Here is a 57,671-nt window from a genome sequence, read left to right as displayed (position 1 = left end):
GAACGCGGCGGCTTCGCGGCCGTCGTCGACCTGACCAGCGGCAAGGTGACCAAACTCGCGGACACGGTGACACTGGCGTACTTCGACCCGGGATGCGGCGCGGGGGAGACCGCCGTCCTCACCCAGGTCGGCGACGACAGGACCGACCGGACCCGGCTGCTGACCGTCGACACCGTCACCGGCAAGGTCACCCACCGGCAGACCGAGAGCGCCCAGGTCACCTCCGCGGTGCCGACCGGGGACACCATCGTCGGCGCGGCGGCCGACCGCCTGATCCGCTTCGACCGGACGAACCGCGCCACCGAACTCGCCCGCACCTCGGGACCCGCCTTCGACCTCCGCGTCGACAGCGCCGGTGGCGTCAACTTCCTTGACCAGCAGGGCGACAAGGCCCGCGCCCGCCGTACCGCGGACGGGAGGACCACCACGTACGCCCAGGGCCCGTCGGGCAAGGTGGGCCTGCGCTCCGGCACCGCCGGCCGGGTCTTCCTCACCGGCACGGCGAAAGCGACCGCGTCCCTGCCCACCGCCGTGCGGCAGTTGAAGGTCGGGGCGGACGCGACCGTCTCCTCCACCGGCGCGCTCGCCGTCGACCAGGCGGTGGCCCAGAGCCTGCGCAGCCATGTCAGCCAGCCGTTGGCGGCCACCGCGTGGAACACCCCCGCGCCGGTCCAGCTGACGACCGAGGTGCCGTCGACCGGCAAGAAGATCTCCTTCACCGTCGGCGCGGCGGCCACCGGCCCCAAGGCCACGGGGAAGAAGACCTCGCCGGCGCTGACGACTTCGGGTGCCGCGAGCACCAAGTCCTCGTCGACATCGGTCGGTTCGGGTGCCGGGTCCGGCGCCGCGACCGCGAAGGCCACCGAACTCTCCGCCGCCGCGGCGACCGTCGCCGGTGATCCGAACTCCACCGTCGACAACGACCGCACCTGCTCGCAGCCCCGCAACGACCCGGCCCAGCAGGCCTACCAGCCGACCCCCAACCAGGTCGAGTGGGCCGTCGACATGGCCGTCCGTGGTGACCTGACCAGCACCTACGTCCGCCAGGGCGGCTGGCGCACGGCCGACGGACTCGGCACGGTGAACCCGCAGGGCATGTTCCCGCTGCCCGGCCTGACCGGCAGCACCGGACGCATTCCGGCCCAGGTGCTCCTCGGTGTGCTCGCCCAGGAGTCCAACCTCTGGCAGGCCGAGGGCGGCGCCCTGCCCGGTCAGACCAGCTCCACCCTCGCGAGCACCAACGGCTTCTACGGCCACCCGAGCACCCCGGCCACCCCCGAGGACCACTGGCTGATCGACTGGTCCAAGACCGACTGCGGCTACGGCATCGGCCAGCAGACCGACGGCATGAAGACCGGCTCCGTGGACGAACTGCCGGCCGCCCAGCAGAAGGCCATCGCGCTCGACTACACCTCCAACATCGCCGTCGCCGCGCGGACGCTCGAGACGAAGTGGAACGAGCTGCACGACACCGGCATCACCCCCGGCGGCATCAAGCTCAACACGGACGACCCCGCGGGCGTGGAGAACTGGTTCGCCGCCCTGTGGGACTACAACTCCGGCCTCAACTACTACGTTCCGGCCACCCCGTCCGCCAACTGGGGCCTGGGCTGGCTGAACAACCCCTCCAACCCGATCTACCCGCCGGACCGGCACGCCTTCCTCGACGCGAACACCTACGCCGACGCGGGCCACCCGCAGGACTGGCCCTACGAGGAGAAGGTGCTGGGCTGGGGCGCCTGGCCCATCGACACCGGCCGCGCCTACGCCGACAGCGGCGCCGTCAACAACAGCAACACCGCCGGCTACTCGGCCGCCTGGTGGAGCAGCGACGCCGACCGCTCCAGCGTCAAGCCGGGACTCGACACCTTCTGCTCCCCGCTCGTGAACGACTGCGACCCGGCGAACCCGCCGCGCTGCGAGGTCGACCACCTGGGCGAGACCTGCGACCCGCCGCACTGGTACCACGCCAACCAGACCACCTGGAAAGTCGGTTGCCCCACAAGCTGCGGCCACGAGTACCTGACCTACCAGACCCTCAAGGTCGAACTGGGCAACGGCAACAACGGCACCGGGCACATGTGCGACAACTCGCCGCCGTCCGGGTCCGTGGTCGTGGACGACGTACCGACGTCCATCCCCACCATGACCGACGGCTGCGCCAAGTCGGGCTGGAGCAACGGGGGTTCCTTCTCCTTCAGCGCCTTCGACGCCGATGCGCAGAACCACTACGAGGCCAAGGGCGACCTGCACCAGATCGGCGGCGGCTTCGGCGACCACTTCTGGTACGCCCACAGCCGCAACCTCGACACCGGCGCGGACAACCAGTACAGCTACGACCTCTCGCAGCCCCCTGACGTCTCCGGACCCATGGCGGTCACCGGCACCTGGAAGCTGAGCCAGCAACTGGACGGCTGGACCCGGGTCCTGGTCCATCTGCCCGACACCGGATCGCAGACGCAGGACGCCGTCTACACCGTGCATCCGGGTGCCGGGACGGCCGAGAACCGCATCCTGAACGTGCATGCGCAGACCAACTCCTGGGTCAGCCTGGGGGTGTTCGACTTCGCCTCGTCGTCCAGCGCCTACCAGGGAGTCTCCCTCAGCAACTTCGCTCCCGACGGCACCGCGGACGAGGACGTCGCCTGGGACTCGGTGGCCTTCCAGCACCTGTCGGCGAAGCCCAAGGACTTCGTGGTGCAGATGGGCGACTCGTACTCCTCGGGCACCGGCGCCGGGTCCTACGACTACGGCACGGCCACCGGCCCGTACGCCTCCATCGCCACCCAGTCCTCTCCCGGACACACCTGGAACGCCTGCCTGCGCAGCGCCAACTCCTGGGGCCGCAAGGCGGATCTGCCCGGTACCTCGACCTCGATCGGGGCCCGCGCCGACGCCCTCGACACCACGCTCGACTACCACTCGGTGGCATGCAGCGGCGCCTACTCCTACGACATGGACACCGCCCTCGACACCAACGGCAGCGGAGGGCCCGGCACGCTCGGGCAGTACGGCGAGGTGTCCCAGCTCGACTCCGGGTTCCTCGATCCGAACACCACGCTCGTCGCGCTCACCATCACCGGCAACGACGCCAACTTCGGCGGTATCGCCGGCGCTTGCGGCGACTTCACCCAGGGGTGCCCGTCGAACTCGACGGTGCAGCAGAACCTGACCTACGCCTCCGGGAAGATCCCCCCGCTCCTGGCGGACATCCACGCCAAGGCCCCCAACGCGAAGATCATCCTGCTCGGGTACCCACAGCTCTTCGACACCGGCAGCCTCACCTGCATCAGCGTCATGACGGCGGGCGCGCAGGCCCAACTCAACCAGTGGGCCGACGACATGCAGGCCAAGGAGCAGGCCGCCGCCGACCAGGCGAAGGCGGCGGGTGTCCCGGTGACGTTCTACTCACCCGACGACGAGTTCAGCGGCTACCGCATGTGCGACTCCCCGTCGGGCATCAACGACCTGGTGGCCGGACCCGCGTCCGACAACCCGGCCGACTTCTCCTGCCCGGGCAGCCCGATCTGCCCCGGGATGGAGAGCTACCATCCCACCTCGACGGGCACGACCCGCTACGCCCTGGCGTTCCAGAACGCCATGACAGCGGCCAAGTACTGACCCGGGTGCCGGCCCGCGGAGTGGTGACCTCCACACCTCGCGGGCCGGCACGCCGGCCCGACTCCCACCCCACCGGTCCGCTCCGGCCCGACTCCCACCCGGCCGGTCCGCTCCGGCCCGACTCCCACCCCGCCGATCCGCTCCGGCCCTCATCCCGCCGCTCCGCATCGGCACGGAGAACCCCATGAACCCCGGTGCTGTTCTTCCGCCCCGGCGCACGGCCTACCGGACCGTGGCCGTCTGCGGCACCCTCGTCCTGGCGATCGCCGTCATCGCGTTCGTCTGGGTCCTGGTGTCCTGGCCGCACTCCCCGCCCGCCGGCACCACGACCAGCACCCAGGCGCGCGAGCGCATGAAGCAGGACGCCTGGCGCTACGCCGACACCCTCGCCGTGGCCCGCCGCACCGCCCCCCTCACCCCGACGACCCTGCCCACGCCGGGCAACCTGTCCGTGGGCACGCCGACGGTCACCACCCGGCACGGCACCACGGTCGTGACGTTCTCCACGCACGCGTCCTACGGCAGCCCGGACGCCCGCACGCCGGTGACAGCCTGCTACCGGGCCACGCTGACCTCGGCGAGCAAGGCTCCGGCGGTCACGGAAGTGGCCGGTGCCACCTGCCGCGCTCAACCCGTTCCGACGAGCACCTACCCTTGAGGAATGACCAGCAGCAGCGACCGGAGCCCGGCAGTGGACGAGCGTTCATCCAAAACGTATGAAGTGCGCACTTATGGGTGCCAGATGAACGTCCATGACTCCGAGCGATTGTCCGGGCTCCTGGAGGACGCCGGTTACGTCCGCGCCCCCGAGGGATCGGACGGGGACGCCGATGTGGTCGTCTTCAACACCTGCGCCGTGCGGGAGAACGCCGACAACCGGCTCTACGGCAACCTCGGCCGCCTCGCGCCGCGGAAGGTCTCGCGGCCCGGGATGCAGATCGCGGTCGGCGGCTGCCTGGCGCAGAAGGACCGCGACACCATCGTGAAGCGGGCCCCCTGGGTGGACGTCGTCTTCGGCACGCACAACATCGGCAAGCTGCCGGTCCTGCTGGAACGCGCGCGCGTGCAGGAGGAGGCGCAGGTCGAGATCGCCGAGTCCCTGGAGGCGTTCCCCTCGACGCTGCCGACCCGGCGCGAGAGCGTGTACGCGGCGTGGGTGTCGATCTCCGTCGGCTGCAACAACACGTGCACGTTCTGCATCGTCCCGGCCCTGCGCGGCAAGGAGAAGGACCGCCGCACCGGCGACATCCTCGCCGAGATCGAGGCCCTGGTCGACGAGGGCGTCTCCGAGATCACCCTGCTCGGACAGAACGTCAACGCGTACGGCTCCGACATCGGCGACCGCGAGGCCTTCAGCAAGCTGCTGCGGGCCTGCGGGAAGATCGACGGCCTGGAGCGCGTCCGCTTCACGTCTCCCCACCCGCGTGACTTCACCGACGACGTCATCGCCGCCATGGCCGAGACGCCGAACGTGATGCCGCAGCTGCACATGCCGATGCAGTCCGGCTCGGACACGGTCCTGAAGGCGATGCGCCGCTCGTACCGCCAGGAGCGCTACCTGGGGATCATCGAGAAGGTCCGCGCCTCGATCCCGCACGCGGCGATCACCACCGACATCATCGTGGGCTTCCCCGGCGAGACCGAGGAGGACTTCGAGCAGACCCTGCACGCGGTCCGCGAGGCGCGGTTCGCGCAGGCGTTCACCTTCCAGTACTCCAAGCGGCCCGGCACCCCCGCCGCCACCATGGAGAACCAGGTCCCCAAGGAGGTCGTCCAGGCGCGCTACGAGCGTCTCGTCGCCCTTCAGGAGGAGATCTCCTGGGACGAGAACAAGAAGCAGGTCGGCCGCACCCTGGAGCTGATGGTCGCCGAGGGCGAGGGCCGCAAGGACGGCGCCACCCACCGTCTCTCCGGCCGCGCCCCCGACAACCGCCTCGTCCACTTCACCAAGCCGGACGCCGACGTCCGGCCCGGCGACGTCGTCACGGTCGAGATCACCTACGCCGCCCCGCACCACCTCCTCGCCGAGGGCCCCACCCTCGACGTGCGCCGCACGCGCGCGGGCGACGCATGGGAGAAGCGCAACGCCGAGGAGTCCGCGAAGCCGACGGGCGTCATGCTGGGCCTGCCGAAGATCGGCGCCCCCGAGCCCCTGCCGGTGGCCACGGGGAGCGGCTGCGGCTGCGACTGACCTCACGGTCGTCGGCATGACGGCCACCGATGTCACCGCGTCACCGATGTCACTGAGGTCACCAAGGTGCTCGTCAGTCACCGACGTGCTCGTTGAGGACTGACGCCCGCCCGCCCCGCGGGGTTACGCTGCCGATCATGCTTGTAGCCGCCGCAGTCTGCCCCTGCCCGCCGCTCCTGGTGCCCGAGGTCGCCGCCGGTGCCGCCTCCGAACTGGACGTCGCGCGGGCCGCGTGCACGGACGCGCTCGGGGTGCTGGCCGCCGCCCGGCCCGACCGGCTCGTGGTCCTCGGTCCCGCCGAGCAGAGCGGGCGCGGTACGCATCCCGCGGGCACGCCGGGGTCCTTCCGGGGATTCGGCGTCGAGGTCGACGTACGGCTGGGCGAGCGGGGGCCGGATCTCCCGTCCGAGCGACGGTTGCCGCCCTCTCTCGCCGTCGCCGCGTGGCTGTTGGAGCGGACCGGGTGGTCCGATGCCCCGATCGAGGGACTCGGGGTGGGGGAACCTCTCGCCGCCGAGCGGTGTATCCAAGTCGGAAGGGACCTCGCGACCCGTGCCGAGCGGGTGGCGTTGCTGGTGATGGGCGACGCCAGCGCCTGCCGCACGCTCAAGGCGCCCGGTTACTTCGACGAGCGGGCGGCGCCGTTCGACGCGGAGGTCGCACGGGCGCTGGGCACGGCGGACGTGGCGGCCGTCAAGGCACTGGACAGCGAGCTGGCGTACGAACTGAAGGCCTCGGGCCGCGCCCCCTGGCAGGTCCTCGCGGGCGCGGCGGAAGACGCGGAACTGACCGGCACACTGCTGTACGAGGACGCCCCGTACGGGGTGGGGTACGTGGTCGCGACCTGGTCTTGAGACGGGCCGTCGACGCGGGCCTCGCGGGTCCTGGGACGGGTCTAGGGGGCGGGTCCAGGGGCGGGCTGATCGGGGGCCGGCCACGGCGGTACCGGGCACGGCGGTTCCGGTCACGGCAGCTCCGCGGCGGCAGCTCCGAGACGGAGGGCGGGTTTACGGGTGGGCTGTCCGGGAGTCGGCTACGACGGTCTCGGTCACGGCAGCTCCGAGACGGAGGGCGGGTCTGGGGGCGGGCTGTCCGAGGGCCGGCCACGGCGGTTCCGGGCACGGCAGCTCCGCAGCGGCAGCTCCAGACGTGGCAATTCCGACAGGGCAGCTTCGGACACGGCAGCTCCGGACACGGCGGACGGCCGGGAGGCCCTTGGCCCCGCGGCCGTCCGTCGATGTGTCGTGCCGGTCAGGTGGTCGGCGGGGGCGGAGTCTCCGGCGGCGGTGTCGTGCCGCCGCTCGGTGTCGTGCCCGCCGGGTCGTCCTTGTGGGCGAGCCGGTCCATGGCGCCCTTGGCCTTGCCCGTCCCCGTCTGGATCCGGTCGCTGTACTTGCCCTTGGTCTTCTCGTCGACGGCCTTCGCGGCCTTGTCGATACCGGTCGAGATCTTGCCCCCGTGCTGCTGCGCGAGGTCCGAGACCTTGTCCTTGGCCGGAGAGAGCTTGGCCTTCAAATTGTCCAGGAGACCCATGGTCCACCTTCCGTGTGTCCCGGCCCCGTACGCCTGCCGGGTACCCCGTCGGCGCACGCGTATACCGGGCGGCTACGTGCGGGCGCCCTCGCCGGCCTCACTGTCGGCCGTCGCCTCGGCGGACTGCTGCTTGGGGATCTCGACGCCCTCGCCGGAGCCGGCCTCGGAGCCCGCCTGCTCGGCCGGGGTCTCCGCCTGCGCCGCCGTCGGCTCGACCTCGGCCGCACCCGCGTCCTCGGACGGGACCTCGGACGCCTCGGCCGACCCCTTCGCCGCTGCCGCCTGCTCCGCCGCCGACTCCGAGCACGCCGTCAGCGCGCCGTCCTGAGCCTCGGCGGTCGACGCCTCCTCCGTGGCCTTCGACCTCCGGAGAAGTCGTGCGAAAACACCCATATCCACTCCATACGTTACTCGTGCGGGCGAAATCCCGCGTCGTCCGGTGCGCCCGTTCGCGTCACCCGCCCCGCCGCCTCCTGCGAACCGGCGGCGAGGACCTCGACCGGGCAACGACCCCGTCCCGTCACCGTCACGTAACTCGTTCGAGGAGTGGTCGCCGGGTTTGCGAGACTGGTCCGGTGAGCACCGCACCCCCCGCCCCCCGAGTCATCGCCGTCGTCGGACCCACCGCGGCGGGAAAGTCCGATCTGGGCGTCTTCCTCGCCCGGCAACTCGGGGGCGAGGTCGTCAACGCCGACTCCATGCAGCTCTACCGGGGGATGGACATCGGCACCGCCAAGCTGACGCCCGAGGAACGCGACGGCGTCCCGCACCACCTCCTGGACATCTGGGACGTCACCGTCACGGCCTCCGTCGCCGAGTACCAGCGGCTCGCCCGCGAGCGGATCGACGCCCTGCTCGCCGAGGGCCGCTGGCCGATCCTCGTCGGCGGCTCGGGCCTGTACGTCCGCGGGGCCGTCGACAACCTGGAGTTCCCCGGCACCGACCCCGAGGTGCGGGCCCGCCTCGAGGAGGAGCTCACCCTGCGCGGCTCGGGCGCGCTGCACGCCCGCCTCGCCGCCGCCGACCCCGAGGCCGCGCACGCGATCCTGCCCAGCAACGGCCGCCGTATCGTCCGCGCACTCGAAGTGATCGAGATCACCGGCCGGCCCTTCACCGCCAACCTCCCCGGCCACGACTCGGTCTACGACACCGTCCAGATCGGCGTCGACGTGGCCCGCCCCGAACTCGACGAGCGCATCGCCCGCCGCGTCGACCGGATGTGGGACGCGGGGCTCGTGGCGGAGGTCCGCGCGCTGGAGGCGCAGGGCCTGCGTGAGGGGCGTACGGCCTCGCGCGCGCTGGGCTACCAGCAGGTCCTGGCCGCGCTCACGGGAGAGTGCACCCTCGACGAGGCGCGCACCGAGACCGTCCGTGCCACCAAGCGCTTCGCGCGCCGTCAGGATTCATGGTTCAGGCGCGATCCACGGGTGCACTGGTTGAGTGGGGCCGCGGCGGATCTCACAGAACTTCCGCACCTCGCACTGGCGTTGGTCGAACGACCGGTCACAGCCTGATCACGTCATGGCATCGGGACGCTCCGGCCGTCATCGCGGCCTCCGGTGCCGTGCCATCATCGAGCTTCGATCGACCTAGTTCCTAAGTTGGGAGGGCGCGTGGCGATGGAGGCCGGCCCTCGCGACACCGCGCACGGCACCGAGCCCCTGACCGCTGAGAACAGCGGGCCGGAGCTGGAACTGGACGAGGACCGTCTGAGCCCCGACGGGCCCGACGACACCCAGGGCGGAGTGACCGCGGACGGTCCCGAGCCCGAGGAGATGTTCGCGAGCGGCCCCGAGGTCGAGGTCGAACTGCGCCCGCAGCGCCGACTGCGCATCTGGCAGCTCGCCCCCATCGTCGCCCTGGCCGCGGTCGGCTCCCTGATGTTCGCCTTCCCGCTCGCCTTCGACTTCGGCGACAGCGGCGCCGTGATCGCCATGCTGGGCCTGCTGATCTGCTCCTGCGCGGCCGGCTGGGGCATGATGGCCGCCCGCCGCGTCGGCTACACGGGGCCCGGCCTCCCGCAGCGCGGTTCCGGCTCCCGGCCGGACTGGCGGGTCGTGCTGGCGTACGTCGTGATCGTGGCCGCGGTGGTCGTGCTGGCGGTATGGCGCGTGGCGCGGCTCCGCTGAAGGGCCTTTCGGGCTTTTGAGGGGCGCGGGGCTGTGTCGATGTGAGGCACCGCGGCGCGGGCGCGACCAGCCCCCGCCGGCCCGCGGTCGAAACGCGACACCCTTTACGATCGAAGAATGAGCACCCGCGCGCGGATCCCCTTCCTCAAGGGCCACGGCACCGAGAACGACTTCGTCATCGTCCCGGACCCCGACAACACCCTCGACCTGCCGGCGGCGACCGTCGCCGCCCTGTGCGACCGCCGTGCGGGCATCGGCGGTGACGGGCTGCTGCACGTGGTCCGGTCCGCCGCGCACCCCGAGGCTCGGGAGATGGCGGCCGAGGCGGAGTGGTTCATGGACTACCGCAACGGCGACGGCTCGATCGCGGAGATGTGCGGCAACGGCGTACGGGTCTTCGCGCGCTACCTCCTGCGTGCCGGACACATCGGCGAGGGCGACCTCGCGGTGGCCACGCGCGGGGGCGTGAAGGCCGTGCACATCGCCAAGGACGGTGACGTCACCGTCGGCATGGGCCGGGCGCGCCTGCCCGAGGGGGACGTCACGGTGAGCGTCGGCGAGCGCAGCTGGCCCGCGCGGAACGTGAACATGGGCAACCCGCACGCGGTGGCCTTCGTCGACGACCTCGCGCACGCGGGCGACCTGTACTCCCCGCCGCCGTTCAGCCCGGCCGCCGCCTACCCGGACGGGGTCAACGTGGAGTTCGTCGTCGACCGCGGCCCCGGCCACGTGGCGCTGCGCGTGCACGAGCGCGGGGCCGGCGAGACACGTTCGTGCGGCACGGGCGCGTGCGCGGTCGCCGTGGCCGCCGCGCGCAGGGACGGCGCCGATCCCGCCGTCACCGGCGCCCCGGCGACGTACACCGTGGATGTGCCCGGCGGGACGCTGGTGATCACCGAACGGACCGACGGCGAGATCGAGATGACCGGCCCGGCGGTGATCGTCGCCGAAGGCGAGATCGATGCCGAGTGGCTGGAAAAGGCCGCCAGTTGAGCTGTGCGGCGGCTTGGCATCCGAGGCGCACACGCGTGCGTGGTGCATGAGTTGTCACCCGGGGAGCGGTCGTGGGTTCGAAAGCACGGCCGACCGCTTTCCGTGTGGCGCGAAACCGTAAACCTACAAACCTTCGCTCGAATGGGTGATCCGTTTCACGCTCGACGAGAGGCGGTCAGTCGCACGTGGTGGGCTCGGTAGCATCAAGCACCGGCCCGGACGGGGAGTGTTGCCGCTCCCTGAGCCGTGTCCGCCCTGGGGCACCCCGTCCGCCGGTCCACGCAGCCGGAGGTGCCCATGAGTGCGGAGGCCACGAACCCCGCGACCCCAGGTCCGATGACCGGGTCCGCGGCTCGCTGGCGGGCGCGGATCGATCTGCGCCGGCTGGGCCGGGCGGCCCTGCTCGGCCCCACGGCCCGTGACCGGCTGCCCGACGCCATCGGCCATGTCGCCGAGGCCCACCGCGCCCACTACTCCGACGCCGACCTCGAACCCCTGCGCCGCGCCTACGTGTTGGCCGAGTCCTCACACCGCGGCCAGATGCGCAAGAGCGGCGAGCCGTACATCACGCACCCCCTCGCCGTGACCCTGATCCTGGCCGAACTCGGCGCCGAGACCACGACCTTGACGGCCTCTCTGCTCCACGACACCGTCGAGGACACCGACGTGACGCTGGACCAGGTAGGCGAGGAGTTCGGCGCCGAGGTCCGCTATCTCGTCGACGGCGTGACGAAGTTGGAGAAGGTCGACTACGGCGCCGCCGCCGAGCCGGAGACCTTCCGCAAGATGCTCGTCGCCGCCGGCAGTGACGTACGCGTGATGTCGATCAAACTCGCCGACCGGCTGCACAACATGCGCACCCTCGGCGTGATGCGCCCCGAGAAGCAGGCGCGCATCGCCAAGGTGACCCGCGACGTCCTCATCCCGCTCGCCGAACGGCTCGGTGTCCAGGCGCTCAAGACCGAGCTGGAGGACCTGGTCTTCCAGATCATCCATCCCGAGGAGTACGAGCACACACGGGAGTTGATCGTCGACAACGCCTCCCGCGCGGACGATCCGCTGGCCGAGATGGCCGAGGAGATGCGCGTGGTGCTGCGCGACGCCGACATCCCGGCCGAAGTCCTCATCCGGCCACGGCACTTCGTCTCCGTCCACCGCGTCGCCCGCAAACGCGGCGAGCTGCGCGGCGCCGACTTCGGGCGGCTGCTCGTGCTCGTGAACGAGGACGCGGACTGTTACGCGGTCCTGGGCGAGCTGCACACCTGTATGACGCCCGTCGTCTCGGAGTTCAAGGACTTCATCGCCGTACCGAAGTTCAACCTGTACCAGTCGCTGCACACCGCGGTGGCCCGCGGGGACGGCCAGGTCGTCGAAGTCCTCATCCGCACACCCCAGATGCACAAGGTCGCCGAGGCCGGCGTCGTCGCGCTCGGCAACCCGTACGCCCCCGCGCCCGAGGACCCCGCCGACGGCGAGCGCGTCGACCCCACCCGGCCCGGCTGGCTCTCCCGTCTCCTCGACTGGCAGGAGGCGGCGCCCGACCCCGACACCTTCTGGTCGACCCTGCGTGAGGACCTCGCCCAGGACCGCGAGATCACCGTCTACCGCCCCGACGGCGGCACCCTGGGCCTGCCCGACGGCGCCACGTGCGTCGACGCCGCCTACGCGCAGTACGGCGAGGACGCGCACGCGTGCATCGGCGCCCGCGTCAACGGCCGCCTGGCGACGCTCAGCACGGCCCTGCGCGACGGGGACACCGTCCAGCTCCTCATGGGCCAGGACCCCGCCTCCGAGCCCTCCAGGGAGTGGCTGGAGCACGCGCACACGCCCGCCGCCCGGATCGCCATCCAGCGCTGGATCACCACCCACCCCTCGCAGGACGCCGCCGAGGAGGCCGAGGGCCCCGCCGTCACGCAGCGGCCTACTGCCGAGGCGCCGACCACCCGGCCCGCCACCGATCACGTCACCGTCGACCAGCCCGGCGCGACCGTGCGCCTGGCCGGCTGCTGCACGCCCGTGCCGCCCGACGACGTGACCGGCTTCGCCGTGCGCGGGGGCGTGGTGACCGTGCACCGCGTGGAGTGCGCCGGGGTGGCGCGGATGAAGACCGCGGGGCGCCCGGAGGTCGGCGTGCGCTGGGGCGACACCGCCGAGTGCCGGGTCACCCTGGTCGCCGAATCGTTCGTCCGGCCCCACCTCCTGGCCGACCTCACCGAGGCCATGGCCCTCGAAGGTGCGGAGATCGTCTCCGCGACGGTCGAACCCCCGACACAGCAGCAGGTGCGCCACACGTACACCGTCCAACTCCCGGACGCGGCCCACCTTCCGGCCCTGATGCGGGCTATGCGGAACGTGCCCGGGGTGTACGACGTGAGCAGGGCGCAGACGGCGGGGCTGTGAAGGACGGGGCTCCGAAAGACGGGGCTCGGAAGGCCGGACACTGGAGGCGAGCTCGCCTCCGCAGCGGCCCCTCGGCCTCCTCGACGGTGTCCTGCGAGGGGCGTGCGCGGTAGCTGACGCGCCGGTGTGTCACGCCATGCACCCCCGCCCGACCTACCCGTTCGGGTGGGCCGAACGCGCGCCGTCGCCGCAGCGCACGCGCGCGCTGGTAGGTCGTGGTGCATGCTGCTCACCCCCCGCGTCCGGGCGGCCCGCCCCCAGGCCGCCGCCCCGCACACCGCAGGCCCCCGCACGAGGAGCCCCCGCCGCCTGAAGGCGACCGCGCTGCTCGCCTCCGCCGTCTCCGTCTGCCTCCTCGCCGCGAGCGCCCCGGCGGCCCCGCTGGGCGTCGGCGACCGCCTCTTCCCGTACCTCGGCAACCCCGGGTACGACGTGGCGTCGTACGACCTCTCCTTCACCTATCCGGGCTCCAACAGCAAGCCCCTCCAGGCGGTCACGACGATCGACGCCTGGACGACGACCGACCTGGACCGCCTCAACCTCGACTTCGCGCACGGCAAGGTCGAGTCGGTCGAGGTCGACGGCGAGCCGGCGTCGTACACCAAGGCAGGTGACGACCTTGTGGTCACGCCGCGGGAGCCGCTGACCGAGGGGAGCTGGACGCGGATCACCGTGCGGCACACCAGCGACCCCGTGCCCGCCGACGGGCAGGACGGCGGCTGGGTGCGCACCAAGGACGGGCTCGCGATGGCCAACCAGGCCGATGCCGCGCACCTGGTGTTCCCGTGCAACGACCACCCCTCCGACAAGGCGATGTTCACCATCAGGGTCACCGCCCCGAACGGCTACACCGCCGTGGCCAACGGTCTCCCCGCGGGCGTGGACCGCGTCGGCAGGGCGACCACCTGGACGTACCGCACCCAGCACCCCATGGCCACCGAGCTCGCCCAGGTCTCCATCGGCCGCTCCAGCGTGGTGCACCGCGACGGACCCAACGGGCTGCCGGTGCGCGATGTCGTGCCCACCAAGGACCGCGCGGCCCTCGAACCGTGGCTCGCCAAGACGCCCGACCAGATCGCCTGGATGGAGAGCAAGGTCGGCCCGTACCCCTTCGAGACGTACGGCGTGCTCATGGCAGAGGCCACCACGGGCTTCGAGTTGGAAACTCAAACCCTCTCCCTCTTTGAGAAGGACCTCTTCACCGAGCCCGCCTACCCGAAGTGGTACGTCGAGTCGATCATGGTCCACGAGCTGTCCCACCAGTGGTTCGGCGACAGCGTCAGCCCGCGCGCGTGGTCCGACCTGTGGCTCAACGAGGGACACGCCACGTGGTACGAGGCGCTGTACGCGCAGGAGAAGGCGGGCCGGTCGATGGAGGCGCGGATGAAGGCCGCGTACGGCGCCTCGGACCGCTGGCGCGCCGCCGGGGGACCGCCCGCCCGGCCCAAGGCGCCCCAGCCCGGCCAGAAGATCAGCATCTTCCGTCCCAACGTCTACGACGGCGCCGCGCTCGCCCTCTACGCCCTGCGCGAGGAGATCGGCCGCTCCGACTTCGAGCGCCTGGAACGCACCTGGGTCGAACTCCACCGCGACGGCACCGCGACGACCGCCGACTTCGAACAGCTCGCCGCCGAGATCTCCGGCCGCGACCTCGGTGACTTCTTCAAGGGCTGGCTGTACGGCGAGAAGACCCCGCCGATGCCCGGTCACCCGGACTGGAAGGCCGTCGAGCCGGTGAAGAAGGCCGGGAAATAGGCGGCTGAGGCCGGAAAAGAAGGCGCTGGGGCCGGGAAATAAGTCGGTGACGAGACGAGGCGTCCCGTGCGACCATCGTTCGGTCGGCGCGGGACGGGACACGGGAATCTCCCGGGGTACTCGGACGTTGAGACTGATGAGCGCCGTATCGCACTCCCCATCTACGTAAGGATCCAATGACCTCCTCTTCTTCCCCTTCCCAGGACGCCAAGCGCTTCGCGCACGACAACCCAGACGGTCTTCGGGCCGATGCCCTGATGGAAGAGGACGTCGCCTGGAGCCACGAGATCGACGGAGACCGGGACGGCGAACAGTTCGACCGCTCCGAGCGCGCGGCCCTGCGCCGTGTGGTCGGCCTCTCCACCGAGCTCGAGGACGTCACCGAGGTCGAGTACCGCCAGCTCCGGCTGGAGCGGGTCGTCCTCGTCGGCGTGTGGACTACGGGCACCGCACAGGACGCGGAGAACTCCCTCGCGGAGCTCGCCGCCCTCGCGGAGACCGCCGGCGCACTCGTGCTCGACGGCGTCGTCCAGCGTCGCGACAAGCCCGACGCGGCCACCTACATCGGCTCCGGCAAGGCGACCGAGCTCAGGGACATCGTCCTGGAGACCGGCGCCGACACCGTGATCTGCGACGGTGAGCTCAGTCCGGGCCAGCTCATCCATCTCGAAGACGTCGTCAAGGTCAAGGTCATCGACCGTACGGCCCTGATCCTCGACATCTTCGCCCAGCACGCCAAGTCCCGAGAGGGCAAGGCTCAGGTCGCGCTCGCGCAGATGCAGTACATGCTGCCGAGGCTGCGCGGCTGGGGCCAGTCGCTGTCCCGGCAGATGGGCGGCGGCTCGGGCGGCGGCCTCGCCACCCGTGGTCCCGGTGAGACCAAGATCGAGACGGACCGGCGACGGATCCGCGAGAAGATGGCGAAGATGCGCCGGGAGATCGCGGAGATGAAGACCGGCCGCGACATCAAGCGCCAGGAGCGCAAGCGCCACCGGGTGCCGTCGGTCGCCATCGCGGGCTACACCAACGCCGGCAAGTCGTCCCTGCTCAACCGCCTCACGGGCGCGGGCGTCCTGGTCGAGAACTCCCTGTTCGCGACCCTGGACCCGACCGTCCGCAGGGCGGAGACCCCGAGCGGCCGGCTGTACACGCTGGCCGACACCGTCGGATTCGTCCGGCACCTGCCGCACCACCTGGTCGAGGCGTTCCGCTCCACCATGGAGGAGGTCGGCGAGTCCGACCTGATCCTGCACGTGGTGGACGGCTCGCACCCCAACCCGGAGGAGCAGCTGGCCGCCGTGCGTGAGGTGGTCCGGGACGTCGGCGCCACCAAGGTGCCCGAGATCGTCGTGATCAACAAGGCGGACGCGGCCGACCCGTTGACGCTCCAGCGGCTGATGCGGATCGAGAAGCGTTCCATCGCGGTCTCGGCCCGTACCGGCCAGGGCATCACGGAGCTGCTCGCGCTCATCGACAACGAGCTGCCGAGGCCATCCGTCGAGATCGAGGCGCTCGTGCCGTACACCCACGGCAAGCTGGTCGCCCGCGCGCACGACGAGGGCGAGGTGATCTCCGAGGAGCACACCCCGGAGGGCACGTTGCTCAAGGTGCGGGTGCATGAGGAACTGGCGGCGGAGCTTACGCCGTACGTTCCGGCGCCGCTGATCTGAGTGTCGTAGGACGTCTGTCGCGACTGGGCGTCCGTGGCGCCTGGGACGCCGGCAGGTTGGGTGTCCGTGGCGCCTGGGACGTCCGTCCCGTTGAACGGCCCGAAGGCCCGCCCCCGATCGAACAGGGGCGGGCCTTCGGCATTGCCTGCGGTGTCGGTTTCTCCGGCTCCTCCGGCCTCACCGACCGCCGTACGTCCGGCTCATGTTCTCGTAGAGCGACTCGGCCGTCGGTCCCAACTGCGGGCCGGCCAGCCAGGTGTTGTCGGACGGGCCGATCGACGTGTTGGAGACCAGCTCGGTCTCGCCGTCCACCACCCGGAACCAGCCGCCGCCGGACGAGCCACCGGTCATGGTGCAGCCGATGCGATACATCGTCGGCAGGGACGGTTCCAGCGAGAACCGACCTGGCCGGTCGAGGCACTTGAACATCTGCAGACCGTCGTACGGCGGCGCCGCCGGGTATCCCCAGGCGCCCATCTCGGGGACCTGGGGCGCGGACGGCGCCGAGAAGTCGACGTCTAGCGCCGCACCGACCGTCTCCTCAAGGGACTTGGTGCCCTGCTCGGGCTTCACATGCAGCACGGCGAAGTCGTACGCCGCACCCGCGCCGCCCGACTCCGAGCCGCCCTGGATCCACTGGCCGGAGGTCGACGCCCAGTCCGCCCACCAGTTGCCGTACGGGGCGATCTCGGCGGCGTTCGCGTTGCTGAGCTGCGAGGCCGACTCGCCGAGGTCGTTGTAGGCCGGGACGAAGGCGATGTTGCGGTACCAGCCGCCGCCCGCGCCCGCGTGCACACAATGCCCGGCCGTCCAGACCAGGTTGGACCTGCCCGGGTGGTTCACGTCCTTGATCACCGTGCCCGAGCAGACCATCGAGCCCTCGGGGGAGTCGAAGAACACCTTGCCGACCGGGGCCGCGTTCTCGTGGTACGGCGTCTTCTCGGCCGTGGCCTCGACGGGCGCCGGCACCGGGTCACTGACGCCCTGATCGGCGGCTGCGTCCTTGGTCGACACCGTCTTGTTCGCCTCGTGGGCGGACTTCATCCGCTCGGGCTTCCAGAGGTCGTCGATCACCGGGTTGACGAAGTCCTTGGCGGCGCTGAGCCACTTGTCCTTGTCCCAGTCCTTCCAGCCGCCCTTGGCCCACTCGTCGACATCGATCCCGTGCTCCTTGAGCCTGCTCGCTATGTCGGCCGGGATGTGCGGCTTGCCGTCGCCGGTGCCGGACGACTGCGAGGCGGTGGCCGGCTTGTCGCCGACGCTGTCGTTGTCCGAGCCGTTGCACGCGGTCGCGGCGAGGGCGAGCGAGGTGAGGAGGCCGGTGGCTGCAAGTGCGGTGCGCCGGCGGCGACCCGGCCCAGTGAGTGTGCGGGTGGAAGGCATGGTGCGATAACCCCCGTTGAAACGTGCGGTGTTGGTGCTCCGAGTGGTGCCGTGGCCGGTGAGTGGTGTCGCCCGGGGGATCGAGGGCGGACGGGGACGGGGTGGTGTGTGTCCTTGGGCACCCCGTCGCCCGCCGTGTCCGTCTACCGCGTCGGCTGCTCCGTCACGGTCCGCTGTCCCGTCACGGTCCGCTGCTCCGTCACTGACCGGCGAACTTCTCGCTCACCGAGTCGTACACGCCCTTCGCCACGTCGCCCAGACGCGGACCGGCCAGCCAGCCCGCGGTCACCGGACCGATCGAGGTGTTGGACACCAGCGCCGGCTTGCCGTCCGACCCCGTCGCGACCCAACCCCCGCCGGACGAACCGCCGGTCATGGTGCACCCGATCCGATACATCGTCGGGTCCGCGGTATTGATCGACAGCCGGCCCGGCTTGTCCTGGCACTGGTACAGCAGTTGGCCGTCGAACGGAGCCGCCGCCGGATAGCCGGTCGCCGTGATGCTCGCGACCTTCGGCACGGCCGGGGCGTTGAAGTTCACCGGCAGCGCCGCACCGACCGTCTCCTCAAGGGACTTGCCGTTGCTGCCCTTCTCGGGCGTCACATGAATGACGGCGTAGTCGTACGAGGCTCCGTCGCCGCCGGTCTCGCCGCCCTGCTCGATCCACTGCTGGGAGGTCTGCGCCCAGTCACCCCAGTACACGCCGTAGGGAGCGGTCTCCTCGCGGGTGGCGTTCTCCAACTCGGCGGCCGACTTGCCCTGGTCGTTGTACGACGGCACGAACGCGATGTTGCGGTACCAGCCGCCCTTCTTGCCGGCGTGCACGCAATGGCCCGCCGTCCAGACCAGGTTGGACTTGCCCGGGTGCGCCGGATCCTGCACGACCGTCGCCGAGCAGACCATCGTGCCCTCGGGGGAGTCGAAGAACACCTTGCCGGCCGTCGCCGCGTTGGCGTGGTACGTAGGCGGCACGGCCTTCGCGTCCACCGGCTCGGGCGTCGGGTCGGTCACGCCCTGGTCGCCCGAGAGGTCGCTGTCGTCGACGCCCTTGTCCGGGTCGTCGGCGTCCCGCATCCGCTCCGGGTCCCACAGGCCCTTGATGATCGGGTTGACGAAGTCGTCGGCCTCGCGCAGCCAGTCGTCCTTGTCCCAGTTCTTCCAGGCGCCGTCCTTCCACTTGTCGATGTCGATCCCGTGCTCTTTGAGCTTGTCCCTGATGTCGTCCGGGATCTTGAGCCCGCCGTCCGACGCGGCGGCCGCGGCCGAGGCCCGCCCGTCCGCCTTGGTGTCGTCGCCGGAGCCACAGGCGGTGGCGGTGAGTGCCAGCGCGGAGGCGATCGCGACGGCGGTCAGCACGGGGGAGACTCTGCGGCGCGCACTCCTCCCCGGGCGGGTGGTGAAGGACGGCCGGATGGGTCGCATGGTCTGACTCCCCCTGGGTTCAACGGATTTCGGCGGAACGGCAACACAGACTATGGGTCCGCTGTGGGTGACGTCGCACGGAACGGCAACGGTTCGGCTACAAGCGGTCTGACCTGGGTGTCGAGGGTTCTGACCTGGCCATCGAGGGGGCCGGCGCGACCCGCTTCGCCGACCCGGCGGGCCCTGCCGAGCCGGACGGTGCCGATGGGGCTACGGTGTTCACCCATGGGGACTCGTCAGCCGCTGAACGCCCTGTCCAGGCTCGCCGGCGCGACGGTCCTCGGAACCGTCGTCGGGGTGGCCGTCGGGCTGCCGACCGACCTGGATCTGGGCCTGATCGCGGGCATCGCCGCCACGGAACTCATCTTCGTCGTGACGGGCTGGGTGGTGCTGTGGCCGATGGACGCCACCGACACCCACCGCAACGCCCAACGCGAGGACTTCCGGCCCCTCGTCGAGGAACTCCTGGTCGTCGCGGTGGCCCTGGGCGGACTGGTGGCCATCGTGCTGCTGCTCGTGCGCGGCCGATCCGATCCCGGCCACGCCACGGCCACAACCGCACTGTGCGCGGTCTTCCTGGCCTGGGCAGCGCTGCACCTGATGTACGCCGCCCGCTACGCGTACGTGTACTACGAGACCGGCAAGGGGATCGACTTCAACTCCGACCAGCCGCCGGCGTACCGGGACTTCTTCTACTTCAGCTACAACCTCGGCATGACCTACCAGGTCTCCGACACCGACGTCTCCAGTCCGGAGATCCGCGCGATCGTGCTGAGGCACTCGCTGCTGTCCTACGTCTTCGGCACCAGCATCCTCGCGACCGCCATCAACCTCGTCGTGGGCCTCGTCGGCGGCTGAGCCACTGTGTCCTTTGTGTCCTCGGTGTCCTCGTGCGGTTTTCCCGGGGACACAGCAGGATGGCGGAGAACGGACCCACCTCGGGACCCCTCGCGGGTCCCGTCTCGTACAGGTTGAGGAGGCCGACCCGTGGTCGAGTCGCAGCCAGTGATCGTCCCTCCGGCCAGGGCTGCCATGTTTCTCGTGGTCACCATCACGCCGGGGCAGGAGGAGACGGTCCGCGATCTGCTGGAGGACGTCTCGGGGCTGCGCCGCTCGGTCGCCTTCCGCGCTCCCGACGACGAACTCACCTGTGTCGTCGGCATCGGATCGGAGGCCTGGGACCGGCTGTTCAGCGGACCGCGCCCGCAGCAACTGCATCCGTTCGTCGAGTTGACCGGTGACCGGCACCGGGCCCCGTCCACGCCGGGCGACCTCCTCTTCCATGTACGCGCCCGTCGGATGGACCTCTGCTTCGAACTGACCCGGCTGTTCGCGGAACGGCTGGCCGGCGCGGTCACCGTCGTCGACGAGGTGCACGGCTTCAAGTACTTCGACGAGCGGGACCTGCTCGGCTTCGTCGACGGCAGCGAGAACCCCGAGGGCCGGCTCGCCTCCGACGCCGTGCTCATCGGCGACGAGGACCACGCCTTCAAGGGCGGCAGCTACGTGATCGTCCAGAAGTACCTGCACGACATGAAGGAGTGGAACGCCCTGCCCGCCGACGAGCAGGAGAACGCCATCGGACGCACCAAGCTGACCAACCTCGAACTCCCCGACGACGTCAAACCCGCCGACTCCCACGTGGCCCTCAACGTCATCACCGACGAGGACGGCAACGAGCTCAAGATCGTGCGGGAGAACATGCCGTTCGGGACCGTGGGCACCGGCGAGTTCGGCACGTACTTCATCGGCTACGCCCGTACGCCCGAGGTGACCGAGCGGATGCTCCGGAACATGTTCCTCGGCAACGACGGGGCCAAGCACGACCGGATCCTCGACTTCTCGACCGCGATGACGGGATGCCTGTTCCACGTGCCGACCGTCACCTTCCTGGACGACCTGCCTGCGGCACCGACGGGCTGACCTGGGCTGGTCGGAGGGGCGAGCGGTTCGGGCGGGAGCCTGTCCTGCCGAATCGCGTCGGCGTGGGCACTGTGGAATCGTAGATGTCTGAAAAGCGCATTTCTCCTGGTGCCTGCCCGCCCGGACGGGGAGATGGTGAGACCCGTGACCACCACGCACGACGGCCAGAACGGTCCGCAGCCGCACGTGGGGCCCGATCCGCAGGGCGAACCACAGGCCCACCCCTACCGCCACCCCGCCGCCGGCTGGGGCGCGGCCAAGAGCGTGGGCAAGGTGCTGATGCGCGAGGGCGCGCTCGTGGACGGGCCACGGGCGATCATGCGGATGAACCACGAGAACGGCGGCTTCGACTGCCCCGGTTGCGCCTGGCCGGACGACACCAAGGGCCTGCACCTGGACATCTGCGAGAACGGCATCAAGCACGTCACCTGGGAGATGACCCCCAAGCGGGTCGGCCGCGACTTCTTCGCCGCCCATTCGGTCACCGAACTGTCCGGCTGGAGCGACTTCGACCTGGAGGACCAGGGCCGGCTCACCGAACCGATGGTCTACGACCCCGAGTCCGACCACTACGTCCCGATCGGCTGGCACGACGCGTTCGAGACGGTCGGGCGCGCCCTGCGTGAACTGGACAGCCCGAACCAGGCCGCCTTCTACACCTCCGGCCGGCTCGGCAACGAGGCCACCTTCCTCTACCAGTTGATGGCCCGCGAACTGGGCACGAACAACCTGCCCGACTGCTCCAACATGTGCCACGAGGCCAGCGGGCGCGCGCTCACGGCGTCCCTCGGCACCGGCAAGGGGACCGTCGACCTCAAGGACTGGGAGGCCACCGACGCCCTGTTCATCATGGGCGTCAACGCCGCGTCCAACGCGCCCAGGATGCTCACCGCACTGGCCGAGGCATACCGGCGCGGCGCGCAGATCGTGCACATCAACCCGCTGGTCGAGGCGGCGGCGACCCGCACCATCGTGCCGCACGACTTCACCGACATGGCCCTCTTCAAGTCGACGCGGACCAGCACCCTGAACCTGCAACCGCGCATCGGCGGCGACATGGCCCTCCTGCGCGGCGTCGCCAAGGCGATCCTGGAACAGGCCCGGACCGACCCCAGGGCACTGGACCAGGTGTTCCTCGACCGCCACACCGAGGGCTTCGACGCCTACCGCGCGCTGTGCGAGGCCACCTCCTGGGCGGAGATCGAGCGGCAGTCCGGGGTCGACCGCGACGACATCCTCAAGACGGCACGCGTCTACCGCGACGCCGACCGCAGCATCGTCAGCTGGTGCCTCGGCGTCAGCCAGCACGAACACGGCGTCGACACCGTCCGCGAGATCGTCAACCTCCTTCTGCTGCGCGGCAATCTGGGGCGCGAGGGCGCGGGACCGTCCCCCGTACGCGGGCACAGCAACGTGCAGGGCAACCGCACCTGCGGCATCGACCACCGGCCCACCGAGACGTTCCTGGAGCGCCTCGCCGAGGTCTGCGCGATCGACCCGCCGCACGAGCACGGTCTGGACACCGTCGGGACCATCCAGGCCATGCACCGCGGCGAGGTGAAGGTGTTCGTCGGCATGGGCGGCAACTTCGCGCTCGCCGCCCCCGACACCCCGTACACCTACGAGGCCCTGCGCACCTGCGACCTCACCGTCCAGGTCAGCACCAAGCTCAACCGCAGCCATCTCGTCCACGGCAGGCGGGCGCTCATCCTGCCGTGCCTGGGCCGCACCGAAAAGGACCAGCAGCGCCACGGCGTCCAGCGCATCTCGGTCGAGGACTCGATGAGCATGGTCCACCTCTCCCTCGGCATGAAGCGCCCCGCCTCGCCCCACCTGCTCTCCGAGCCCGCCGTCATCGCCGGAATGGCCCGCGCCGCCCTGCCCGACAGCTCCACTCCCTGGGAGTGGTACATCGAGGACTACGACCGCATCCGCGACACCATGGCCCAAGTCCTGGACGGCTTCGAGGACTTCAACCGCCGGGTACGGCTCCCGCTCGGCTTCCGCATCAAACAGCCCGCCCGCGAACTCGTCTTCCTCACTCCCTCGGGCCGCGCCGAGTTCTCCACCGCGCCCCTGCCCGACGTGGTCCCCGCCCCCGGCACCCTGGCGCTGGGCACGATGCGCTCCCACGACCAGTGGAACACCACCATCTACTCCGACAACGACCGCTACCGCGGCATCGAGAACCTCCGCACCCTCGTCTTCATGAACAAGGACGACATGCGCGAGCGCGGGCTCGCCGAGTTCGACCCGGTCGACATCACCAGCACCGCCAAGGACGGCACCCGCCGCCACCTCGACGGCTACCTGGCCATCCCCTACGACATCCCGCGCGGCTGCGCTGCCGGCTACATGCCGGAGATGAACGTCCTGTGCGCCATTGGCGACTTCAGCACCCAGAGCGACCAGCCACTCATGAAGCACGTCAAGGTCACCATCGAACCATCCGCCTGACAGCGCGACTTGGGACCCGACGACATCAACGTCCATGCCCCGGCAAGGATTCTGAGGCCACCCGTAACCCCGTGCACGCAGCGGGGTTGGTACCGATGGGGGTCCTGCTGTCCGTGTCCGGCCCCTGTGGTGGCGAAGCCCCTTTCCACGGCGGGAGGACGGGAAGCCTCGGCGCGCGCGCAGTTCTGCCGACTGTCCTCCACACATGACCGATACCCCTAACTCCTTGCATTCAGCACGATCACCAGACCAGGCAAAACACCAGGCTGACCACCAGGCAAAGCACCAGGACGAACCGCCAGCGCGAGCCGACCGCACGGCCCAGAACCACCCATGAGGAACCATCTTGAACACCACCTCCGCACCCGACTCCCACGCACCGACGCCCACACCGGTGCCGTGCCAACAGGGCGACACCTCGGCACAGGCCAGGGTTCCGGAGCAGGCCAAGGCGCCGGAGACATCGGAGACGCCGGAGGCCCCGGTCCCCTCACAGAGCCGCACCCCGCACGTGGAACCCCCGCGCCCGCCTCACACCCTCGCCGACGCACTGGAACACGCCGACCCACTGGAAAACGTCGACCCCATCACCGCAGCTGACGCCGCCACCGTCGAAAACCTTCTCCGCTGCTGGGTACGCGAGACCGGCATCCCCGCCCCCGTCGACGGCACCCTCCGCATCCCCCTCCCCGCAAGCGGTACGACTCTGCACGCCCCGATCCGCTACTGGTCCCCGACCGGCTGGCACCGCTTCGGCATCCCGTACTTCGCCGACACCCCTGACTCCGACGCCCCTGAATCCGACCGGTCCTCCTCACCGGCGGACGCGGTCACGGTTGCGGCGCTGCTGGTCCGGGAGACGCCTGTTGCTATCCCTGTGCCTGTTGTCACCCCTGCGCCCACGGCTTGCCCTGCGCCCACTGCTGGTCCCGAGTCCACCGCTGGCCCTGAGTCCACCTCCGGTGCCGCGCCCACGACGAACCCGGCGTCCGCACCTGACCTTGCGGACATGCCCGGCCCCGACCTGGTCGCCCGCGTCATCGACTCCCTTCGCCGTACCGCCACCTTCCTCACCCACCGCCGCCGGCACCCTTCCGACGGCCCGGACCTCTTCCTCGCGGCCGAACAGGCCCTCCTGCTCGGACACCCCCTGCACCCGACCCCCAAGAGCCGCGAAGGCCTCTCCGAGTCCGAAGTGCCGCTGTACTCACCGGAATTGCGCGGCTCCTTCCCCCTGCACTGGCTCGCTGTCGCTCCATCCGTACTCGCCACCGACTCCGCCTGGACCGAGCGCGGTCGTCTCGTCCCCGCGCCCCACCTCACGGCACGACTCGTAGGTGACGAGCACCCGTTGCCGCTGCCCCACGGCTACGCGGCCCTGCCCATGCACCCCTGGCAACTCCGGGAGCTCCGCCGGCGCAGCGAAACCGCGGCCCTGCTCGACGCCGGACTGCTCCGCGACCTCGGAGTACAAGGCCTCCCGTGGCACCCCACCTCCTCCGTACGAACCGTCCACCGTTCCGGCGCCCCCGCCATGCTCAAGCTGTCTCTGGGCCTCCGCATCACCAACTCCCGTCGTGAGAACCTCCGTAAGGAACTGCACCGAGGCGTCGAGGTCCACCGGCTGCTGCGCAGCGGCCTCGCCAAGCAGTGGCAGGCAGCCCACCCGGGATTCGACATCGTCCGCGACCCTGCCTGGCTCGCCGTCGACGGTCCGAACGGTGTCCCGGTTGCCAGCCTCGACGTGGTGATCCGGCACAGCCCGTTCAGCCCCGCGGACGACGTCTCCTGCATCGCCGGACTCGTCTCGCCCCGACCGCGCGACCCGGAGGCGGGGGGCCGGCCAGCCATGCGATCCCGACTCGCCGACCTCGTCACGAGCCTGGCCCGCCGAACCGGCCGTCCGCGTGGGGCCGTTGCCGCCGAGTGGTTCCTGCGCTACCTCGAACAGGTCGTCCGCCCCGTGCTGTGGCTGGACGCGGAGGCCGGGATCGCGCTGGAGGCCCACCAGCAGAACACGCTGCTTCTGCTGGACGCCGATGGTTGGCCCGCAGGCGGTCGTTACCGCGACAACCAGGGCTACTACTTCCGCGAGTCCCGTCGCGCGGAACTGGACACCCGGTTGCCCGGTATCGGCGAGCACAGTGACACCTTCGTCTCCGACGAGGTCACCGACGAGCGGTTCGCCTACTACCTCGCCATCAACAACGTGCTCGGCCTCATCGGCGCGTTCGGCTCCCAACGTCTGGCCGACGAACGCGTGTTGCTCGCCGCCTTCCGCCGCTTCCTCGGAGATGTCGCCTCCGGTCCCGCCCGGCTGCGCACCTCCCTGCCCGCCCGCCTGCTCGACTCACCCGTGCTGCGCTGCAAGGCCAACCTCCTGACCCGACTGCATGGCCTCGACGAACTCGTCGGTTCGGTCGACACCCAGTCCGTCTACGTCACCATCGCCAACCCCCTCCATTCCTGACGGCCGCTGTCGACCGTCCCCGTCTACCGAGACCTCAGAGAGGAGCGTCACCGTGCCTCCCACCGACGCCGGAGCGAACGCAGCACCGGCCGCCGCCGCTGTCTCCTCAGCCTCCGCCTCTGCCTCAGCCTCCGCCTCTGCCTCAGCCTCCGCCTCCGCCTCTGCCTCTGCCTCCGCCTCTGCCTCAGCCTCCGCCTCTGTCTCCGCCGCCTCTGCCTCGGCAGTCACCGACCTGGGCGCCGGCATCGCCTCCGACTGCGAGGACACGCTGGACCTGCGCCTGCCCGACGAGTTGATCGCGCTCTTCGCTCAGGACTCCAGCACCGGCACTGGTACGGACACCCCTACTGGTACCGACGCCGGCCCCGGCATCGGAGCGGACCGGTTCTCCGACGACCTCCTGGACCAGATCGCCGACTGGGGTCCAGCCCTCACATCCGCGGGCGTGTTCCAACTCGTCCCTGTCCACATCGAGCGAGACGTCCCGCTGATCAGTCGCTGGATGAACGACCCCGCTGTCGCGGAGTTCTGGGAGTTGGCCGGCTCCCAGGCCGTGACCGAGGACCACCTGCGGGCCCAGCTCACCGGCGACGGACGCAGCCTTCCCTGCATTGGTGTGCTGGAGGGCACGCCAATGAGCTACTGGGAGATCTACCGGGCGGATCTGGACCCACTGGCCCGCCACTACCCCGCTCGACCTCATGACACCGGAATCCACCTCGTTATCGGCGGCGTCGCCGATCGCGGGCGAGGGCTCGGCAGCACGCTGCTCCGAACCGTCGCCGATCTGGCCCTGGACAAGCGGGCCGCCTGCGCACGTGTCATCGCGGAACCCGACATTCGCAACACCCCTTCCGTAGCTGCTTTCCTGCGCGCCGGATTCCGCTTCTCCGCCGAGGTCGACCTGCCCGCCAAGCGGGCCGCCCTCATGATCCGAGACCGGTCCCTGCGCGACCTGCTGTAACGACATGCCGCGACTTCGTTACTTTTGGTACACCGCTCGCGCCGAGTCGGTTCCCACTTCCGCCGAACTGATTTCCGCGTCTGCGGGTCGGTTGCCGCCGATGTGCCCCCAGATCGGGTGCCGCCGACGTGCCCCCGGATCGGCTGCCGCCGTGCTGAACGCCGACGGAACGCCGAATACCGCACTGCTGGCCGCGCTCCCGTTCCAGGTCTCGGACGCCCGGCTTTCGGACGGCCCATTCGCGACCACGTCCCGCGCGACCGGGCACCCCTCGCGACCCGATGCGAAACCGCTCCCGCGCTCCTCGCGCCCCACCCGCGACTACGCCACTCCCCAACACACCGCTCCCCACGCCCACTCAACCCTCAGCCCCACCCCCAGTCCCGACCGCATCCCACCGTCCCCATCCCCTCCCCTCCCCTCGCCCTCCCTTCCCTCTCCCCTCCCCGTCTCCGCCTCTCCCTCCGCCCGCACCCACGCCCCACCGATCGGATCCGATGCCACCCCAACCACAGCCGATCCCCACTCGGCCCCCATCCGATCCGACCCCGATCGGACTCCGACCCCACCCCGCTCCGCCCCGGTCACCGGCCGAGACGACCAAGGTCCTGATCCCATCGCTCCCACCAGGCTTGATCACCCGTTTGTCAGTCCCGGGCCGTAGGGTGGTCGCCCTATGACGAAGTCCTCACTCCCCGAACTCCTGCATGCTGCCGTCACTGCTGTCGGCGGTTCGGAGCGCCCTGGCCAGGTGACCATGGCCGAAGCCGTCGCGGAGGCTTTCGACGGCGGTTCCCATCTGCTGGTCCAGGCCGGCACCGGTACCGGAAAGTCGCTGGGCTATCTGGTGCCCGCGCTCGCGCACGGGGAGCGGGTAGTCGTGGCGACGGCCACCCTCGCCCTGCAGCGCCAGCTCGTCGAGCGCGACCTGCCGCGCACGGTCGACGCACTGCATCCCTTGCTGCGCCGCCGCCCGGAGTTCGCGATGCTCAAGGGCAGGTCGAACTACCTGTGCCTGCACCGTCTGCACGAGGGAGTTCCGCAGGACGAGGAGGAAGGCCTCTTCGACCAGTTCGAGGCGGCCGCGCCGACCAGCAAGCTGGGCCAGGACCTGTTGCGCATGCGCGACTGGGCGGACGAGACGGAGACCGGCGACCGCGACGATCTCACTCCCGGTGTCTCGGACCGCGCCTGGGCCCAGATCTCGGTCTCCTCCCGCGAGTGCCTGGGCGCGACCAAGTGCGCGTACGGCGCCGAGTGCTTCGCCGAGATGGCCCGTGAGCGCACCAAGCTCTCCGAGGTCATCGTCACCAACCACGCGCTGCTCGCGATCGACGCCATCGAGGGCGCCCCGGTCCTCCCGCCGCACGAGGTGCTGATCGTCGACGAGGCGCACGAACTGGTCTCCCGGGTCACCGGTGTCGCCACCGGCGAGCTCACGCCCGGACAGGTCAACCGCGCTGTGCGCCGCGCCGCGAAGCTGGCCAACGAGAAGGCCGCCGACCAGCTCCAGACCGCCGCCGAAGGCTTCGAACGACTGATGGAACTGGCTCTGCCGGGCCGTCTCGAAGAGATCCCGGAAGACCTCGGCTACGCGCTCATGGCGCTGCGCGACGCCTGTCGTACGGTGATCTCCGCGATCGGCGCGACGCGTGACAAGTCGGTCCAGGACGAGGACGCGGTCCGCAAGCAGGCGCTGGCGTCCGTGGAGAGCGTCCACGACGTGGCGGAGCGGATCACGAACGGCTCCGAGTGGGACGTCGTCTGGTACGAGCGTCACGACCGCTTCGGCGCCTCCCTCCGGGTGGCCCCGATGTCCGTGTCGGGCCTGCTCAGGGAGAAGCTCTTCACGGACCGTTCCGTGGTCCTGACCTCGGCCACGCTGAAACTCGGCGGCGACTTCAACGGCGTCGGCGCCTCGCTCGGGCTGGCCCCGGAGGGCACCGAGGGCGAGGACATCCCGCAGTGGAAGGGCGTCGACGTCGGCTCGCCCTTCGACTACCGCAAGCAGGGCATCCTGTACGTCGCCAAGCACCTGGCGCGCCCCGCGCGCGACGGTGACCGCGCGGACATGCTGGACGAGCTGACGGAGCTGATCCAGGCCGCCGGCGGACGTACCCTCGGTCTCTTCTCCTCGATGCGGGCGGCCCAGCTCGCCGCTGAGGAACTGCGCTCCCGGATCCCGGAGTTCCCGATCCTGCTACAGGGCGAGGAGACCCTCGGCGAGCTGATCAAGAACTTCGCGGCCGACCCGAAGACCTGCCTCTTCGGCACCCTCTCGCTCTGGCAGGGCGTCGATGTCCCGGGAACCAGCTGCCAGTTGGTCGTCATGGACAAGATCCCGTTCCCGCGCCCGGACGACCCGCTCATGAGCGCCCGCCAGAAGGCAGTCGAGGACGCCGGGGGCAACGGCTTCATGGCGGTCGCCGCCACACACGCGGCGCTGCTCATGGCCCAGGGCGCCGGCCGCCTCGTACGGGCGTCGGGGGACCGTGGCGTGGTCGCCGTACTGGATCAGCGCCTTGCCACGGCTCGATACGGCAGCTATCTGAAGGCGTCACTGCCCGACTTCTGGTTCACGACGGACCGTAACCAGGTCCGGAAGTCCCTCGCCGCGATCGACGCGGTCGCGAAGAAGGCCGAAGAAGCCCAAGAAGCCGAAGAACAAGGTCCGGCCGAGGCCGAGACTCCGACGGTAGACGAGTGATCGGGGGTGGTCCTGACGCGTCTGCATCAGGACCACCCCCGATCCAGATCCATCGACCGACCAGGGCCGAGATCCGCCAAACCGCCGGAGGCAAACGCACAGGGCCCCGGAACCGGCGCAGGGGTCCCGGGGCCCGGTCAGGGAGCGGGGGTCCGTCAGGGCCCGCCCGTCGCGGCTGTCACACGCGCCGCAGGACTGCCACCACCTTGCCCAGGATGGTCGCGTCGTCGCCGGGGATCGGCTCGTACGCCGAGTTGTGCGGGAGGAGCCAGACGTGGCCGTCCTCGCGCTTGAAGCGCTTGACGGTGGCCTCGCCGTCGAGCATCGCGGCCACGATGTCACCGTTCTCGGCGACCGGCTGGCGGCGGACCGTGACCCAGTCCCCGTCGCAGATCGCGGCCTCGATCATCGAGTCACCGACGACCTTGAGGACGAACAGCTCACCGTCACCGACCAGTTGGCGGGGGAGGGGGAAGACGTCCTCGACCGACTCCTCGGCCAGGATCGGGCCACCGGCGGCGATACGGCCCACGAGGGGGACGTAGGACGCGGCGGGCTTGCCGGCGGTGTCGGTGGGCTGCACGGAGGCGGCCTGGTCGGAACCGCGCACCTCGTACGCGCGCGGGCGGTGCGGGTCACGGCGCAGGAAGCCCTTGCGCTCCAGTGCCATCAACTGGTGTGCGACCGAGGAGGTGCTGGAGAGGCCGACGGCCTGTCCGATCTCCCGCATCGACGGTGGATATCCGCGTCGCTGCACCGAGTCCCTGATGACCTCGATCACCCGGCGCTGCCGGTCGGTGAGCCCTGAGCTGTCGGCCCGGATGCCTGGCGGTCGCCCTGGTAGGGAACGCTTGTGTCCCTCGGGATTCACGGCTTCGTTCATCGCATGCACCGGCTCGAGTCGGCCCTGGGAGCGGTCCTGGGCAGTGATGGTGGCACTGTCTGCGGTGGTGGTCACGTCGGCCCCTCTCGATGGTCTCCCTGCTGGACAACGGTAGTTGCTTTCGAAAGGTTGCGCCAAACACACGTTCGAGTGAAAAACCGTGGATAACCTGACTTGATCATGTGTCTGGGTGTATGGCTGACGTGCTTCCGGTGGACGAAGGGCCCGGGTTCGTGCTCTTCACCGCCGGGGTGGTGGCCTCGTGGGTTGTCGCCCCAGTCTGCCATCCGGCATCCCGTCGACCGGGTACCGGCCCCCATCTCTGCGGGAGTCGCACGTCCTCTCCGTGTGGCGCCCACGGTATCTCCGCATGTGTCGCAGCGGTACGGTCGTGCCCGCTCGTTTCCGCCGTGGCGGGTACAGGCGTACGGCACATGCCAATACGTGCGCGACACGCGTGTTCGGCGTGTTTGGCAAGCCAAATCCCACATCTAGTGGTTGGATTGCGGCAGCAGCCCAGAAGTTGTGGTCCCCCGGGTCTTCGAACGCTTGGCGATCGCCTATGCTTGGGGCTGCTTCGAGGGTCCGACGGGCCCGGCGAGGCCATTGAGTCTGCTGTGAGGAGGGTTGGAAGATCATGCACTGCCCCTTCTGCAGGCACCCCGACAGCCGTGTCGTCGACAGTCGTACGACCGACGACGGCACGTCGATCCGCCGGCGCCGCCAGTGTCCGGACTGCTCCCGTCGTTTCACGACCGTGGAGACGTGTTCGCTCATGGTGGTCAAGCGGTCCGGAGTCACCGAGCCTTTCAGTCGTACCAAGGTCATCAACGGTGTGCGCAAGGCATGCCAGGGACGACCTGTCACCGAGGACGCACTCGCCCAGCTCGGCCAGCGGGTCGAGGAGGCGGTGCGGGCCACCGGAAGTGCCGAACTGACCACCCATGACGTCGGGCTGGCCATACTCGGCCCGTTGCAGGAACTCGACCTCGTCGCCTATCTGCGATTCGCCTCCGTCTACCGGGCGTTCGACTCGCTCGAGGACTTCGAGGCCGCGATCGTGGAACTGCGGGAAGCGACGCCAGGCCCCGCCGCGGACGACGAAGACGCGGGATCGGGGAGCCAGGAAGACGACGGCGGGTCCGGAGGGACCGTTCAGGTCCCCGTACCCGCCCACTCCGCCGACTGACCGGCGGGCCGGAACCGGGCGCGAGCCCCGGGTCCGGCCGGGCGGCGGTGGACCAGGACTTGTCGCGGAGCCATGAGCGTTTTGGCGGCCGCGACACCAGACAAACACTCTGCCACGGGAACATCGTGGCATTTCAGGGCGTTTTTGCCTGTACAGGGAGGCGGCATGACAGAGACGGCGAGCGGTCCGGCACGAGGTTCCCGCACGAAGGGCACCAAGGCGACCAAGGGACTGCGCATCGAGCGTATTCACACCACCCCCGGCGTGCATCCGTACGACGAGGTGGAGTGGGAGCGTCGTGACGTCGTCATGACCAACTGGCGCGACGGCTCGGTCAATTTCGAGCAGCGTGGCGTCGAGTTCCCCGCCGAGTGGGCGGTGAACGCGGTCAACATCGTCACCAGCAAGTACTTCCGCGGCGCTGTGGGTACCCCGCAGCGTGAGGTGAGCCTCAAGCAGCTCATCGACCGCATCGTGAAGACGTATCGGAAGGCCGGCGAGGACTACAAGTACTTCGCCTCGCCCGCCGACGCCGAGATCTTCGAGCACGAGCTGGCATACGCGCTCCTGCACCAGATCTTCAGCTTCAACAGCCCCGTGTGGTTCAACGTGGGCACCCCGCAGCCCCAGCAGGTCTCCGCCTGCTTCATCCTTGCCGTCGACGACTCCATGGAGTCGATCCTCGACTGGTACAAGGAAGAGGGCATGATCTTCAAGGGCGGCTCGGGCGCCGGCCTGAACCTGTCCCGGATCCGCTCCTCCAAGGAGCTGCTGTCGTCCGGTGGCAACGCCTCCGGTCCGGTCTCCTTCATGCGCGGTGCCGACGCCTCCGCCGGCACCATCAAGTCCGGTGGCGCCACCCGCCGCGCGGCCAAGATGGTCATCCTGGATGTCGACCACCCCGACATCGAGGACTTCATCCAGACCAAGGTCAAGGAAGAGGAGAAGATCCGCGCCCTGCGCGACGCGGGCTTCGACATGGACCTGGGCGGCGACGACATCACGTCGGTGCAGTACCAGAACGCCAACAACTCGGTCCGCGTGAACGACACGTTCATGAAGGCCGTCGAGAACGGCGACCAGTTCGGCCTGACGTCCCGCATGACCGGCGAGGTCATCGAGAAGGTCGACGCCAAGCAGCTGTTCCGCAAGATGGCCGAGGCCGCCTGGGCCTGCGCCGACCCGGGCATCCAGTACGACGACACCATCAACCAGTGGCACACGTGCCCGGAGTCCGGCCGCATCAACGGCTCGAACCCGTGCAGCGAGTACATGCACCTGGACAACACGTCCTGCAACCTCGCCTCGCTGAACCTGATGAAGTTCCTCAAGGACGACGGCAAGGGCAACCAGTCCTTCGAGGTCGAGCGCTTCGCCAAGGTCGTCGAGCTCGTCATCACCGCGATGGACATCTCCATCTGTTTCGCGGACTTCCCGACCCAGAAGATCGGCGAGAACACGCGCGCGTTCCGCCAGCTCGGCATCGGCTACGCCAACCTCGGCGCCCTGCTGATGGCGACCGGCCACGCGTACGACTCAGACGGCGGCCGTGCGCTCGCCGGTGCCATCACCTCCCTGATGACCGGCACGTCGTACAAGCGCTCCGCCGAACTCGCCGCGGTCGTCGGCCCGTACGACGGCTACGCGCGCAACGCGCAGCCGCACCTGCGGGTCATGAAGCAGCACTCCGACGCCAACACCACGGCCCCGCGCGCGGACGACCTGGACACGCCGATCTGGGCCGCCGCCACGGAGTCCTGGCAGGACGTGCTGCGTCTCGGTGAGAAGAACGGTTTCCGTAACTCCCAGGCGTCCGTCATCGCCCCGACCGGCACCATCGGTCTCGCGATGTCCTGCGACACCACCGGACTTGAGCCCGACCTCGCGCTGGTCAAGTTCAAGAAGCTGGTCGGCGGCGGATCGATGCAGATCGTCAACGGCACCGTCCCGCAGGCTCTGCGCCGCCTGGGTTACCAGGAGGAGCAGATCGAGGCGATCGTCGCCCACATCGCCGACAACGGCAATGTGATCGACGCCCCGAGCCTCAAGCAGGAGCACTACGAGGTGTTCGACTGCGCCATGGGCGAGCGTTCCATCTCCGCGATGGGCCACGTCCGCATGATGGCCGCCATCCAGCCCTGGATCTCCGGCGCGCTGTCCAAGACGGTCAACCTGCCGGAGACGGCGACCGTCGAGGACGTCGAGGAGGTCTACTTCGAGGCCTGGAAGATGGGCGTCAAGGCGCTCGCGATCTACCGCGACAACTGCAAGGTCGGCCAGCCCCTCTCCGCCAAGACCAAGGAGAAGGAGAAGGTCGAGGTCACCGAGAAGGCCGAGGCGACCATCCGCGAGACGGTCGAGAAGGTCATCGAGTACCGCCCGGTCCGCAAGCGTCTGCCCAAGGGCCGTCCCGGCATCACGACGTCCTTCACGGTCGGCGGCGCCGAGGGCTACATGACCGCCAACTCCTACCCGGACGACGGTCTCGGCGAGGTCTTCCTGAAGATGTCCAAGCAGGGCTCCACCCTCGCGGGCATGATGGACGCCTTCTCCATCGCCGTCTCGGTCGGCCTCCAGTACGGGGTGCCGCTGGAGACGTACGTCTCGAAGTTCACGAATATGCGCTTCGAGCCGGCCGGTATGACGGACGACCCGGACGTGCGGATGGCGCAGTCGATCGTCGACTACATCTTCCGCCGCCTGGCGCTCGACTTCCTGCCCTTCGAGACGCGGTCCGCGCTCGGCATCCACTCCGCTCCGGAGCGCCAGCGTCACCTGGAGACGGGTTCGTACGAGCAGTCCATCGACGACGAGGTCGACGTCGAGGGCCTGGCCCAGTCGGCGCCGCGCGCCCAGGAGCTGAAGGCCGTGGCCACGCCGAAGGCCGAGGTCGAGGCGGCCAAGCCCGCCCCGCAGCAGGCGCACACCAGCGCCGAGCTGGTGGAGATGCAGCTGGGCATCCAGGCCGACGCCCCGCTGTGCTTCTCCTGCGGCACCAAGATGCAGCGGGCCGGCTCCTGCTACATCTGCGAGGGCTGCGGCTCGACCAGCGGCTGCAGCTGACGGAGGGGCGGGGCACGTGAGTCCCGCCTGACAGGCAGTCTCTGAGAGAACATCTTTAAAAGAGGAGGGGCACCGGCCATGTGTCGGTGCCCCTCCCCTTCGTGTCGCCGCTCCTCGGTCAGGGCTGGTGCGCCTGGCCCATGCTCCTGATGAAGGTCGCGGGATCGTCCTCGAAGCCGTGGATCCCGGGACGGAACGTCCAGGTGCCGGAGTCCTCGCGCACGAACTCCCCGACGGCAGCCGCCGTCGACCCCAGGACGTCACCGAAGTCGTCCTCGGCCAGGACGGTGTAGCCCTCGCGGATCCGCAGGCCCGGGTTGAGCACGCCCACGAACGTCTTGTGCGTCGAGGGCTGCTGGATGACGATGCCGACGACCACGCGCGTGTAGCGGCTGTTCAGCCGGTCGAGCTCCAGCGTCATGACCTCGTCCCAGCCGAAGCCCTTGCCGTCCTTGCTGTCCCGGTTGAGATAGATGGTGCCGTCGGGGGACCTGCTGTCGAAATACACCACGTAAGAGGGAGCGCCGTACGGATCGCTCTCCTCGTAGGTCGCGGCAACGATGTCCAGATCGGTGGGCGGCTGCCCAGTGGGACTCGGATCCCATTTCAGCCCGACCTCGACCTTGCGGATGCCCTTCTTGAGGCCGTTCACCAGACTTCCCCTTCCCCGTTTCCCCTATGCCTTCTGCGGCCCGAACTACCGGGCGGACAGGGCCGATTGTCCATCCTGCCACGCGCGCGTGTACGGGGATGGACGAGCTGTCCGCCCGAGCGTGACCAGCGCCACGCTCGGTGGCCTTACGATGGCGCGGTGCTGGTCAAGTGGATTCGCTGCACCGTGGTGGACCGCCGCGGCTTCGAGCGCGGGCAGCGAAAGTGGGCGGGGCTTCTGGGGGAGCCGGGGTTTCGGGGACAGGGTGGTGGGTGGAGTCGGCAGAGGCAAGGCGTGGCGCACGTTTTCGCGTTCTGGGAGAGCCGCGCCTTCTACGACTCCTTCATGGCCCGCTCGCACGACCGGCTGGCGTCGGCCCAGTCGGGGACCTTCAAAGATGCCCAGGTCAAGCTCTTCGACCACCGCTTCGACGTGAAGACCGGCTTCGAGCCGCGCTTCACGGACGCCGACCTGGTGCGGGTGGCCCTGGCTCGTATTCACGAGGAGCGCGTGGACAACTTCACGCTCATGCAGGAGAAGGTCTGGAACCCCGCCATGGCCGGCTCGCCGGGCATGATCCGCGGGCTGTTCGGCGAGGCGCCCGGGCACGAGTTCCTGGTGCTGTCCATGTGGCGGCAGGCCGCCGAGCACGGCAAGTACCGCACGGAACGCGTGGAGCGGCTCGCCCTGCGGGCCCAGACGGAGGCCGACGTGGCAGCTCTCACCGGCGACATCGTGGACCTGGAACCGACCTGGACGGTCTGAGCACCGACCGCGTGACACACGCACTCCTACGGGGCGCGAGGTGCGGGAATTGTGTGACCTACGCCGTATGGAGCCCGTACGAGTGCTCGATCTGCCCTCACCCGATCTAGGGTTTTGGCATGGCACGACCACGGCGGATCATCCTTGTCCGGCACGGAGAGTCAACGGGCAATGTTGATGACACCGTGTACGAGCGCGAGCCCGACCATGCGCTCGCGTTGACCGAGCGCGGCTGGCAGCAGGCGGAGGAGACGGGTAAACGCATTCGCGAGGTGCTCGGCCGGGAGCGCGTCAGCGTGTACGTGTCCCCGTACCGCCGCACGCACGAGACCCTGCGCGCCTTCCACCTCGACCCCGACCTCATACGGGTGCGCGAGGAGCCCCGGCTGCGCGAGCAGGACTGGGGGAACTGGCAGGACCGCGACGACGTACGCCTCCAGAAGGCCTACCGCGACGCGTACGGTCACTTCTTCTACCGCTTCGCCCAGGGCGAGTCCGGTGCCGACGTGTACGACCGGGTCGGCGGCTTCCTGGAGAGCCTGTACCGCAGCTTCGAGGCCGCCGACCACCCGACGAACGTGCTGCTGGTGACCCACGGTCTGGCCATGCGGCTGTTCTGCATGCGCTGGTTCCACTGGACGGTCGCCGAGTTCGAGTCGCTGTCGAACCCGGGGAACGCGGAGATGCGGATGCTGGTGCTCGGGGACGACGGCAAGTACGTGATGGACCGGCCGTTCGATCGCTGGCGCGACCCGGAGCCGTACGGGGTCACCGGATAGGGTCGGAGGAACATGACCTCTGACTTCTCTTCCAGCGGGCGCCTGGATCGCGCCCTGAACAGTCTGCGCGGCCTGACGGTCGGGGACGCGTTGGGCTCGCAGTTCTTCGTACCGGAGAACTATCCGCTGTTGCAGCGCCGCGCACTGCCCGCCGACCTCTGGCAGTGGACCGACGACACCGAGATGGCGTGCTCCGTGGTCGCCGTCCTGGCCGCCCATCGCCGCATCGACCAGGACGCCCTGGCCCGTTCCTTCGCCGTGCGCCACGACTTCGACCGGGGGTACGGCCCCGCCGTCAATCGGCTGCTGCGGTTGGTCCGGGAGGGCGGCGACTGGCGCGAGCTCTCCGCCCAGCTCTTCAACGGGCAGGGCTCCTGGGGGAACGGCGCGGCGATGCGGATCGCCCCTCTGGGCGCCTGGTACGCCGACGACCCCGAGCAGGCGGTCCACCAGGCGGAGATCTCGGCCTATCCCACACACCAGCATCGTGAGGCCGTGGTCGGCGCCATGGCCGTCGCCGCGGCCGCCGCGCTGGCCGGCGCCTCCGACGGCCCGCCCAGCCCCGAGAAGCTCCTGGACGGCGTCCTTGCACTCGTCCCCAAGAGCGCCGTCGGTGCCGGACTGCGCCGCGCCCGGGACATGCTCGACTACGACGACGCGGGCACCGTCGCTGCCGTACTGGGCTGCGGACGGCGTACGTCCGCCCACGACACCGTGCCCTTCGCGCTCTGGTCGGCGGCGCGGGGCCTCGGGGACTTCGAGCGGGCGTTCTGGACGACCGCACAGGTCGGCGGTGACGTGGACACGAACTGCGCGATCGTGGGCGGTGTGATCGCCGCGGGGAAGGCGGGGGCGCCGCCGGTCGAGTGGGTGGAGCGGACGGAGACCCTGCCGGACTGGGTGCCGGCGGTGGCTTAGCGGGCGGCAGGTTCACCGGCGGGCCGGTCGGCAGGCCACTTACAGGTCGGTCGGCAGGCCACATACGGGTCGCCGGCGAGGCAGGCGACAGGCGTTCGCGGGCGGCTTCCGCTGCGTTCCACTCCGCTTTGAAAACTCTCTGTGTTCGTCGGGAACTCTCCGTGACCGTCCCGCCGTTGTGCTGGCAGATGCTGTGCGGCGTACGGGTCCGCACATGCGGGTGATGTGCCAGGGGCCAGGGGGTGGTCATGGAGTTTCTACGGGCGTTGCTCGTGTTGATCGCGCTGTGCTGTCTGGTGTTCCGGCTGGGGCGGACGGCCGGACCGGCGTCCTCGCCGTCGGTCTCCCGGACGAGGTCCGGCCGTCCGCGGTCCTTCGTGGGCCCGGCCGGGTCAGACGGCCGCGGGACCCGCCGTTCCGGCGAGCGCCTCCAGGTCGCTCTTGCGCACCCGGATCACGAACCAGGCCGTGGCCAGGGCGAGTACCGCCATCGCGGCGGCCGGAATGAAGGCCGTCGAGATGCCGTGGGCGAGGACCTCGTGCCCCCAGGGCGCCGGGAGTTGGTGCGTCTTGGTGAACTCGGCCTTCTGTTCCGGCGTGCCGTCGGTGAGGAAGGAGGGCAGTTGCTTCTTCGCCTCGTCCCTGCTGGCCGAGCCGAACACCGTCGTCAGAATGGACAGGCCGAGCGAACCACCCACCTGCTGCATGGCGTTGAGGAGTCCGGAGGCCGCGCCCGCCTCGTGCGGGGCGACACCCGAGACCGCGGTGACCGTCAGCGTCACGAAGTTCAGGCCCATGCCGAACCCGAACACCAGCATCGGTCCGAGCACACCGCCGACGTAGGAGCTGTCGGAGCTGATGAGGGTCTGCCAGGCGAGCCCGATCATCGCGAGGGTCGAGCCAGCGAGCATGAACGGCCTGGGGCCGAGCACGGGCAGGAACCGCTGCGAGAGTCCCGCACCGGCCGCGATCACGACGGTCACGGGCAGGAAGGCGAGACCGGCCTGGATCGGGGTGTACCCCAGCACGTTCTGCACGAAGAGCACGATGTAGAAGAACATGCCGAACATCGCCGCGGCCAGGCACAGCATGATCACGTACGTTCCCGAGCGGTTGCGGTCGGTGAACATCCGCAGCGGGGTGATCGGTTCCTTGGCCCGGGACTCGATGAGCCCGAAGCCGACCAGCAGCACCACGGCCGCCACGAAGGAGCCGATCGTCAAGGTGTCCCGCCAGCCCTGGTCGGCCGCGCGGATGAAGCCGTAGACGAGGGCCGCCATGCCGGCCGTCGAGGTCAGCGCGCCGGGGAAGTCGAAGCGGCCCGTGTGCCGTTCGGACTCGTTGATGTACATCGGCGTGAGAACGGCGATCAGGACGCCGATGGGCACGTTGACGAAGAGGACCCAGCGCCAGTCGAGCCACTCGGTGAGCATGCCGCCGGCCAGCAGGCCGATGGCTCCGCCACCCGCGGAGACCGCGGCGAAGACACCGAACGCGCGGTTGCGCTCAGGGCCTTCGGGGAACGTGGTGGTGATCAGCGCGAGCGATGTGGGCGAGGCGATCGCACCGCCCACACCCTGCAGGACGCGTGCGGCCAGCAGTTGCCAGGGCTCCTGGGCGAGACCGCCGAGCAGGGAGGCGAAGGTGAAGAGCAGGATGCCGGACATGAAGACCCGGCGGCGGCCGAGGATGTCGCCGGCCCGGCCGCCGAGAAGCAGCAGGCCGCCGAAGGTGAGCGTGTAGGCGCTCACGACCCAGGTGAGGTCGGTGGTGCTGAACTTGAGAGCGTTTTGAATGTGCGGGAGCGCGATGTTCACAATCGTCGCGTCGAGGACCACCATGAGTTGGCAGGCCGCGATGACGGTGAGCGCTATGCCGGGATGCCCTTCCCGACGAGCGGCACCGGGCTTCCGTTCTTGGAGCACAGGAGAGGTTGTCACTATGGGTCCCCCACGAGAGATTTAGTGAACGCTCGCGTTCACTGTCGTGGTAACGGTAGTGAGTCCCCACTAGTGAACGCAAGCGTTCACTTATCTTGGAGTCATGTGGCGGGTCCCCCGTCGCTGCCGCATGGCGCGCACCCGAACCCCCATCCCCACCCGCGCGCACCCGCATCCGCACCCGAAATCCCCGCTTCCCTTGCTTGCTGGAGACACTCAGATGGTTACCTCGCGCTGGACGGCCGCCCCCGCTCAGGCGGCCTCCCTCCGTCGGCGCGGAGCTGTGCTCGAACGCGCGATCCTCGACGCCGCGTTGGAGCAACTCGGCACGGTCGGTTGGAACGGCCTCACCATGGAAGGCGTCGCCGCCGGCGCCCAGACCGGGAAGGCCGCGGTCTACCGCCGCTGGCCGTCCAAGGAGGATCTGGTCGCCGACGCGCTGCGGGCCGGTCTGCCGCGCATCGAGGGCGCCCCGGATCTGGGCAGCGTGCGCGAGGACCTCCTCGCGCTCTGCCGGACGGCTCGTGACGCCATGTACTCGCGGCCCGGGTTCGCGGTTCGGTCGGTGATTCACGAATGCGATCCGGTGCAGGCGGAGCGCTTCCACAGTGTGATCTTCAACGGGATCGTGGAGCCGACCGTCAACCTGCTCCGGGAGGTCATCACCCGTGGAATCGAGCGCAAGGAGGTACGGGCCGACGCGGCGAACAGCTACGTCATCGATGCCATGCCGGCCATGATGATGTACCGCTCCAAGATGAGCGGAAGCGAATGGGGGGATCGTGATCTGGAGGAAATGGTCGACCAGTTGATGGTTCCGCTGCTGCGGCCCGACGCCGGCTGAGCGGGTGCCGGAAGGGTTGTGCCGCCACATGGGGAAACCGGGGTGTCGCAGGGTGATCCCGGCGGCGTACGCTTAGCTCGCCATGCCGTACGAACCTCCTACTCACACTGTCGAGCGCTCCCTTCGCGCCACGACCGGAGCCAAGGTCATTGCCGGTGTCGACGAGGTGGGGCGCGGTGCGTGGGCCGGCCCCGTCACCGTCTGCGCGGCCGTCACCGGACTGCGCCGGCCGCCCGAAGGTCTCACCGACTCCAAGTTGATCGCCGTCAAGCGGCGGACCGTGCTCGCCGAGACACTCCAGCAGTGGGTGACCTCGTACGCGCTGGGTCACGCCTCTCCGGAGGAGATCGACCAACAGGGCATGACGGCGGCGCTGCGGTTGGCCGCGGTGCGTGCTCTGGAAGCCCTGCCCGTCCGACCCGACGCGGTGATCCTCGACGGCAACCACGACTACCTCGGGGTGCCGTGGAAGGTCCGTACCGTGATCAAGGGCGACCGGTCCTGCGTGGCCGTCGCTGCGGCGTCGGTGATCGCCAAGGTTCAGCGCGACAAAATGATGGCCGAACTGGGTATGGACCATGCAGACTTCGGTTTTGCGGACAATGCCGGGTATCCGTCGCCCGTGCACAAGGCCGCGCTGGAGGAGCGGGGACCCACCCCGTACCACCGGTTGTCGTGGGCGTATCTTGATGCGCTGCCCCAGTGGCGGCACCTCAAGAAGGCCCGCAGCTGGGCGGACGGGAGCGTTCCGGAGATCGAGGGGCAACTCGGCTTCGACTTCTGACGATTCCGCTCGCAGTCATGTGCCACCCGCTGACGCGAGTCGTACCAATGTTTGATAGATATCAGCCCATGCCTCTCATTCCCGAGGAGCCTCAGATTCACGAGAGTGCCCAGGGTCCCCGCGCCACGCCGGCCAGCGGCCGTACCGCGCAGACCCCTCGTCCCGTACCCGGTCCCCGTCCCATGGGATCGCCGCGCCCCGGTCGTCCCGGTCCGCTCCGGCCTGCGCCGCCGGTGCAACGTACGCCGCGAGACGTGGCCGCGCCGAAGCCCGACCCCTCGGGGCCGGTCGCTTCGGGGCCGGTCGCGCCCGTCGCTCCGGTCGCGCCCGTCGCGTCTTCGGCGACCCCCCAGATCCAGCTGATCCCGGCCTCGGTGGAGGGCGCGCTCGACGCCGCCGAGGAGGCCGTGGACCTTCTTCTCGACGCCGGCCGTGCCCCCGGTGACGTGCTGGTGATCACCACTGGTGAGCAGCATCCGTGGGCCGCCCACGAGCTGTCCTTCGGTGAAGCCGCCTACTGGGCGCAGCACGACGCGGGTGACGACGTCTTCTACACGGACGCCTCCGTCGCCGAACGTGCCGTGTCGCGTCCCGTGGTCGTGGTCGCCGTCAACGGCGGCTCCGCCACGACTGCCGCAACCGCCCTGCCGCTGGCCCATGCCCGGGCCGGTGCCCTGCTGGTCGTCTGCGGCGACCCGCAGCAGATCAACTCGCTGCTGGGCGCGGGCGTCTGAGTCCGCTCCGGTAGGTCCGCGAGGACCCGCACCGGAGCGGCAGGAGCGTTGTCGCGGTATCGCACGGTGGGCGTTTCGGCGTGCGCGGACGGTCGACGGGGCCGTCCGGAGTGAGGTGGGTGAGGGAGACGTGCCGTGCGGTGGGCACGGCCCGTCGACTCCCTCAGCGGGCCGCCGCGCGGCGCAGGACCTCCGAGGCGGCACCGCCGGTGCGCGGCAGCGGAGGCGGTGCCTCGGACAGCGCGAACGGCTCCGGCTTCGAATCCGCGTTGGGGCGGCGACCGCCGCGGCCCTCACCCAGGACCTGCCAGCCGTCCCGGGTCAGTGTGATGTACGCCCCGCAGCGCAGACCGTGCAGCGTGCAGGCGTCCCGCAGGCCCCACATCCACGCGCCGTCCTCCTCGGTCCACCGGGCGTCTCCGTCACGGCAGTAGAGCAGCACGGCGGTCCGGATCGGGGTGCGGCGACGCAGGTCGTGGGGGATGACCCGACGCAACTGGTCGAGCAGCACGTTGCGGAACATCCAGCCGTCGGCCGGGGCCGGACGGCGGGTGAAGGAGGCGCTGGCCCGCAGCCGTTCGTCCGGGTCGAGCACGGCCACGACCGCGGTGGCCGGTCTCGGGCGGTGCCGGGAGTGGAGGCCGCTGACGACCTCACGGGGATTGCGCAGCAGGGGGATTCCGGCGGCGGTCCATTCCGCCGGTTCGAGCACGCGGGCGAGGGGGTTGGCGGATGCGGCGGACAGGTCGGCAGACGTCGACGTGGATGCCGCGGAGGACGGAGCGAATCCGAAGGTCACGGTCCTCCCTTCGGCTACGCGCCCACACTGCGGGCGGGGTCTGAATCGGGGGAGCGCACACCACAGCAGAGCCCTACCGTGTCACGGGCGAGCCATGCGGGGAGCGGAGTCCAATTCTTGCTGTCGAACTGGGATGCGGCAACGAGCAATTGGGGCCAGAGACCGAAATCCGGCGGTATGAGACTTAGATCCCTACCCGGTGATCCCCTACGCGATGCGTGAGACGACCGTTCACTCTGTGTTCGTACACCGTTCGAGTGCGGCCGGTCCAGAGCGGTGCGGTCGCCGTTTGTCAGTGGCATCGGGTTGCATGGGGGTATGGAAGAACTGGAACTGCGCGCCGAAGCCGATGCCATCCTCGCCGAGCTGGTCGGCGACCCGGGGGGTTCCGCGCGGTTGCGGGAGGACCAGTGGCAGGCGGTGTCCGCCCTGGTGGAGGACCGCAGGCGCGCGCTGGTGGTGCAGCGCACCGGCTGGGGCAAGTCGGCGGTGTACTTCGTGGCCACGGCGCTGCTGCGCCGACGCGGCTCGGGCCCGACGGTGATCGTCTCGCCGCTGCTGGCGCTGATGCGCAACCAGGTCGAGGCCGCGGAGCGGGCCGGCATCCGGGCACGCACCATCAACTCGGCCAACCCCGAAGAGTGGCAGACGGTGTACGAGGAGGTCGAGCGCGGCGAGACCGACGTCCTGCTCGTCAGCCCGGAGCGCCTCAACTCCGTCGACTTCCGCGACCAGATGCTGCCCAAGCTCGCGGTCACCACCGGTCTGCTCGTGGTCGACGAGGCGCACTGCATCTCCGACTGGGGGCACGACTTCCGCCCGGACTACCGCCGGCTGCGCGCGATGCTCACCGAACTCGCCCCCGGCGTCCCGGTGCTGGCCACCACAGCGACCGCCAACGCCCGGGTCACCGCGGACGTGGCCGAGCAGTTGGGCACCGGCGCGGGGGAGGCCCTGGTGCTGCGCGGCCCGCTGGAGCGGGAGAGCCTGCGCCTTGGCGTGGTCCAACTGCCGGACGCCGCGCACCGGTTGGCCTGGCTCGCCGAGCACCTGGAGGAGCTGCCGGGCTCCGGGATCATCTACGCCCTCACGGTCGCCGCCGCCGAGGAGGCCACCGCCTTCCTGCGCCAGCGCGGCTTCCCGGTGGCCTCCTACACCGGCCGCACGGAGAACGCCGACCGGCTGCAGGGCGAGGCCGACCTGCTGGCGAACCGGGTCAAGGCACTGGTCGCGACCTCGGCGCTCGGGATGGGCTTCGACAAGCCCGACCTGGGCTTCGTGGTCCACCTCGGTTCGCCGTCCTCGCCGATCGCCTACTACCAGCAGGTGGGCCGCGCGGGCCGCGGGGTGGAGCACGCCGATGTGCTGCTGCTGCCGGGCAAGGAGGACGAGGCCATCTGGCGCTACTTCGCCGACACCGCCTTCCCGCCCGAGACGCAGGTCCGCCAGACCCTCTCGGCCCTCGCCGACGCGGGGCGGCCCCTGTCCGTGCCCAGCCTGGAGGCGCAGGTCGACCTAAGGCGCACCCGGCTGGAGACGATGCTCAAGGTGCTCGACGTGGACGGGGCGGTCAAGCGGGTCAAGGGCGGCTGGACCTCCACCGGCGAGCCATGGACGTACGACGCCGAGCGGTACGCGTGGGTGGCGCGGCAGCGGGCGGCCGAGCAGCAGGCCATGCGGGACTACGTGAGCACGGACGGGTGCCGGATGGAGTTCCTGCGCCGTCAACTGGACGACGAGGGCGCGGTTCCGTGCGGCCGGTGCGACAACTGCGCGGGGGCGTGGGCCGATCCCTCCGTCTCGGCCGAGTCGCTGACGGGGGCGGCGAAGGAACTGGACCGGCCGGGCGTGGAGGTCGAGCCGCGCCGGATGTGGCCGACGGGGCTGCCCGCGCTGGGCATCAACCTCAAGGGCCGTATCCCGGTCGGAGAGCAGTGCTCCACCGGGCGGGCCCTGGGGCGGCTCTCGGACATCGGCTGGGGCAACCGGCTGCGCCCGCTGCTGGCCGAGCACGCCCCCGACGGGCCGATTCCCGAGGCCGCCCTGAGGGCCGCGGTGGACGTCATCGCCGACTGGGCGCGTTCCACGGGCGGTTGGGCGTCCAGCGGCCCGGACGCCTCCGCGCGCCCCGTCGGAGTCGTCGCCGTACCGTCCCTGGCCCGCCCGCAGTTGGTCGGTTCCCTCGCCGAGGGCATCGCGATCGTCGGCCGCCTCCCCTTCCTGGGCGCGCTGGCGTACACCGGACCAGGCGGCGAGCACGCGACCCGGCGCAGCAACTCGGCGCAGCGCGTCAAGGCGCTGTCAGGCGCCTTCGCCGTACCCGATCAACTGGCCGAGGCGCTGGCCGCTTCGCCCGGTCCCGTCCTGCTCGTGGACGACTACAGCGACTCCGGCTGGACTCTCGCGGTCGCCGCCCGGCTGCTGCGGAAGGCGGGCAGTGGTCCGGTGCTTCCGTTGGTTCTCGCGGTGGCGGGCTGAGATACCGCGCGCGGGGGAGCGGCGCGGTATTGAACAGCCGGGTGGTGAGCCTTAGTTGGGCCGGCGGACCGTAGGGATGTCCCGATCCGGTGGACCGTCAGCCCGCCGACGGGGTCTCCAGGGAGCCCGGTGTGATCAGGCCCGTCTCGTAGGCGGCGATGACGGCCTGGGCGCGGTCGCGGAGTTGGAGTTTGGCGAGGATGTGCGTCACGTGCGTCTTCACCGTCGCCTCGCTCAGGTGGAATCGGGCGGCGAGTTCCGCGTTGCTCAGACCGCGGGCCAGGGACTCCAGGACCTCCAGCTCACGCCGGGTGAGCGTGGACAGGTCGCGGTGCATCGTGGTCGTGCGCCCGGTGGGCATGGCGAAGCGTTCCACGAGGCGGCGGGTGATGGACGGCGCGAGCAGGGCGTCGCCGGAGCGGACCAGGCGGACGGCGGCGGAGAGGTGCTCCGGGGTGACGTCCTTGAGCAGGAAGCCGCTGGCGCCGACCGAGAGGGCCCCGTAGACGTACTGGTCGAGGTCGTATGTTGTGAGGATGATGACCCGCGGCGGGGTCGAGGGGGCGTCCGGGCCGAGGATGCGGCGGGTGGCCTCCAGGCCGTCCGTGCCCGGCATGCGGATGTCCATCAACACGACGTCAGGGAGCGTGCGTCGGACGACGGTCACGGCCTCGTCGCCGTCGGTCGCCTCGCCGACGACCTCGATGCCGTCCGCGGCGAGGATCATCCGGAAACCGGTGCGGACGAGCGCCTGGTCGTCGGCGATCACCACCCGGGGCGGCCCGCTGCCGTCGCCGGTGTGCCGTGCCTCGGTGCTCACTCGACCTCCAGCGGGATGATCGCCAGGACCGCGAAGCCCCCGCGCGGGCGACTGCCGGCGGACAGAGTACCGCCGTACAATGCGAGCCGTTCGCGCAGTCCGATCAGGCCGCGGCCGCTGCCCGGTACCCGTGACCTGCGCTGTCCGCCGGTGTCCTCGACCGCCACGCGCAGTTCGCCCGGCGCGTACTCCACGGACACCGTGACCGTGGCACCGGCGGCGTGTTTGACGGTGTTGGTCAGTGCCTCCTGCACCACCCGGTACGCCGTGAGGTCCACGCCCGCGGGCAGCGGGGCCGGGGTGCCGGTGACGGACACCTCGACGGGTACGCCTGTGCCACGCACCCGGCCGGTCAGTTCGGTGAGTTGGCCCAGGCCCGGTTGCGGTGCCAGGTCGGCCGTCGCGGCCGACTCCGCTCCGTCCGAGGCCATCGTCAACAGGCCCATGACGTGCCGCAGTTCCGCGAGCGCCGCCCGTCCGCCCGCCTCGACGGCCCGCAGCGCCTCGCGGGCCTGGTCGGGGGAGGCGTCGAGGGTCTTGCGCGCGGCGCCCGCCTGGATCGTCATCATGCTGACGTTGTGGGTGACGACGTCGTGCAACTCCCGTGCGATACGCGAGCGTTCGCGCTCGACCGCGAGCCGGGTCGCCTCCTGCTGGGCGCGGCCCCGCTGCTGCCAGGCGTGCACCAGGTTGGCGGCGAGCGCCACCGGCAGCAGCATCAGCAGCGGGATCAGACCGCGGTCTATATCGGGCAGCAGGGACAGCGTGCCGAACGCGACGCCGCCCGCCGCCAGACTCACCAACGACGGCACGCGGTAGGGGCTGTACGTGGCCGCGCTGTAGGCCGCGATCAGCGTGCTCGCGAAGGTGAACACCGCCGCGTCCTCGGTTAGCTCGCCGAGGTGGAACAGCCCGGTGGCGGCCAGTGCCGCCCAGAACGCGGCCAGCGGATACCGTCGGCGCAGCGCCAGTGGGGCCGCGGAAAGCACGGCCAGCGCCAGTTCCCACGGCTCGACGGGGGGCAGGTTCCGGTCGGTGTGCTGAGCGGGAACGGGCTCCGGCTCCGGCGGCGGGACAGGGCGGGCCGGCGGGATCGAGGGCGCCGTCGAGGCCGAGACGCCGGGTACCTGCGGCCGGTTCTCGTAGGTCGAGCGGTCCAGGTCGGTGGAGACCGTACCCACCGCGAGCACGGCGGCCAGCAGCACATCGGCGATCCAGGTCCAGCGCGAGCGCCGCGGCGGCATGCCGATGGCGCGCAGCACCGAGGCTCCTCGCCCACGGAACGACTGAACTGCGCCTGCCCACGACCCCCTCGCGGGGAACGGCCACCGTCGACGGATCCGGCCCGCTGAATTCACCGGCCCATTGTGGCAAGCGGGCGCACTCCGGGGATCGGCCCACGAGTCGATCCGGTCTCAACCTCTCGACTACATCGTTGGGTTGAGGCCGCCGGGCCTCCGCCGCACACGGTAGGAACCTTCGGCACAGCGACCGACGCGGTGCCCGACCTCTCACACCTAGCTTCTGCGAGCACGACACGAGAAGTGGCACACCTGGAGGCGCCGTGAGGGACCTGATCGACCCGCTCATCGAACTGCGTGACGTGAGCAAGGTGTACGACGAGGGCCCGCCCGCGCTGTCCCGGCTGACACTGGACGTGCGGTCCGGCGAGGCGGTCGCCGTGCTGGGCCCGTCCGGCAGCGGCAAGTCGACACTGCTGAACCTGGTCGCGGGCCTCGACCGGCCGACCGAGGGCGGCGTGACCATCGCCGGAGTGCGGGTGGACGAGCTGAACGAGACCGGGTCCGCCAAGTACCGCAGGGCCTGGATCGGCATGATCTTCCAGTTCTTCAACCTGTTGGACGACCTGACCGTCATCGACAACGTCCTGCTGTCGGCCCAACTCGCGGGCATGCCCCGCGCCCGGGCCGCAGCACGTGCCGACGAACTGCTCGGCCGTCTCGGCATCGCCCGGCACGCGCACACCCACCCCGGCCGGCTCTCCGGCGGCGAGCGCCAGCGGGTCGCGGTGGCCCGGGCACTGATGAACAGTCCCGCGCTGCTGCTGGCCGACGAGCCGACCGGAGCGCTCGACTCCGCGTCGGGGGCGGACGTACAGGCGCTGCTGCGCGATCTCAACGCGGACGGGCAGACGATGATGCTCGTCACCCACGACCTGTCGCTGGCGGAGGCCTGCGCGACCCGGACCGTCGAGCTGGTCGACGGACGGGTCGCCCGGGACACCGCACACACCATGCCGAAGGCGGCTCGATGAGCGCGCTGGGGCCGACGAGCAGCCGACTCGCGGAGCTCGGCGCGTCTCCGCCACCCGGGGGCGCCCAGAACGGCCGGGCGAGTCGGAGCGGCGGCGGTGCGCTCGGCCGCGTCGTCCGCGCGGGCGTGGGGCGGCGCCGGGTGCAGACCGTCGTGATGGTGCTGACGACCCTGCTCGCGGTGGCGGCCTCGGTGCTGGGCGCCGGGCTGCTGGTGGCCTCGCAGGGGCCGTTCGAGCATGCGTTCGCCAAACAGCAAGGGGCGCATCTGAGCGTGGAGTTCGACGCGACGAAGGTGTCGTCGACGCAACTGGCGGCGACCGGAGACGCCGACGGCGTGGCCGCGGCGGCCGGTCCGTTCCCCGTGGCTTCGCTGCGGCTCGAATCGCCGAGCGGCGGGCCGCCGGGCATGGCTCCGCTGCCTATGACGGTGGTCGGCCGTGCCAAGGCGGAACAGCCCGTGGACCAGGTGAACCTCGTCGAGGGCAAGTGGGCCTCGAAGCCCGGCGAGATCGTGCTGGAGACCGGCGCGCGCACGCCGGACACCGCGGTGGGCAGCAAGCTGGAGGCCACCGGCCCGGACGGCACAGCGGAGTTGACCGTGACGGGGATCGCCGAGTCGGTCGGCGAGAGCGCTGACGCCTGGGTGCTGCCCGCACAGCTGAGCCGACTGGCCGCGTCCGGCGCGGACTCCGGCTACCAGATGCTCTACCGCTTCGACGACGCCGACAGCAGATCGGCGGTCGCGGCCGACAAGAAGGCCGTCACCGCGGAGCTGCCCGACGGCGCCCTGCGCGGTGCGCAGTCGTGGCTGGACGTGAAGCAGATCGCGGACAACAACGTGTCGGCGTTCGTCCCGTTCGTGAGCGCATTCGCGCTCATCGCCCTTGCGATGTCGGTGCTCGTCATCTCCATCGTGGTCAGCGGCGCGGTCGCCGCGTCCACCCGACGGATCGGCATCCTCAAGGCCATCGGCTTCACGCCGTCGCAGGTGGGCCGGGCGTACGTCGCACAGGCCCTGATCCCGGCCTCGCTCGGCGCGCTGTTGGGCGTGGTCGCCGGCAACCTGCTCGCGGTCCCGATGCTGAACGAGGTCGAGACCGCGTACGGCACGAGTGCCCTCCTCATCCCGCTCTGGATCGACCTCCTGGTGCCCCTCGCGGCCCTGGCGCTGGTGACGGCCGCCGCGCTGGGCCCGGCGACGCGTGCGGCCCGACTGCGTACCGCGGTGGCGATCAACGTCGGGCGCACGCCCAGCGAAGACCGTGGGCGGCACGTCCGCGGGCTTCTGGCCCGGTTGCCGGTGCCGCGTTCCGTGAGCCTGGGTCTCGCGACGCCCTTCGCGCGTCCTGCGCGCGCGGCGACCACCGCGGCGGCCGTCGGCTTCGGCGCGCTGGCGATCACCTTCGCGGTGGGGTTGGGCAGTTCGCTGTCCGCCATCCAGACGAGCGGCGACCCGGACTCGTCCGGTGATGTCACCGTCAGCACGGTGGGACGGCCGGATGTGCCGGGGCGGGGTGGAGCGGGCGACCGTGCAGCGGCGGCGGGTGGTGACGGCGAGGCCGTGACGCGCGCGGACCAGGAAGGTCGCGGCGCGCCCGGCACGACGGCGGATCCGCAGGGCGAGGTGAAGCTGGCCGACCCGGACGAGGTCGCGGCGGCGATCAAGGCGCAGTCGGGCACTGGGTCGTACTTCGGCACCGGCAAGACCTTTGTGAGCGTCGCGGGCGTCAAGGGCGGTACACCGCTGGTGGTGTACGAGGGTGACGCCGAGGGCGTCGGCCAGGTGATGGTGTCGGGGCGCTGGTTCTCCGCGCCGGGCGAGGCGGTGGCGCCGGCCCGCTTCCTTCAGGCTACTGGGGCCAACATCGGGGACACCGTGACGCTGACCGACCAGGGGCACAGCGTGCGGCTCAAGCTGGTCGGCGAGATCTTCGACCTCGGTGACCAGGGGATGGCGGTGCGGGCCGACGCCGCGTCGGTGGCGCGGATCGTGCCCGACGTGAAGCTGGACAATTTCACGGTCGAACTCACCAAGGGCGCGGACAAAGGCGCCTACTTGGACGGGCTCAACACCCAACTGGAGAAGATCGGTGGAGTCGCCACGAGCTCCGACGACGGCCGCGCCTCGACCGTCATCCTGGTGATGCAGTCCCTGATCGCGATGTTGACGGCGATGCTCGTGGTCGTGGCCTGCCTGTGCGTCCTCAACACGGTGGTCCTCGACACCCGCGAACGGGTCCACGACCTAGGGGTGTTCAAGGCGTTGGGGATGATCCCGCGCCAGGTCGTCAGCATGGTGCTCACCTCCGTCGCAGCCACGGGTCTGGTGGCCGGCGCTGTCGGCGTACCGCTCGGCGTGGCCCTGCATCACGTCGTCATGCCGGCGATGGGCCGCTCGGCCGGCACCGAGATCCCGACCGCCGACATCGACATCTACGGTCCCGGCCTGCTGGTGCTCCTCGCACTGGGCGGCGTGGTCATCGCGGCGACGGGCGCGCTGCTGCCGGCGGGGTGGGCGGCTCGGACGGGGACGGGACGGGCGTTGCGTACGGAGTGAGGTGAGGGGTGCGGTGTTCGGGCTGAGGGGTGCGGTGTACGGGGTGAGGGCGCAGCATACGGAGTGGGGCGCGGCGTACGGAGTGGAGGCGCGGCGGCGTACGGGTGAGCGACAGCAGCGTTGACCTGAGCCTCGCTGATGACATGCTGGAGCCGTGTGTCCGGGGAAGGGCCCCGGACGGGTGGGGTTTCGAAGAGTTGGGGGTCCGCATGGTTGCGGGTCGTGTAGTGCGTTTCGACAGTGTGCGTGGGTATGGGTTCATCGCGTCGGATGCCGGCGGCGAGGACATTTTCCTGCATGTGAACGATCTCCTCATTCCCGAGGAGTACATCCGCTCCGGTCTGGTCGTCGAATTCGACGTGGAGAGCGGCGATCGAGGACTGAAAGCGTCGAACATCCGTCTCCCTGAGGGTGCCGCACCGCCGGTGCCGCGTCGGTCGCACGAGGCGGGCCCGAGGGCGGTGACGCTCGACGAGAACGGCAACGTGATGTGCGACGTGCTCAGCGCCCAGGAGTACCGGCGTGATGTGACGGAACTGCTGCTGGCCGCTAGTCCGCTGCTGACCGCGGAGCAGATCCTCACCATCCGCGCCGCGCTGGTGAAGTTCAGCGAGGGCCACGGCTGGGTCGAGGATTGAGCCGCACTTTCGGATAGCCGACGCCACCGGATCCTGTCGGCGGCGGGGTCCGTGCCGCCGTGACCGGTCTTGTCGCAGGCGGTGTTGTCGTAGCGGTGCCGGTCATGGCGTTGTCGTGTCCCTGGCCCGAGTTATCCACAGGGCAAAGCGGAATATCAAGATCCGCGAGATCGTCTGCGCATGACGAATCACGGCGAAACCGCTGGATCATCCGAAAACGGCACACCGTCACTCGAACCGAGTGCATACGACCATCACGGCGCAGACCACCAGGTCACCCTGCGCACCCCGGCCGAACTGGCGGACGCCCTGCCATATCTGCTCGGGTACCGCCCGGAGGACAGCATCGTGCTGGTTGCCCTGCACGACAAGGACGGCCGAGGCAGGTTCGGCGGCCGGGCCCGGCTGGGCATTCCGCCCGGCGCGGACGACTGGGCGTCCGTGGCCCGGCAGTTGGCCCACGGGCTGGTGACGGGCAGCGAGCGCAGGGGCGCCAAGCCCGAGCAGATGGTGGCGTACCTCTGCCAGGAACCGGCGGAGGGCGAGTCGGGCCGCCAGGTCATGGAGCGACTGCGCCCGTTGGCCCAGAAACTGCGCGTCGAGTGCGGACAGCTGGACGTGCCGGTGATCGAGGCCCTGTGCATCTCGGACGGCCGCTTCTGGTCCTACTGCTGCGCGAACCAGGCCTGTTGTCCTCTCGACGGCCTCCCCATGGGCCTGCCCGGCACCTCCGTGCTGGCGGCCGCCGCCACCTACGCCGGCCTCCAGGTACGCGGCACCCTTCGCGAGCTGCGCGCCAGGCTGCTGCCCTGGGAGACAGCGGCTGCCCTGGAACAGGAAGTCGCCCTGGACGCGGCCAACATGGCGCTGGTTCCGAGGATCCTCGACGACGCCAGCCGCACGGAGGTGGGCAAGGAAACCCTGGAGCTGGCCGGCCGGATCATCTGCCGTCTGACCGAAGTACCGCCCGCCTCCGGCCCGTTCACATCGGACCTCCGCGACGACGAACTGGTCGGGCACGACGAAGCGGCCACCCTGATCCTCGGCCTGCAGGACCGTGCCACCCGCGACCGCGCGGCCGAATGGATGGAGGGCGACGACGCCGTCCCGGCACTCCGACTCTGGCGCACCCTCGCCCGCCGCTGCGTCGGCCCGTACCGCGAACACGCCGCGGCACCCCTGACCCTCGCGGGCTGGGTCGCCTGGTCCACCGGCGACGAACTCGAAGCCCGCGAAGCCCTCGCCATGGCACTCGGCGCCGACCCCGACTACCTCTTCGCCCGCCTGCTCCACCAAGCCTGCAACGAGGGCCTGGACCCGGAATCCATTCGCCGCTGTCTGCGAGCGGAACGGCATGACCGAGGGCGAGCGGGGGCGGCGCGAGCGGAGCGGACGGAGTGGGGGGAGCCTGAGGTGTCGTTCGAGGGGGATTTCGAGGCGGATACGGCGGGGGCCGTGCCGTCGGCGGGGGTTGCGCCGACGGATAGGTCTACGCCGGCGGGTGGGCTCGCGTCGGCGATCGGGTCTGCGCCCGAGTCCCGGCCTACGTCGGAAGCCGGGCCGGTGTCGGCGCCCGGGGCTGCACCGGCACCTGCGTCCGCATCGGGGGGTTCCTCACGCCTCCGACGCCGTGTTCGCCCGACCGGCGCCCGCTCCCGTCCTCGCCCCGCCCGGACGGACGGTCGTGGAAGCGGGGCGAGCATTCCGCGTCCCCGGGCACCGTTGGCGGACGACGGCATCGAGGGCAGGCCGTGAGCAACTGCCAGGTGGGCAAGGGGTGGTGCTGCCGAACCGACGGCCACCGCGACGCGTTGCGCGGGCGGCGAGAGGAAGTGGGCGGAGGCAATCAGGTCCACCGCCGCCATTCGGTCGGCTCGGGCCGCTCGGGGCGTGACCAGGAGGAGCCCGGTTCCGTTCACCTGAGTGGCGGAACGCCTGGTTGGGCCCTGCCGTCGCATCGCCCACGTCCATCCGGATCTCCTACGGCGCCGCGCACGCCCGAGGTGCACAGAGAGCAGAAGAAGCCGCCCATGTATGAGCCGACTCCGCCCTCCTCCGCCGCCGATCGTTCCGACCATCTCGGACCTGAACAACGTCCAGCGAGCCCGGGGCAACCCGCCCGCGGCGGTCCGACACCGCCGAGTCCGCACGGTCCACGCGGTCACCGCGGTCCATACGGGCAGTCCGGTGCGTCCGGGCAGTCCGGTCAGCCCAGTTCATCCGGCGCCTCCACTCCCCCCACCCCCCGCCGCCCCTTCGACCTACCCCCCACCCACACCACCCTCATCTGCGTCGCCCTCCCCGCCCTCGCCATCTCCACAGACCAAGGACAGTTGACGGGCCAGGGACTGGAGGGGTTCTACCGAGCAGGCCGACGCGTGCTCTCCCGGTGCCAGATCCGGGTCGCCGGACGTGAACCGCTGGCGATCCAGGCCCGGATGACCGCCGCCGACCGGGCCCGCTTCGTGGGCACGCTGCGCGCGTCCCCGCAGTCCGGCCCGGACCCGGACGTCGTCGTCGAACGCATCCGTCACGCGGACGGAACCGAGCGGATCACGTTGCACAGCGCGTCCCTCCGCCCGCTGCGCGTGCCCGTCGAGGTCGCCCTCGCCACGGACCTGGCCGACCTGGCGGCGATCGCGTCCGGGGTCACGGGCCCCGAACTGCCCGCCAGCGTCCACGACTCGGGCCTGCGCTGGACCGGCGCCACCGGGCGTTCGTCGGTCACGGCGGATCCACCGCCCGCCGACATGCTGGCCTCGGCGGGGCTGCTGCGCTGGGAGTTCGAACTGCCTCCGGGCGGCAGCAGAAGCCTTGAGCTACGGGTGCGCTCGGACGGAACGGGACCCGTCCGAGCTGTGGGCCGTGCCGCGACGAGCCCGCTCGCCACGGCCCGCGCCTCGGGCGACGACCCCAGAGTCGAGCCGCTGCTGCGGACGAGCATCGAAGATCTCCAGGCCCTGCAGTTACGGGACCCCGCCCATCCCTCCGACACACACCTCGCGGCGGGGGCACCGTGGCGCTGCGGTCTCGCCCCGGCCGAGGCACTCGCCGCGGCCCGGATGACCCTGCCCCTCGGCACCCGCCTCGCCTCGGGCACCCTGCGCACCCTCGCGCGCACTCAACTCCGGGACCCGGGGCCACGATCCGGCATGATCCCCGGACCACGCCGGGATGCAGGCCCTCATCTGCCGCCGGGGTGCACCGGCACGGAAGGCACGCTGCTCTTCCCCGCCCTGCTCGCGGAGGCCCGCCGTTGGGGGCTTCCCGAGCAGGAGACGGAGGAGTTGCTGCCTGCGGCCGAGCGCTGTCTGACCTGGCTGCTGGCGACCGTGGGCGACGGCACCTACCTGCACGACCCGCACCCGGGCGGCCCGGTTCGCTGCGAGACGCAGGCCCACGCCCACCGTGCGGCCCTGCTCGGCGCCGATCTGCTCCAGGACTTCGGTAGACCGGGCGGCGCCGAGCTGCGGCGGTGGGCGCAGGCGCTGCGCGGGGCGTTCCGGGAGGAGTTCTGGATCGACGACCTGGGCGGAGGCAGGCCGGCTGCCGCCCGCGCGCCCGACGGAGGCGTGGTGCCCTACCTGGGCGCGACCGCCGTCCACCTCCTCGACACCGGCCTGCTGGGCGGCGGCGAACTGGCCCCGGGCCTGCTCGACAAGGTGCAGACCGAACAACTCGCACGACTGCTGGGCGGTCCCGCCATGGACACGGGCTGGGGACTGCGCGGACTCGGCGCGAAGGAAGCCGGATACAACCCCTTCGGCCACCGCAGCGGCGCCGTACGGGTCCACGAGACGGCGGTCGCGGTCGCCGGCCTCGCCGCCGCCGGTTACGAGAAGGAGGCGGCCTCGCTGCTGCGGGGCACCTTGGGGGCGGCCGAGGCCTTCGGCCACCGGCTGCCCGAGATGTACGCCGGCGTGCAGCGCACCGACGGGAGCGCTCCCCTTCCGCACCCGGCGGCCTGCCGACCGGCGGCCACCGCGGCGGCGGCCGGCGTGCTGCTCCCCGCCGCGCTCGCGGGCATCCGCCCCGACGCCCCGGCGGGCACGCTCACACTGCGCCCCGTGCACAGCGCACCCCTCGGCGAGCTCGTCCTGACGGGCCTGCGGGTCGCCGGAGCCCCCTTCTCCGTCCGGGTCAGCCGACTGGGCCTCGCCATGGTCGAGGAGGCGGCCGACGGTCTGCAATTGGGCGTGTGACCTCGGACGACCCACCGGCGCACGCCGGGCGCGAGCGGACGAGAACGGGGAGGAGCGGCCCACGGGACGCATACCGGAACGAAGTGGATCAGCCACCGAAGCGACCGACGAAGGGAGTGTTTATCGTCAGGCAGACGACTATGATCGCCGCATGCCCTACGACCCGTCAGCCTTTCCGCCTTTCGCCGTCACCGTGGACCTGGTCGTGCTGACCGTGCGCCGCCATGCCCTGTGCGCGCTGGCGGTACGGCGGGGCGAACCACCCTTCCAGGGGCGTTGGGCGCTACCGGGCGGATTCGTACGGGCCGACGAGGACCTGGCACAGGCGGCGGCACGCGAACTGGCCGAGGAGACCGGGCTGCGCGCCCACGACCAGACCGTCCCCGCCCCGGACAACGGGGCGCATCTGGAACAGCTCGCGACCTACGGCGACCCCAAGCGGGATCCTCGGATGCGCGTGGTCAGCGTCGCGCACCTGGCCCTCGCCCCCGACCTGCCCGCACCCAGGGCCGGCGGCGACGCGAGCTACGCCCGCTGGGCACCGGTCGACGAACTGCTGCAACAGAGCGGCTACGGCCGTGACGAGGAGCCCGTGGCACCGCTCGCCTTCGACCACGCCCAGATCCTGGCCGACGGCGTCGAACGCGCCCGCTCCAAGATCGAGTACTCGTCGCTCGCCACGGCGTTCTGCCCCATCGAGTTCACCGTCGGCGAGCTGCGCCGCGTCTACGAGGCGGTGTGGGGCGTGGCACTCGACCCCCGCAACTTTCACCGCAAGGTGACGGGCACACCCGGCTTCCTGGTCCCCACCGGCGGTACCACCACACGCCAGGGCGGCCGCCCCGCCCAACTCTTCCGGGCCGGCGGCGCCACACTGCTCAACCCCCCGATGCTGCGCCCCGAGGTCTGACGACGAGAGTCCGGCCACAGCGCCGATCCCCGTTCGTGGGGCGGGCCGTGCGATGCCCCAAAAACCGGACATAGCGCGCTATCTTGCTTCGGGTGATCCAGGCCTTCGGACTGACCAGCAACCCCCGCAAGGACCTTCCGCCCGCCGTCGACGACGTCTCCTTCGAGGCGCGCGCGGGCCATGTCACCGCGCTGCTCGGAGCGGCGGGGGCAGGCAAGACGACGGCGCTCAGACTCATGCTCGAACTCCAACAGGGCCGTGGCATCACCTACTTCAGGGGCCGCCCCCTGCACCGCATCGCCCACCCGTCGCGCGAGGTCGGCGTGCTCCTGGGCGACGTACCCGGCCACCCGTCCCGCTCGGTCCGCGGTCATCTCCGCATGCTGTGCGCGGCAGCCGGCGTGCCCGGTCGCCGCGCCGACGAAGTGCTCGAAGTGGTCGGCCTGGTCAGCCTGCGCGACGAACGCCTCGGCACCCTCTCGCGCGGCATGGACCGCCGCCTCGGCCTGGCCTGTGCCCTGCTCTCCGACCCGCACACCCTCGTCCTCGACGATCCGGCCGACGGGCTCTCCACCCGTGAGGCCCACTGGCTGCACGGCATGCTGCGCGCCCACACGGAACAGGGCGGCACGGTCCTGCTGACGACAACCGACCCCAAGGAGGCCGCCCGCGCGGCCGATCGGGTCGTCACCCTGGAGCAGGGCAGACTCGTCGCCGACCAGGAGGCCACCGAGTTCGCCCGCACCCGACTGCGCCCCCGAGTCGCCGTCCGCACCCCGTACGCCGCCCGCCTCGCGGCCCTCCTCGCCAAGGAAGCCCGG

The 57,671-nt window shown here is 70.6% G+C and carries 42 protein-coding genes (2 of these 42 cut by a window edge); 32 read left to right on the top strand and 10 right to left on the bottom strand.

Features of this window, described 5'->3' with window-relative positions; all coding sequences use genetic code 11:
* The 4 genes from ACIP6U_RS25970 to ACIP6U_RS25955 all read left to right on the top strand — a co-directional run.
* Positions 1-3,621, top strand: the 3' portion of a protein-coding gene (locus ACIP6U_RS25970; RefSeq protein ID WP_401722225.1) for an SGNH/GDSL hydrolase family protein. 477 nt of this gene lie to the left of the window's left edge; 3,621 of the gene's 4,098 nt are visible here — the last part of the coding sequence; its start codon lies off the left edge, out of view; its stop codon occupies positions 3,619-3,621.
* 184 nt (positions 3,622-3,805) lie between these two features.
* The gene (locus tag ACIP6U_RS25965) at positions 3,806-4,279 is read left to right on the top strand and encodes a hypothetical protein (RefSeq protein WP_401722223.1); all 474 of its coding nucleotides are present in this window, start codon (positions 3,806-3,808) and stop codon (positions 4,277-4,279) included.
* A 3-nt stretch (positions 4,280-4,282) separates the two neighbouring features.
* Entirely contained in the window at positions 4,283-5,812 is a 1,530-nt protein-coding gene (gene miaB, locus ACIP6U_RS25960) for a tRNA (N6-isopentenyl adenosine(37)-C2)-methylthiotransferase MiaB (protein ID WP_401722221.1), read from the top strand.
* A 137-nt stretch (positions 5,813-5,949) separates the two neighbouring features.
* On the top strand, positions 5,950-6,666 hold the full coding sequence (locus ACIP6U_RS25955) for a class III extradiol dioxygenase subunit B-like domain-containing protein (protein WP_401722218.1): 717 nt from the start codon (positions 5,950-5,952) through the stop codon (positions 6,664-6,666).
* Positions 6,667-7,063: 397 nt separating this feature from the next.
* Here ACIP6U_RS25955 and ACIP6U_RS25950 read toward each other — a convergent pair whose 3' ends face one another.
* The gene (locus ACIP6U_RS25950) at positions 7,064-7,345 is read right to left on the bottom strand and encodes an antitoxin (protein ID WP_401722215.1); all 282 of its coding nucleotides are present in this window, start codon (positions 7,343-7,345) and stop codon (positions 7,064-7,066) included.
* Between the two features lie 72 nt (positions 7,346-7,417).
* On the bottom strand, positions 7,418-7,738 hold the full coding sequence (locus tag ACIP6U_RS25945) for a hypothetical protein (protein WP_401722212.1): 321 nt from the start codon (positions 7,736-7,738) through the stop codon (positions 7,418-7,420).
* A 182-nt stretch (positions 7,739-7,920) separates the two neighbouring features.
* Here ACIP6U_RS25945 and miaA point away from each other — a divergent pair, with 182 nt between their 5' ends.
* The 6 genes from miaA (at position 7,921) to hflX (ending at position 16,292) form a co-directional block, all read left to right on the top strand.
* Positions 7,921-8,859 (top strand): tRNA (adenosine(37)-N6)-dimethylallyltransferase MiaA, encoded by a 939-nt coding sequence (miaA, locus tag ACIP6U_RS25940; protein WP_401722209.1) that lies wholly within the window; start codon positions 7,921-7,923, stop codon positions 8,857-8,859.
* A 105-nt stretch (positions 8,860-8,964) separates the two neighbouring features.
* A complete protein-coding gene (locus tag ACIP6U_RS25935; protein WP_401722365.1) occupies positions 8,965-9,474 on the top strand; it encodes a hypothetical protein in 510 nt (169 codons plus the stop codon).
* 117 nt (positions 9,475-9,591) lie between these two features.
* Entirely contained in the window at positions 9,592-10,467 is an 876-nt protein-coding gene (gene dapF / locus ACIP6U_RS25930; protein ID WP_401722207.1) for a diaminopimelate epimerase, read from the top strand.
* A 297-nt stretch (positions 10,468-10,764) separates the two neighbouring features.
* Positions 10,765-12,867, top strand: a complete 2,103-nt coding sequence (locus ACIP6U_RS25925; protein WP_401722204.1) for a RelA/SpoT family protein — start codon at positions 10,765-10,767, stop codon at positions 12,865-12,867.
* A 222-nt stretch (positions 12,868-13,089) separates the two neighbouring features.
* Entirely contained in the window at positions 13,090-14,622 is a 1,533-nt protein-coding gene (locus tag ACIP6U_RS25920; RefSeq protein ID WP_401722201.1) for a M1 family metallopeptidase, read from the top strand.
* 176 nt (positions 14,623-14,798) lie between these two features.
* Positions 14,799-16,292, top strand: a complete 1,494-nt coding sequence (gene hflX, locus ACIP6U_RS25915; protein WP_401722198.1) for a GTPase HflX — start codon at positions 14,799-14,801, stop codon at positions 16,290-16,292.
* Between the two features lie 177 nt (positions 16,293-16,469).
* Here the strand turns inward: hflX and ACIP6U_RS25910 are convergent, their stop codons facing one another.
* Together ACIP6U_RS25910 and ACIP6U_RS25905 are read right to left on the bottom strand one after the other, a co-directional pair.
* Positions 16,470-17,675, bottom strand: a complete 1,206-nt coding sequence (locus ACIP6U_RS25910) for a trypsin-like serine peptidase (RefSeq protein WP_401722195.1) — start codon at positions 17,673-17,675, stop codon at positions 16,470-16,472.
* A gap of 199 nt (positions 17,676-17,874) precedes the next feature.
* Positions 17,875-19,098 carry a trypsin-like serine peptidase gene (locus ACIP6U_RS25905; protein WP_401722193.1) on the bottom strand — a complete coding sequence of 408 codons (1,224 nt, stop codon included), beginning with the start codon at positions 19,096-19,098 and terminating at the stop codon, positions 17,875-17,877.
* 225 nt (positions 19,099-19,323) lie between these two features.
* Between ACIP6U_RS25905 and ACIP6U_RS25900 the strand changes: the two genes are divergently transcribed.
* The 6 genes from ACIP6U_RS25900 (at position 19,324) to ACIP6U_RS25875 (ending at position 29,619) form a co-directional block, all read left to right on the top strand.
* Complete coding sequence (locus tag ACIP6U_RS25900) at positions 19,324-19,956, top strand: DUF1345 domain-containing protein (RefSeq protein ID WP_401722190.1); 633 nt, start codon at positions 19,324-19,326, stop codon at positions 19,954-19,956.
* A gap of 129 nt (positions 19,957-20,085) precedes the next feature.
* Entirely contained in the window at positions 20,086-21,021 is a 936-nt protein-coding gene (locus ACIP6U_RS25895; RefSeq protein ID WP_401722188.1) for a Dyp-type peroxidase, read from the top strand.
* A gap of 132 nt (positions 21,022-21,153) precedes the next feature.
* On the top strand, positions 21,154-23,478 hold the full coding sequence (locus ACIP6U_RS25890; protein ID WP_401722185.1) for an FdhF/YdeP family oxidoreductase: 2,325 nt from the start codon (positions 21,154-21,156) through the stop codon (positions 23,476-23,478).
* A 346-nt stretch (positions 23,479-23,824) separates the two neighbouring features.
* Entirely contained in the window at positions 23,825-25,948 is a 2,124-nt protein-coding gene (locus ACIP6U_RS25885) for an IucA/IucC family protein (protein WP_401722182.1), read from the top strand.
* Between the two features lie 52 nt (positions 25,949-26,000).
* A complete protein-coding gene (locus tag ACIP6U_RS25880) occupies positions 26,001-26,912 on the top strand; it encodes a GNAT family N-acetyltransferase (protein ID WP_401722180.1) in 912 nt (303 codons plus the stop codon).
* Between the two features lie 676 nt (positions 26,913-27,588).
* Entirely contained in the window at positions 27,589-29,619 is a 2,031-nt protein-coding gene (locus ACIP6U_RS25875) for an ATP-dependent DNA helicase (protein WP_401722178.1), read from the top strand.
* Positions 29,620-29,797: 178 nt separating this feature from the next.
* On the opposite strand, the gene lexA is transcribed toward ACIP6U_RS25875, so the two are convergent.
* Positions 29,798-30,577: a transcriptional repressor LexA gene (gene lexA, locus ACIP6U_RS25870; protein ID WP_123997280.1), complete on the bottom strand. Its 780-nt coding sequence runs from the start codon at positions 30,575-30,577 to the stop codon at positions 29,798-29,800.
* 562 nt (positions 30,578-31,139) lie between these two features.
* Between lexA and nrdR the strand changes: the two genes are divergently transcribed.
* Both nrdR and ACIP6U_RS25860 read left to right on the top strand, forming a co-directional pair.
* Positions 31,140-31,691, top strand: coding sequence for a transcriptional regulator NrdR (gene nrdR, locus ACIP6U_RS25865; RefSeq protein ID WP_401722174.1), 552 nt, complete (start codon positions 31,140-31,142; stop codon positions 31,689-31,691).
* A 165-nt stretch (positions 31,692-31,856) separates the two neighbouring features.
* Positions 31,857-34,754 (top strand): vitamin B12-dependent ribonucleotide reductase, encoded by a 2,898-nt coding sequence (locus tag ACIP6U_RS25860; RefSeq protein WP_401722171.1) that lies wholly within the window; start codon positions 31,857-31,859, stop codon positions 34,752-34,754.
* 118 nt (positions 34,755-34,872) lie between these two features.
* On the opposite strand, the gene ACIP6U_RS25855 is transcribed toward ACIP6U_RS25860, so the two are convergent.
* The gene (locus tag ACIP6U_RS25855) at positions 34,873-35,406 is read right to left on the bottom strand and encodes a TerD family protein (RefSeq protein WP_401722169.1); all 534 of its coding nucleotides are present in this window, start codon (positions 35,404-35,406) and stop codon (positions 34,873-34,875) included.
* A gap of 159 nt (positions 35,407-35,565) precedes the next feature.
* Between ACIP6U_RS25855 and ACIP6U_RS25850 the strand changes: the two genes are divergently transcribed.
* The 3 genes from ACIP6U_RS25850 to ACIP6U_RS25840 all read left to right on the top strand — a co-directional run bounded on the left by ACIP6U_RS25850 (position 35,566) and on the right by ACIP6U_RS25840 (position 37,868).
* On the top strand, positions 35,566-36,171 hold the full coding sequence (locus ACIP6U_RS25850) for a YdbC family protein (protein ID WP_401722166.1): 606 nt from the start codon (positions 35,566-35,568) through the stop codon (positions 36,169-36,171).
* A 119-nt stretch (positions 36,172-36,290) separates the two neighbouring features.
* Entirely contained in the window at positions 36,291-36,950 is a 660-nt protein-coding gene (locus tag ACIP6U_RS25845; RefSeq protein ID WP_280879735.1) for a histidine phosphatase family protein, read from the top strand.
* Positions 36,951-36,962: 12 nt separating this feature from the next.
* On the top strand, positions 36,963-37,868 hold the full coding sequence (locus ACIP6U_RS25840; RefSeq protein ID WP_401722163.1) for an ADP-ribosylglycohydrolase family protein: 906 nt from the start codon (positions 36,963-36,965) through the stop codon (positions 37,866-37,868).
* A gap of 392 nt (positions 37,869-38,260) precedes the next feature.
* Here the strand turns inward: ACIP6U_RS25840 and ACIP6U_RS25835 are convergent, their stop codons facing one another.
* On the bottom strand, positions 38,261-39,793 hold the full coding sequence (locus ACIP6U_RS25835) for an MFS transporter (RefSeq protein ID WP_401722160.1): 1,533 nt from the start codon (positions 39,791-39,793) through the stop codon (positions 38,261-38,263).
* A 235-nt stretch (positions 39,794-40,028) separates the two neighbouring features.
* On the opposite strand from ACIP6U_RS25835, the gene ACIP6U_RS25830 reads away from it, so the two are divergent.
* From ACIP6U_RS25830 to ACIP6U_RS25820, 3 genes are all read left to right on the top strand, one after another.
* Positions 40,029-40,652 (top strand): TetR/AcrR family transcriptional regulator, encoded by a 624-nt coding sequence (locus ACIP6U_RS25830; RefSeq protein WP_401722157.1) that lies wholly within the window; start codon positions 40,029-40,031, stop codon positions 40,650-40,652.
* A gap of 82 nt (positions 40,653-40,734) precedes the next feature.
* Entirely contained in the window at positions 40,735-41,436 is a 702-nt protein-coding gene (locus ACIP6U_RS25825) for a ribonuclease HII (protein WP_123997271.1), read from the top strand.
* Between the two features lie 68 nt (positions 41,437-41,504).
* On the top strand, positions 41,505-42,170 hold the full coding sequence (locus tag ACIP6U_RS25820; RefSeq protein WP_401722154.1) for a hypothetical protein: 666 nt from the start codon (positions 41,505-41,507) through the stop codon (positions 42,168-42,170).
* 163 nt (positions 42,171-42,333) lie between these two features.
* On the opposite strand, the gene ACIP6U_RS25815 is transcribed toward ACIP6U_RS25820, so the two are convergent.
* On the bottom strand, positions 42,334-42,969 hold the full coding sequence (locus ACIP6U_RS25815) for a hypothetical protein (RefSeq protein WP_401722151.1): 636 nt from the start codon (positions 42,967-42,969) through the stop codon (positions 42,334-42,336).
* Between the two features lie 318 nt (positions 42,970-43,287).
* Here ACIP6U_RS25815 and ACIP6U_RS25810 point away from each other — a divergent pair, with 318 nt between their 5' ends.
* Complete coding sequence (locus ACIP6U_RS25810) at positions 43,288-45,447, top strand: RecQ family ATP-dependent DNA helicase (protein ID WP_401722148.1); 2,160 nt, start codon at positions 43,288-43,290, stop codon at positions 45,445-45,447.
* 97 nt (positions 45,448-45,544) lie between these two features.
* Here ACIP6U_RS25810 and ACIP6U_RS25805 read toward each other — a convergent pair whose 3' ends face one another.
* Both ACIP6U_RS25805 and ACIP6U_RS25800 read right to left on the bottom strand, forming a co-directional pair.
* Complete coding sequence (locus tag ACIP6U_RS25805) at positions 45,545-46,267, bottom strand: response regulator (protein ID WP_401722146.1); 723 nt, start codon at positions 46,265-46,267, stop codon at positions 45,545-45,547.
* Positions 46,264-47,529, bottom strand: a complete 1,266-nt coding sequence (locus ACIP6U_RS25800; protein ID WP_401722143.1) for a sensor histidine kinase — start codon at positions 47,527-47,529, stop codon at positions 46,264-46,266. Before ACIP6U_RS25800 ends, ACIP6U_RS25805 begins: the two co-directional genes overlap by 4 nt.
* Before the next feature lie 302 nt (positions 47,530-47,831).
* Between ACIP6U_RS25800 and ACIP6U_RS25795 the strand changes: the two genes are divergently transcribed.
* The 7 genes from ACIP6U_RS25795 to ACIP6U_RS25765 form a co-directional block, all read left to right on the top strand.
* Positions 47,832-48,542 (top strand): ABC transporter ATP-binding protein, encoded by a 711-nt coding sequence (locus ACIP6U_RS25795; protein ID WP_401722141.1) that lies wholly within the window; start codon positions 47,832-47,834, stop codon positions 48,540-48,542.
* Positions 48,539-51,100, top strand: coding sequence for an ABC transporter permease (locus ACIP6U_RS25790; protein ID WP_401722138.1), 2,562 nt, complete (start codon positions 48,539-48,541; stop codon positions 51,098-51,100). The genes ACIP6U_RS25795 and ACIP6U_RS25790 overlap by 4 nt, the downstream gene beginning before the upstream one ends.
* Before the next feature lie 209 nt (positions 51,101-51,309).
* Positions 51,310-51,738, top strand: a complete 429-nt coding sequence (locus tag ACIP6U_RS25785; RefSeq protein ID WP_401722361.1) for a cold-shock protein — start codon at positions 51,310-51,312, stop codon at positions 51,736-51,738.
* 180 nt (positions 51,739-51,918) lie between these two features.
* Positions 51,919-53,493 carry a DUF4192 domain-containing protein gene (locus ACIP6U_RS25780; protein WP_401722136.1) on the top strand — a complete coding sequence of 525 codons (1,575 nt, stop codon included), beginning with the start codon at positions 51,919-51,921 and terminating at the stop codon, positions 53,491-53,493.
* Between the two features lie 578 nt (positions 53,494-54,071).
* Positions 54,072-55,940 carry a glycogen debranching N-terminal domain-containing protein gene (locus ACIP6U_RS25775; RefSeq protein ID WP_401722133.1) on the top strand — a complete coding sequence of 623 codons (1,869 nt, stop codon included), beginning with the start codon at positions 54,072-54,074 and terminating at the stop codon, positions 55,938-55,940.
* A gap of 151 nt (positions 55,941-56,091) precedes the next feature.
* Positions 56,092-56,850, top strand: coding sequence for an NUDIX domain-containing protein (locus ACIP6U_RS25770; protein ID WP_401722130.1), 759 nt, complete (start codon positions 56,092-56,094; stop codon positions 56,848-56,850).
* Positions 56,851-56,942: 92 nt separating this feature from the next.
* Positions 56,943-57,671, top strand: partial view of an ATP-binding cassette domain-containing protein gene (locus ACIP6U_RS25765; protein WP_401722127.1) — the 5' end (the start) only. Its footprint extends 1,248 nt past the window's final position; the window shows 729 of its 1,977 coding nt (coding positions 1-729); the start codon lies at positions 56,943-56,945; its stop codon lies off the right edge, out of view.

Source organism: Streptomyces sp. NPDC088794 (genome assembly GCF_044750545.1).
Taxonomy (GTDB): Bacteria; Actinomycetota; Actinomycetes; order Streptomycetales; family Streptomycetaceae; genus Streptomyces.
The sequence above is the reverse complement of the archived record's forward strand: the minus strand, read 5'-3'. Positions and strand labels throughout refer to the sequence as shown.

Coding starts and splice junctions, on each gene's coding strand:
- ACIP6U_RS25965 (WP_401722223.1), top strand. CDS start 3,806: ATGAACCCCGGTGCTGTTCTTCCGCCCCGGCGCACGGCCTACCGGACC.
- miaB (WP_401722221.1), top strand. CDS start 4,283: ATGACCAGCAGCAGCGACCGGAGCCCGGCAGTGGACGAGCGTTCATCC.
- ACIP6U_RS25955 (WP_401722218.1), top strand. CDS start 5,950: ATGCTTGTAGCCGCCGCAGTCTGCCCCTGCCCGCCGCTCCTGGTGCCC.
- ACIP6U_RS25950 (WP_401722215.1), bottom strand. CDS start 7,345: ATGGGTCTCCTGGACAATTTGAAGGCCAAGCTCTCTCCGGCCAAGGAC.
- ACIP6U_RS25945 (WP_401722212.1), bottom strand. CDS start 7,738: ATGGGTGTTTTCGCACGACTTCTCCGGAGGTCGAAGGCCACGGAGGAG.
- ACIP6U_RS25935 (WP_401722365.1), top strand. CDS start 8,965: ATGGAGGCCGGCCCTCGCGACACCGCGCACGGCACCGAGCCCCTGACC.
- dapF (WP_401722207.1), top strand. CDS start 9,592: ATGAGCACCCGCGCGCGGATCCCCTTCCTCAAGGGCCACGGCACCGAG.
- ACIP6U_RS25925 (WP_401722204.1), top strand. CDS start 10,765: ATGAGTGCGGAGGCCACGAACCCCGCGACCCCAGGTCCGATGACCGGG.
- ACIP6U_RS25920 (WP_401722201.1), top strand. CDS start 13,090: ATGCTGCTCACCCCCCGCGTCCGGGCGGCCCGCCCCCAGGCCGCCGCC.
- hflX (WP_401722198.1), top strand. CDS start 14,799: ATGACCTCCTCTTCTTCCCCTTCCCAGGACGCCAAGCGCTTCGCGCAC.
- ACIP6U_RS25910 (WP_401722195.1), bottom strand. CDS start 17,675: ATGCCTTCCACCCGCACACTCACTGGGCCGGGTCGCCGCCGGCGCACC.
- ACIP6U_RS25905 (WP_401722193.1), bottom strand. CDS start 19,098: ATGCGACCCATCCGGCCGTCCTTCACCACCCGCCCGGGGAGGAGTGCG.
- ACIP6U_RS25900 (WP_401722190.1), top strand. CDS start 19,324: ATGGGGACTCGTCAGCCGCTGAACGCCCTGTCCAGGCTCGCCGGCGCG.
- ACIP6U_RS25890 (WP_401722185.1), top strand. CDS start 21,154: ATGGTGAGACCCGTGACCACCACGCACGACGGCCAGAACGGTCCGCAG.
- ACIP6U_RS25875 (WP_401722178.1), top strand. CDS start 27,589: ATGACGAAGTCCTCACTCCCCGAACTCCTGCATGCTGCCGTCACTGCT.
- nrdR (WP_401722174.1), top strand. CDS start 31,140: ATGCACTGCCCCTTCTGCAGGCACCCCGACAGCCGTGTCGTCGACAGT.
- ACIP6U_RS25860 (WP_401722171.1), top strand. CDS start 31,857: ATGACAGAGACGGCGAGCGGTCCGGCACGAGGTTCCCGCACGAAGGGC.
- ACIP6U_RS25845 (WP_280879735.1), top strand. CDS start 36,291: ATGGCACGACCACGGCGGATCATCCTTGTCCGGCACGGAGAGTCAACG.
- ACIP6U_RS25840 (WP_401722163.1), top strand. CDS start 36,963: ATGACCTCTGACTTCTCTTCCAGCGGGCGCCTGGATCGCGCCCTGAAC.
- ACIP6U_RS25830 (WP_401722157.1), top strand. CDS start 40,029: ATGGTTACCTCGCGCTGGACGGCCGCCCCCGCTCAGGCGGCCTCCCTC.
- ACIP6U_RS25825 (WP_123997271.1), top strand. CDS start 40,735: ATGCCGTACGAACCTCCTACTCACACTGTCGAGCGCTCCCTTCGCGCC.
- ACIP6U_RS25820 (WP_401722154.1), top strand. CDS start 41,505: ATGCCTCTCATTCCCGAGGAGCCTCAGATTCACGAGAGTGCCCAGGGT.
- ACIP6U_RS25810 (WP_401722148.1), top strand. CDS start 43,288: ATGGAAGAACTGGAACTGCGCGCCGAAGCCGATGCCATCCTCGCCGAG.
- ACIP6U_RS25790 (WP_401722138.1), top strand. CDS start 48,539: ATGAGCGCGCTGGGGCCGACGAGCAGCCGACTCGCGGAGCTCGGCGCG.
- ACIP6U_RS25785 (WP_401722361.1), top strand. CDS start 51,310: ATGGTTGCGGGTCGTGTAGTGCGTTTCGACAGTGTGCGTGGGTATGGG.
- ACIP6U_RS25780 (WP_401722136.1), top strand. CDS start 51,919: ATGACGAATCACGGCGAAACCGCTGGATCATCCGAAAACGGCACACCG.
- ACIP6U_RS25770 (WP_401722130.1), top strand. CDS start 56,092: ATGCCCTACGACCCGTCAGCCTTTCCGCCTTTCGCCGTCACCGTGGAC.